Genomic DNA, 55,001 nt, shown 5'->3' on the forward strand with positions numbered 1-55,001 from the left:
CCGTGATGGCCCTGCGTAAGCAATACAAAGACGAGTTCGAGAAAAAGCATGGCGCGCGTCTCGGCTTTATGTCTTTCTTCACCAAGGCCTGCGTGCACGCCCTTAAAGAAGTGCCCGAAGTCAACGCCGAGATCGACGGAACCGACGTGGTTTACAAAAACTTCGTCCACATGGGCGTCGCCGCTGGCACCCCCACAGGCCTCGTCGTCCCCGTCATCCGTGACGCCGACCAGATGAGCTTTGCCGACATCGAAAAAGCCATCAGCGAGAAAGGCAAACGCGCCCGCGACGGCAAGCTCTCCATGGCCGAAATGCAAGGCGGCACATTCACCATCTCAAACGGTGGCGTCTACGGTTCGCTGATGTCCTCACCGATCCTCAACCCGCCACAATCGGGCATCCTCGGCATGCACAAAATCCAGGACCGCCCAATGGCGATCAACGGCGAAGTTGTGATCCGCCCGATGATGTATCTCGCCCTGTCCTACGACCACCGCGTCGTCGACGGCAAAGGCGCGGTGACATTCCTCGTGCGCGTCAAAGAAGCGTTGGAAGACCCACAGCGCCTGCTTATGGATCTGTAAAATTTGCGCCGAAGAACTCCCTACAAGCACAAGCGCAGCTTCCTCTCAAACGCGAGGGTGCTACGCTTGCAGTCAACTAACTGAGGAGGTTATTTCATGAAGGCTTTGGAAAAGAACGCTATCGTAATTTCTGCTATTCTCGCGAAACTGCTCGACATTGGGATCAATACTGAGATGGTCAATCATGTCGACTTCAAACTAGACGAAGAGTTTCTGGACACAGTGGAGCCCTGTATGAACTGGCTTGCTAACGAAGGAATCGTTACCTGGTCAAATACAGCTCACACTATGGGCTCTTGGACGTGGCTTGGCCCAACGCTCACTAGTCGAGGAATTGCAATTATGGGTGCTAAGCTTGAAGTTGACGGAAAATCCGTTACGGTCGCTGAGTATGTTGTCCAACCTAAAAACCAGAACAGAGATTTCTCTGCAATTGGTGATTTTCTTGGAAGTGCTATAGGTGGTTTCGCAAAATCTATGAGTTCGTAGGGTGCCCTCATTAGTAGGCACCGCCCTCACCGCCGCGATGCGCAATGAAGGGCCTTACTTGCTTGAATGGCTCGCCTATCACCGCGTCATAGGCTTTGAGCAGATTGTCATCGTCACCAACGATTGCATCGATGGCTCTGATGCGCTGCTTGACGCGCTCTCAAAACGTGGCCTCGTGACCCACATCAACCAAACCGTTGCCGAGGGCCAAGCCCCGCAAGACAACGCCATGCGCCTTGCACTCGCATACCTGCGCACCACCAACACAACTTGGCTCTGCCACATTGACGCCGACGAGTTCCTCAATATCCGAAGTGGCCAAGGCCGCCTCCCCGACCTTCTCGCCGATACCGGTCATGCCGATGCCATCGCCCTGCCGTGGCTCGCCTTTGGCGACAGTGGCCACAGCGCCCGCACTCTTCCGATCTTGCCAAACTTCACCGCCTGCGAGGTCACGCCAAACCCTGAAACCGTCAAGTTCAAATCCATGTTTCGCATCGATGCGTTCGAGCATGCCAACGACCATATGCCACAACAGCCCACCCGCGATGTCATAACCGTTGCCGCCGACGGCACGAACCTCGGCTTTCAGGCCGCCTTCACCCTCAAGCGAAGCCAGTATCGCCCTGTTAAGCGCGCCGTTAAGCCCGACGCCGCAGTCTTAAACCACTACACCCGCGCCAGCGACGATTTCCTGATGAAAAATCATCGCGGCGACGGGCAAGGCAAACGCTCCGAAAAGTATCACATCGGTTCGAAATGGCACCGGATGGCGAACCAGAACGCCCATCAAGACGACAGCATCCTGCGCCACTGGCCTGCCGTTCAAGCGCGCCTCACCGAGTGGCGCGATGACGCCGAAATCGCCGCGCTTGAAACCGCTTGCTGCGCCGCGGACACCGCCCTGCGCGCAGAAGTTCTCACTGCAGAAAGCCGCCGCGCCTGGAGTGTGGCAACATGAAACGCGCTCTAGCCCTCCTCGCCCTTATCGCCCTCATCGCAATCGGCGTCATCGGTTACACAAAGCTCATGGCGCGCATCGGCTCGGGCACACCGCCAGACATGGCCGCCGCTTCCGAGCAGGCCGACGAGATCCGCGTCTTCAAAGACAAGCGCGAACTTCACCTGTTGCGCAATGGCGAGGTGATCGCCAGTTACGACATCTCGCTTGGGGCCAACCCGGAGGGCCACAAAAGCGAGGAAGGCGACGAAAAGACCCCCGAAGGAACCTACACAATCGACTGGCGCAACCAGAACTCAGTCGCCCACCTCAGCCTACACATATCCTACCCCAACGCTCAAGACAGGGCAAAAGCCGAGGAACGCAATGCCTCCGCTGGCGGCAACATCATGATCCACGGCTTGCCAAACGGTTGGGGTGTTTTCGCCCGCTTACACTTGATGTATGATTGGACAAATGGTTGCATCGCAGTCACCAACGCCCAAATGCGCGAAATCTGGTCACTTGTGCCAAACGGAACGCCAATCACGATACAGGATAAAACATGACAACCGAACTTACAGTTCTCGCCCTCGCAGGCTTACTCCAAGTTGCGCAGTTCAGCCTCTATTCGGCGCTGTCAATTCGGCAAGTCGGGCCCAAGAAAGCCGCTGGCCCACGCGATGTTGCACATGTCCTCACAGGCACCGCCGGCCGCGCCCAACGCGCCATGAACAACCACTTTGAGGGCCTCATCCTGTTCACCCTCGCGGTTGTCGTCGTCACGCTCGGCGAAGCCGCCTCAAGCTTTACCGCCGCCTGCGCATGGGTCTATCTCATCGCCCGTATAGCATACTGGCCCGCCTACCTCCTCGGCCTCGCCCCTTGGCGCTCGCTGATCTGGTTTATCGGGTTGCTCGCCTCAACATTCATGATCCTCGCCGCGCTTTTCTAAAACGCTGCACATACAAAATAAGGAGCCAAAACAATGGCATCATATGACGTAATCATCATCGGCGCAGGCCCCGGCGGCTATGTGTCAGCTATCCGCTGCGCACAGCTCGGCCTCAAAACCGCAATCGTTGAGGGGCGCGAAACGCTTGGCGGCACCTGCCTGAACGTCGGCTGCATCCCCTCAAAGGCCATGCTGCATGCCACACATATGCTGCACGAAGCCGAGCACAACTTTGCCTCGATGGGCCTTAAAGGCAAAAGCCCCTCCGTCGACTGGAAACAAATGCTTGCCTACAAGGACGAAGTGGTTGGCCAGAACACTGGTGGCGTCGAGTTCTTGATGAAAAAGAACAAGATCGACTGGATCAAAGGCTGGGCGAGCATACCCGAAGTTGGCAAAGTCAAAGTCGGCGACGACGTGCATGACGCCAAAAACATCATCGTGGCATCAGGCTCCGAGGTGGCAACCCTCCCCGGTGTCGAGATCGACGAGAAGGTTGTCGTCAGCAGCACAGGCGCACTTGAGCTCAACAAAATCCCGAAGAAACTCGTCGTCATCGGCGCGGGTGTCATCGGGCTTGAGCTCGGCTCGGTCTATGCGCGCCTCGGCTCTGAAGTGACTGTGGTTGAATACATGAGCGCCGTCTGCCCGGGCTTTGACGCCGACGTGCAGCGCACCTTCAAGCGCCTGCTCGAGAAACAAGGCCTCACCTTCATCATGGACGCGGCCGTGCAAAAAGTCGACGCCACCAAGAGCAAAGCCAAAGTCACCTACAAACCGAAAGCAGGCGATGCGGAAGAAGTGCTCGACGCCGATGTGGTGCTGGTCGCAACAGGCCGCAAACCCTATGTTGACGGCCTCGGCCTCGAAGCGCTCGGCGTCAAGCGCACCGAGCGTGGCCAGATCGCGACAGACGCGCAATGGGCCACCAACGTCAAAGGCATCTACGCCATCGGCGACGTGATCGAAGGCCCGATGCTGGCCCACAAAGCCGAAGATGAAGGCATGGCCGTGGCCGAAGTCGTCGCAGGCAAGCACGGACACGTTAACTATGGCGTCATCCCCGGCGTGGTCTACACAACGCCTGAAGTGGCCACAGTCGGCGCGACCGAAGCGCAGCTTAAAGAACAAGGCATTAAGCCTAAGGTCGGCAAGTTCATGTTTATGGGCAACGCCCGCGCCAAGGCCGTGCACCAGGGCGACGGCTTCGTGAAGCTCATGGTTCACCCCGAAACCGACCGCTTGCTCGGAGCAGCCATCATCGGCCCCGCTGCTGGCGACATGATCCACGAACTCTGCGTGGCAATGGAATTCGGCGCCTCCGCCGAAGACATCGCCCTCACATGCCACGCTCACCCGACGTACTCGGAAGCCGTGCGCGAGGCCGCGCTCGCTTGTGGCGACGGTGCTATTCATAGCTAAAAAAGTGCAGCTTTGCCACAACCCCGGCGGTTAATGGCAAAGCTGCCGCATTTTTCCAAATCACGCATCCATCCCTGCTATTTGTCGGCCAAAACAAATACAGGATCCTTACAAATGCGCCTTATCTTTCCTCTCCTTCTCGCAGCAGTGACAGTCTTCACAGCCAACGCAGCCGAAGCCCGTCGCCGCGGTTCATCAAGCCAAGACCTGATCTTTGTCTCCGACACCAAAGTTGAAATCGACGGCACAAAATTCGCGCTCTGCCATTTGGTCGAAACCAACTCGATCTTCTTCGTCAACCTGTTCCGCAGCCTTGAAGGCTATGTTCTCGCGCCCAACAAATGTATCGCCGAACGCTACATGTCACTCAGCGACGCAGACCTCGCAAAAGCCAAAGCCTCGGGCGCGATCCCCGAAAGCGTGCCAGCCACAGCCAAACTCGCTATCAAAGACAAGATCATGGGGCATTGGGGCTGGCTTCTTGTGCTCGCTGTCGTCGCCTTCGCTGGCATGGGATATCTCAACACACGCAAGCGCCGCAAAGCCCGTGAAGCCCTGATGGGGGACGCTACCCCGACAGCGACAGCGATCCTCGACGCCATGTGCCACGCCGCCAAAGTCGACGGCGTCATCGCCCCCGAAGAAGTCACCGAAATCCAGAACGTCGCCCAGCAAATGACAGGTCAGACCTTCACAACTGAAACTGTGCGCCAAATAGCTGATCTCGCCGACGAAGATCTCTCAGACAGCGAGTTCAAGCGCTTTGCCAAGGGTCGTAACCCCGAGGAAAAAGAACTGATGATGAAAGGCGTTCTCATGGTCGTTGCCTCTGACGGTCAGCTAGACGGCAAAGAGCAAAAGTTCGTCGGCAAACTCGGCGGCGCACTGGCGATGTCAGGCGAGCAGATCAACACCATGCTTGCTGAAATCGTGCAAAAAAACCAAAGCAACAGCTAACAAGCTTCCCCCACGTCGCACTTTTCAAAGGCTGGCACATTGTGTCAGCCTTTTTGCATGAAGGAAGAAACTGTCACTTTCCCCGCCGGAACGGCAAGCCTCACAGGCACATTTTTCGCTCCGGACAGCCCCACCAACGGTGCCGTATTGATCAGCGCCGCAACCGGCATCCCGCATGGCTACTACCAGCATTTCGCGCGCTGGCTCGCCACCGAGCACGGGTTGGCCGTCCTGTCATACGATTACCGCGATTTCGGCGCCTCCCTCCACGGGCCGATGAAAGCCTCAAAGGCCACAATGGCAATCTGGGCTGTCGACGACGTGCAAGCCGCCCGCAGCTACCTTCTCAGCCGCGTCCCTGAAGGCGATCTCTGGATGATAGGCCACTCTCTCGGCGGTCTTGGTCACCGGTTTCATGCCCCCGAGCCGCGCCTCAAACGCGCCATCGCTGTGACCTCGGGCCCTGCGTATCAAAGCGAACATCCAATGCCCTACCGCCTCTTTGTGCTCAGCTTCTGGCACGTTCTCGGCCCGCTGTTCACAACAGTCATGGGCTACCTCCCCGGTAAGAAAACCGGCCTCGGCGCTGACATCCCGTCAGGTGTTTTCTGGCAATGGCGGCGCTGGTGCACCACCCGCGGGTTTTGTGACAACGACCCCGACAAGCGCCTCGCTAACCCGCAGTCGCTCACCTGCGAGTTGCGCACCGTTTCACTTTCGGATGACGAAATGATCCCGCCGCATGTCGTCCGGCAACAAGGCGACTGGCACCCCGACGCCAAGCAAACCCACGTTGTGCTGTCGCCGGCCGAGTTCGGTCTCGGAGAGGTCGGTCACCTCGCTGCCTTCCGCCGCAAAAATGCGGCCCTCTGGCCCGAGATCATCCAGCGCTAGCTGCGAAGTCCCGCGCCCTCATTCGAAGATCTTCAGCAGTTCTTTCTTGACCTTGTCCTCAACCTTTTCTTTCACAGCGTCTTCGACACTTTCGCCCTCTTCAAGGGTCACGCCAAGCTCCTGCTCGATCTTGGCCTTCACCGCATCCTTGGCTTTCTGTTCAACCTTTGCCTTCTCCTCGGCGAGGTTCAGATCAATCGCAGCGCTCAGATCGGGCAGGATCTTCGGATCAGCCCAAGGCCCGCGCACCCGCACCGGAATAGCCAACCCTTTGCCGCCCCGCGCCCGCAGCGCTGTCGGAACAAAGGTATAGTCAATGTCGCGCGCCCCAAGGCCGACACGCCCCGAGCCGGTGGTCTTGTAGTTTTCAAGCAGCATCTGGAGGTTGTCATTGCGCAATACACCGCCTTCGATCGTAAAGCTCGCGCCCATCTGGTTGAACACCGTGGTGCCGTTGGCACTGCCGCTGCTCATCAGCTTATCAAGGTCAAACCCCGCGATCGTGCCCTGCCCCATAGCCAGCCCACCGCTGCCTTTAAGCGAGTTCATAATCGCATTCAGGTTTTGCCCGACGCCAAGAAACTTGATCTGCCCGTCGCCCTTACCCGACAGACGCTCAACGCCTGCCAAATCCATCAGCAACGGCTTCACATCAGCCTGCAACACGCTCAGGTCACCGCCGACAGACAGCCCCGAGCGGTTGTTGATCACAAACTCACCGACGATTGTTCCGCCGTAGCCCGTGGCTTTGTTCAGCTTGAACACCCCGCGTGACTGCTCGAGCGTCACTGACATATCCGTCGCACCCAGCGTCATCATTCCTAGGTCAACCGAAGCCGCCGCAAGCCGCACCTTGGCGTTCACCGCTGCCAAGCCGCCTGCATCAATCGGCGTCGTGCTCCAACCGCTGCTTGCCTCGCCGCTTCCGCCTTCACTGCTCAGCGCCGCAAAGTCCAGCGCCCCCGCGCGCAGGTTGGCTGTCACCATCGGCACACTCCCGCGATCAAAGCGCACATCAACCTCGCCCTCGACGCGGTTGTTGTCCAGATCAAGCGCCATGCTCCGCAGGTTCACGACACTGCCGCCAGAGTAGATCATGTCAGCACTCAGCCCGATCGCCTGCCCCAGCCCCTGAGGCGGCGCACTCGCATCAAGCCCGAGCGCCGCCAAAAACTGTGCGGTGCTCTTGGCGTTAACTTGCAACTTGCCCTTAGCATCAAGCGCTTGCGTGGCTTGCCCGTTAAAGCTGGCACTCCCGCCCTGGGTTGTTACGCTCGCCTTAACACCGACCAACCGGCCGCTCAGAAACGCGCCAGCGTCGGCAATAACCGCCTCGATAGCCAGCGCCCCGTTGCCACGGCGCCCACTGCCACTCACCGTCAAAGGCCCGTTCAGATCAGGCAAGCTGACAACGGCATCAACCGCGCTCAACTGCTCGACAGTCCCGGTGCCCAAGTCGCGGTAAACTAGGCTGCCGCCGCTCACTTCGGCACGCTCAAGGCTTACCTTGCGCGCGGTGCTGCTGCCGCCCTCGCCGCTGTCGTCGCCAAACGCCCAGCTCTCACGTCCGTCCTTTGCCTTCACAAGCGACACTTCGGGGGCAACCAGAACCAGCCGCCGCACTTCAATATCGCCGCGCAAAGCCGCCGCAGCCGACACCCCAATGTTGAGCGCCTCTGCCTTGAGCAACGGTGCATCGCCCGCCCACTCGGGTGCCGCGACAAGCACAGGCCCGGTTTTCACGCCCAGCACCGGCCACAAGCTGATCCCGAGATCCCCGCTCAGCACAACGTCACGCCCAAGCGCTTTGCTCAACTCGGTGCTGGCAACTTTCGCGATCCGCTCTTTCGGCAGCATGAACAAACCCGCCACGACCAGCAGAACAAAAACAACAATTGCCAACAACAGTTTGCGAATAAGCCCCATGCGACCCTCCTTAGGTTTCGCCCCAAACCTATGCACTCAACGCAAGCACCACAACCGGACACACACAATCGTGCTTCCTTAAGCGCCGCACAGCCGTTATACGCCGCACATGTCACAAAATCCGCCCTCCCTGCGCCCCGATCTTGCAAACGCCAAGCTTTCTGAAACACGCCGTGATGGCCAGCCAACAATCGGCATGGTCTCGCTTGGCTGCCCCAAAGCACTGGTCGACAGCGAGCGTATCCTCACCCGCCTGCGCGCCGAGGGCTACGGCATCTCGCCCGACTACGCAGGCGCCGAGGCCGTCATCGTCAACACCTGTGGCTTTCTTGATTCCGCCAAAGCCGAGAGCCTTGACGCCATCGGCGAAGCCCTCAACGAGAACGGCAAAGTCATCGTCACCGGATGCCTGGGGGCCGAGCCCGACTACATCCGCGAGCATCACCCGCGCATCCTTGCCGTCACTGGCCCGCACCAATATGAACAGGTTCTCGACGCTGTGCATAACGTTGTGCCGCCCTCGCCAGACCCGTTCATTGACTTGCTGCCTGCTTCCGGTGTTTCCCTCACACCTCGACACTATAGTTATCTAAAGATATCAGAGGGTTGCAATCACAAGTGCAAGTTCTGCATTATCCCCGATATGCGTGGAAAACTCGCCTCGCGGCCGCATAAAGCCGTCATGCGAGAGGCAGAAAAGCTTGTGGATAACGGCGTGCGCGAGCTGCTGGTGATCTCCCAAGATACCTCAGCCTATGGCACCGACTGGGCCAGCGATATCCGCCGCGGCCTCACCGAGCAGCCGATCACAACCCTCGCCCGCGAGCTCGGCCAACTCTCGCCTGACATCTGGGTGCGCCTCCACTACGTCTACCCCTACCCGAACGTGCGCGAACTCATCCCGCTTATGAGCGAAGGCCTGATCCTGCCCTACCTCGACATCCCCTTCCAACACGCACACCCCGAAACCCTCAAGCGCATGGCCCGCCCCGCACACGCCGAACGCACGCTTGACCGCATTGAAGAATGGCGCGGCCTCTGCCCCGACATCACCCTGCGCTCAACCTTCATCGTCGGCTACCCCGGCGAAACCGAAGAGGAGTTCCAAACCCTACTCGACTGGATGGACGAAGCGAGGCTCGACCGCGTCGGATGCTTCAAATACGAAAACGTCGAGGGCGCGCGCAGCAATGCCCTGCCCGATCACGTTGCCGAGGAGATCAAACAAGACCGCTGGGAGCGCTTCATGGAAAAAGCCCAAGCCATCTCGGAAGCCAAACTCGCCGCCAAAGTCGGCCAGCGCATCGACGTCATCATCGACGACATAGACGAAGACGGCATCGCCACCTGCCGCACCAAATCCGACGCGCCGGAAATTGACGGGAACCTGTTCATAGACGAAGGCACTGAGGGGCTGAAGGTTGGACAGATCGTCAGCGTTGAGGTGGACGAGGCGGGGGAGTATGACTTGTGGGGATGTTTGTCAGAAACTTAGAACGCCCTATTTATTCGGAGAAATATTCCAGAGCCTCATATCCTAAGCTGGTAATTGCAAATCCTCCTCCAGAGTTCGATCCAACCAAACCTACGCCTTTCAAAAAACTCATCGTCGCCTGAGCTTCAAGAGTTTCTCGATGGCTTTCTAATTGGACGGCCTTTCCCCAGCCATTTAAGCTCGAGTACTTCTCTATCGTGTTGTTTTGTATTCTCACTGCACCATTGTCAGACTTAGCTGCACTCGCCAATATTTCGATAGCAAAAGAATAATCTTCTAGTTGTCCAAAATCTAGATCGCTTTCTTCAGCCAACTCCTTTTCTTCTCTTTCTCCAACAATCTCCGTAGCAGTTTCAGTGCTAACAGTCTGCGCTTCCTTCAGTCGCTTAGCTGCGTCAATTTTGGCGTTCTCCGTCTCAGCCGCAAGTTTTGCTTTTGCTCTTTCTTCATCCGCCAGTTTTCCTAAACGATGAATGCGGTGATCTATCGCAGAGTCTGATTGCATATTTCGAAGTTGCATGGTCGGCTTAATGGCGACCCATGCGCCCAACAAACGTAGCCAAGGCCAAGCAAGCGCGAGAAGAACTCCCGCGAGTAGCGGAAACGCATACAGGGATCCAAAGTCAGTAGACTTATCAAAGAAATCGAACTTTGCTTGAACTGGCTGGTCTGCAAAAAGCAGATACCAAATTGGCTTCCAATTAATCGCAAAAAAAGCGAACAAAATTGAGCCGAAAAATGGAGAGCGCACTCTTTGTGAGAGCGCATCAAAAGCGTCTTTCAAAATTTCCATCGAACAATACCTTTGAGAATTGCAGATACTATCTCAAGTTGAATTAAGAGCTTCAACCCAAAAGCTATGTCCAGCTTAATCTCCGATTGGGCCGCGCCCGTTCGGGGCTCCGCCCGTTTTCGGCTAAAACTGTCCTCGACAGTTTTCAAGACGCCTCAAACCCTCCCCCATGGGGAGGGCGCTTCGCACCATCCCCGAGGTCCAAGCGCTCCGCCTGTTGTTAACCATTGCGCCAGCCAGTTAACCAATTCAGTACCGCCAAAACTGTCAGCACGCATTATGCACTGTGGTATGCACTGCCATATGCACGCAAGTCACAGGCTCAAAACGCCCGTTAACCTTTCGCCACTTCATCCAAGTAAGCCCGCGTGCAATCTTGCACATGGCGAAAGCGGTCGCCGCCCAAGTGCTTGCCGCCATACCAGCGCGTCACCACGACGATATGGCCCAAAAGCCCCTCGCGTTCCAGCATTCTAACGATCACCATGCCAGCCCCCGCCTCGCCGTCATCGGCCTTGAGCGGCGTGCCATCGGGCAAGAGCATCGCCCAGGTATTATGCGTGGCCCTAGCGTATTTCTTGTTTCGTTTCAAAGCCTTAAGGAAAGCGTCAGCATCCGCACGGCTCTCGGCAGGCCCGCCCGAAACACTATACTTCGAGCCCCGATCCGTGATCACCCCTTCAAGCTTTATCAAAGCGCTGCCGCGGTTTTGCGAACAACTTCAATACGTTGTGCGTTCGGTGGGTGCGTTCCAAGGAACCGATCCCCAGGATCGGGGATACGCGAGAAAAACGCCGCGCCCTTCACAGGGTCATATCCGGCCTTCTTGCTGATCACCGTGCCGAGGATATCGGCCTCAAGCTCATAGTCTTTCGAGTAGGTTCTTGCTCCAACCTGAGCGCCAATATCCGTAGCGTTTTGAAGGGTTTGCGCGTCAGCACCAGCCAAAGCCGCAAGCCCTGCAAACACCAAAGCTCCGGTCGAAGCATTGCGCTGTTGGCGCTCCAAATGCCCTGCAATATGGTGCGCCGCCTCGTGGCCCATCACAAAGGCCAGCTCGTCCGCATTGCGCACATCTTTGATCATCGCGAGGGTGAAAATAATGATCGGGCGGCCATCTTTATCAAGCGTTTGCGCCGCATTTACAGGCTGCCCCGGGCGGTCATCCACAACGATCTTGTAATCGCAATTCATCCCTTTCGTGCGCGCCCGACATTCGCGTTCAGCCACCGGCTCAACCACGTCAACCACTCTGACAAACAGCTTTGCCGCAGTGCGCTCGGGCAAAGCTGCGCTTACCGCAGGTTTACTAACGGGTTCTTGAGGCACCGTGCTTTCAACGCAAGCACCTAAAAACAAAAGAGAAATGCCGGTTAGCCCACAGAGAATTCTTGTCATTTCAAACGCCATCTTAACCAGTTTCCAGCCCATCATAGCAGCAAGCCAAGCCCCGACCAGCCCCCTCACGCGCCTTTGATCACTTGCGCTCGGCAGGGGCTTGCTTATGGTTAACGCATGTTTTCAATCGAACACGAATTTGACAGCACCGTGATCACCCTCGTCGACGAAGGCTCAGCGCCTTTGGGCGAAGATGTGGTGATCAATGCCTTTGAGGAATGCATCACCCTCGAGCAATACGACCCGCGCACCAAGACCATGCAAAAAATCACACTCAGCATGTCGCAAGCACAGGACTTGGCCGCAGCACTTGACTTGCCTGAAGGTGTCTACACCTTGCGCCGCGGCGACGAAACCAGTGACTAACAATCTGATTCAACAGGATTTTTGCACATGACAACCGGCTTCTTTTGGGACGAGAAATGCTTCTGGCATGGCGGCGGCGACTATGTGCTCACCTTTCCTGCTGGTGGCCTCGTGCAGCCCTCAGCAACGGGCGGATTGCCCGAAAACCCGGAAACAAAACGCCGTTTGAAAAACCTCATGGATGTCACCGGCCTCTCGTCCGAGCTGGCAATGCAAACCGCGCCCGAAGCCAGCTATGAAGACCTCGCCCGCGTCCACCCCAAGAGCTTCTTAACCAAGTTTAAGCAAACATCCGACGCTGGCGGCGGCGAGCTTGGCCGCCGAACACCTTTCCTGCAAGGCGGCTATGAAATCGCCGCGCTTTCAGCTGGCCTGTCAAAATCCGCGCTTTCAGCCGTGCTCAAAGGCGAAGTCAAAAACGCCTATGCCCTCTCGCGCCCCCCGGGGCATCACTGTCTACCAGACTGGCCCAACGGGTTTTGCCTGCTGGCGAATCTCGCCATCGCGATCGAAGCCGCACAAGCCGCCGGACAGGCCAAGCGTTTCGCCGTCGTCGACTGGGATGTGCACCACGGAAACGGCACCGAAGGCATTTTTTATACCCGCGACGATGTGCTCACCATCAGCTTGCATGAAGATCGCAATTATCCCTTAGATACCGGCGACTTAGCCGACCAAGGCAAGGGTGCAGGGCTCGGTTACAACAAGAACATTCCACTGCCTGCTGGTGCCGGACATGACACTTACCTCGAGGCAATGGAGCGCATCGTTCTGCCCGCTTTGGCAGCATACAAACCTGACGTCATCATCATCGCTTGCGGCTACGACGCCAGCATTTTTGACCCGCTCGCACACCAGCTTTGCACCGCCGAAACCTACCGCCTGATGACCCGCCAAGTCATGCAAGCTGCCGAAAAACTCTGCGATGGAAAGTTGATGATGGCCCATGAAGGCGGCTATTCTGAGGTATACGTCCCCTTCTGCGGCCACGCCGTTTTGCAGGAAATGGCAGGTTCGAAAATCGACGCGCCCGACCCAATGGCCGAGATCGTCGCAGCGCGCCAACCCAACGCGCGCGTTAATCAATTTCACTCAGAGTTAATCGGTGAAATGGCCGCAGAGCTGCTCTAGTCCGCCGACCACAAGCTCGCCTTGGCCCGCTCAAGCCATGCGTCATCGTAGGGCTTGCCGCCCTCTTCGCCCGCGGTCTGCTCCGCCAGAATTTCGCCCGCAGTTGGCAGGCCTTCGCTTTGGTCGCCTGAAGTCCACAGCCCCGCGCGCATCGGGGCGCGTGCGCATTGCGTGTAGATCTCGCCGATCTTAACCACGATCACCGAACGCGGCACGCGGCCTCGGTCGTTGAACCGTGTGATCAGATCGTCAGATACACTGACCCGCGCCAGCCCGTTCACCCGCACTATCGTGTCAGAGCCGGCGACCATGAACATCAGCGAAATGCGCCCGTCGGCGACAATGTTGCGCAGACTGTCCATGCGGTTGTTGCCGCGCCAATCGGGCATCAAAAGCGTGTGCTCGTCAAGCTCGCGCACCACGGGGCCATCATCACCTCGCGGGCTGCCGTCGGTGCCATCAGGGCCAATTGTCGAGACCACACAAAAGCGCGAAGCCATGATCCACTTGCGGTAAAGCGGCGTCATCTGTTGCGCGACTTTGCGCAGGCTGGCACTCCCGGGCCTGCCGTAGAGCTCTTCTAACTGCCTAATATCGCTCACATAATCAGACATCAAAACCAGCTTCACGCATCAAATCATTTGACTTGGTTTCAACCACATCCTCAAGCTCGGCCATAAACTCGGCTTGCGCTTTTCCCGGTGCAATCGGCTCCAGAAACTCGACGACAGCAACGCCTGCTTTGCGCGTGATAGTGCCCTTGGGCCAAAACAGGCCCGCGTTTGTCGCGACAGGCACGCAGGGCTGTTTGAGCTGATCATAAAGCGCAAATGTGCCAACCTTATAGGGCGCCAACTCGCCCGGTTTGACGCGCGTGCCCTGACTGTAAATCACCAATTGTCCAGCCGTTGCAGCCCCGGATTTCACATCGGAAATCATCTTCTTGATCGCCTGCCCTCGCTTGCCGCGATTTACCGGAACACAACCGATACGGTAAGCATAAAGCCCAATGACAGGCGTCCAGAGTATCTCTCTCTTCATGATGTATTTGGCCTGCGGGGAGTGATAATAAATGACCATGATATCAAGAAATGACTGGTGTTTTGCCGCGATCAAAACTTCGCCAGAAGGCGGCGTGCCGCGCACTTCGACTTTCAGGCCGATAAGCCACTTCGCCAGCCAGATTACCCAGGCGCAATAGCACATGCATGCCGCCCGCGCACCCTTGGGGCTGATCAGGGCCCAAGGTAAAAAGATGATGCCGATCAGCAGCATCACAACGGCGTTAAGCACCACGTAAATTAGCGATAAAATCCAGCGAAAAGCAAGCATTAGCGAAGCTCCTTAAGGGTGCGCCGTGCGGCGGCGCGTGTGGCGGCAAAGGCAACAACCGCTGCTAGAGCAGGGATGATCAACGGCCAGAGCCAACCCGCCCCGGCAAAGCCGAGATCACTCAGAAAACCGGCCTCACCGCGGGCAGCAGGTAGCATGACAACTGCGACAACGCCAAGCACCATGCCGATCGCCGCACCGCTCAAAGTGCGCAACGTAAAGCGCCGCACAAAGGCGTCGACAATATAGCTGTCGCGCGCACCGACAAGCCGCATCACCGAAATAACCTTGGCGTTGGCCGAAAGCGCCGCATTGGCCGCCAGCGTGATCATCGCTCCCATGACAGCAAAGATCAGCACGATTGAAAGCCAACCAAGAAACCACAACCGAGAGGCCGCAGCCGCCAGCGGTTTGCGCCACCGCGTGTGGTCATCAAGCACAGCGCCGGGGGCTTCACCGGCAAGGCGCACACGCAACGCCTCTGTGTCAACTCCGACATCAGCCTCAACAATTTCAATGAGTTGCGGAACAGGCAAGCTGTCAAGCGGCACATCGGGCCCGAACCAAGGCTCAAGCAGTTTGCGTTGCTCGGCTGCGTCAAGCACGCGCGCGCTTTCAATGCCTGGCGTGGTTTCAAGCACGCTCATCGCTGCGTCTGTTTGGGCCTGCATCTGCCCTTGCGGAGCCGAAATGCGCAGCGTCGCTGACTGCGCCAACTCGGCACTCCAACGCTCGCTCAGCCGCCCTGCCGAAACAGACAAGGCTAAGGCAAACACTGCCAGAAACGCCATGACCGCCGCAGAAAACAGCGTCAGGCGCGCCGTAAAGCCTGTCGGCGGAACAGCGCGTTCGGCCTGTGCATCCCCGATGATAAAATCCATCACATGCGATATTTCAAAACGCTTCGCCATCACAGATCAGCCCCTACAGTCAGGTGTCGGTTGGCGATGCGCAGCACCCGTGCTTGCACCTGTGACTTGGCCGCACGGATGAGGCCGATGTCATGGGTCGCGATCACCACTGTCTTGCCCATCCGGTTCAGCTCGACCAGCAAGGTTAACAGGCGTTGCGACATCTCCCAATCAAGGTTGCCTGTCGGCTCGTCGGCAAGGATCACGTCGGGTGACATGATCACCGCCCGCGCCAAGGCCGCTCTCTGCCGCTCCCCGCCCGACAGCTCGGGTGGCAAGGCCGCGGCGCGTGAGCGCAAGCCAACCCAGCTCATCAGCTCGCTCAGGTTACCATCTTGAGAATGCACGCTCTTGCCTGCAACCGTCAGCGGCAAGGCAATGTTGTCGGCAATCGGCAAATGGTCAAGAAACTGGCAATCCTGATGAACAACACCAATGCGGCGTCTAATGTCGGCAATGTCGTCTCGTGTGAGGCTGCGCACATCACGATCAAACAGCCGCGCCTGCCCTGATGTCGGCACCAACTCACCGTAGCATAGCTTGAGAAAGGTGGTTTTCCCGGCGCCGGACGGCCCCGTTAGAAAGTGAAAAGACCCTGGAGTCAGCGAAACAGAGATGTCGCTCAACAGCTCACCTTCACCGTAACTATAGGCCACTTGTTCCAGCTCGATCACGCTTTGCCCTCACATTTACGACCAATACATGCCTCAGAGCGCGACAAGTTGCAATCAGCGGTAAACGGCACAGGATTGCTCTTTTCTGCAAACACGTTAAGACTTATGCTAACAGCGATAGATCGTTGAGATTTTGTCGAATTCGGGGGATCGAGATGCGGCTAACATGCCCAAATTGTGAAGCGCAATATGAAGTGCCTGATGCCGTAGTGCCGCTTAGTGGCCGCGACGTTCAGTGCTCGAACTGTGGTGATACATGGTTTCAGCATCACCCTGACAATGCTCCGGAACTCTCCACCGAGGCGCCCCTCGACGACGACATTGATAGCGACACTGATAGCGACGTCGATGAAAGCTATGATGATGCGCCAGAACAGGGCAGCTCTTTTCAGGACGAACCAGCGCCCGAACCCTCAGCAGCCGAAGAGCCTACCGCTGACTCTCAAGACGCCGACACACCCGATGAGGCACCGCAAGAGCACCAACACCGCAAACGCGAGCTTGACCCTTCCGTCGCCGACGTGCTGCGCGAAGAGGCCGCCCGCGAAACCGAAGCCCGTCAGCACGAAGCCAACACTCTGGAAGAGCAAACCGACTTGGGCCTCGCCGAGCCCGACGATGAAGCCGCACGCCGTCAACGCGAAGCCGAAGAGCGCAAAACCCGCATACGCGGCGAAGATGTAGCAGCGAGCGCCGCCGCAGTCACGGCCACTGCAACCTCGGGTTCGCGACGCGACGTATTGCCCGACATCGACGAAATAAACTCGACACTGCGCAAAGACGGTGGCCCGCGTCAAAGGCAGAGCGAAGGCGTTCAGCCCCGCGAAAACACGCAGCCCGCGAAAAAGAGCAGCGGCTTCATTCGTGGGTTCACGATCATCCTGATCCTGGCGATCCTGCTGATATTGCTCTATGTTTTCGCGCCAGCCATTAGCGCTGCCGTGCCCGCCCTGGAGCCTCTGCTCAGCGGCTATGTAAGCACAGTAGACAGCGCGCGCCTCTGGCTTGACGGGCAGGTGCGTGGCCTCATGGGCTCGCTTGATGGCATGGCCTCAGAGGCCCCTGCCGAGGCCGCTACCGAAGCGCCTTCAGAATAGCAAAGAACTTTAGGCACAATAGCGCTTTAGTTGGAGAAGCGCTCTAACAGGCGCTTGAGATAGCTGCGTTCGGTGTCCGAGCGCTCCGCCTCGCCCGAGCGCTTGCGAATTTCGTCAAGCAACTCGCGCGCGCGGCGGTATACATCTTCATCTCCGATCATCGCGTCATCACTGCCGGAAAAGCCGCGACGGTTGCGCCCCAGCGGGTCGTCATTGTTGCGCCCCGCTTGCTGGCCGCTTTGCCCTTCTTGGCCGTCCTCGCCTTGGCTGGCCTGCGCCATAGCCTCTCCGAGGTTGTCCATTCCCTCGCGCAGCTTTTCCATCGCCTCGGCCTGACTGTCGAGCGCCTCGGCATGCTGGTTCTGGCGCAATGCCTCCTCGGCACGTTCCATAGCCTCGCCCGCGCCTTTAAGCGCGTCGCGCATTGCCTCGCCCGCTTCTCCTGGCAGGTTGGGCATATTGCCTCGCTGCTCGGCCAAGCGCTTGCGCAAATCTTGCTGGCGTTCCGCAAGCGAGCGGGTGTCAGCACCTGCGCCTTGCTCGCCGCTCTCACCTTGCTCGCCGCCTTCACCTTTTTGGCCCTCGGCTCTTTCACTGCCTTGCGAGCCCTCGCGCCCTTCGCCCTGACCCTCGCCAGTGCCCTGCCCCTCGTGCTCCTCACCGCGCCCCTGCCCGCCGTTGCGGCCTTCGTTCTGGCCAGACTCACCGGCGCGCGCATTGGGGTTAAACTGCTCTTGCAAATCGCGGAAGGCTTGGTCCGAAAGCCCCTGTTGCTCGCGCAAGGTCTCCGACAGGCCTTCCATTGCCTGTTGGCCTTCATTCTGCCCGCTGCCTTCTTGGCTTTGGGTCACGCGCATGTTTTCCATCATCTCCTGAAACTCTTGCAGCGCTTGCTCTGCCTCGGCCATACGCCCCTGTTCCATCAACTCCTGAATGCGGTCCATCATGTCTTGCAGGTCTTGCTGGCTCAGCTCCATGCTCTCGCCTTGCGGCTCTCCCTGCTCGCCCTCTTCGCCCTCTTGCTGCTGGCGTTGTGCGAGCTGCTGCATGTAGTCGCGCGTTGCCTCCCGCAACTCATCCATCAGGCGCGCGATCTCGTCTTCCGACGCGCCATTGCGCATCGCTTCCGAGAGCTTCTCTTGCGCATCACGCATCTTCTCTAGCGCATCCGCGAGGTTACCCTCTTCAAGGTTGAGCGCCAGATCCCACATCGCCTCGGTCAACTCGTCGCGCGCTTCGTCGCTTAAACCACCAATGGCAATTTGCGCTTCCAAACCCCGCAGGATCGTCCGCAGCCGCAGGTAGTCGGTTTCGCTGTCAAAAAGCCCTTCGGGGCTGTGTGATATCGCCCTGAGAAGCTGCGCCACTCGGGGCGCATTGCCACGGTTCCACAGCAAATCGCGGCGCAGTTCAATAACCGCCGCCGCCTCGGGGTTGAAGAAATGCCGCGCCGCAAGGTCAAGTTCAAAAGCCTGCGAGCGGCCCTCGTTTCCGGCCTCGTCTTTAGCGCTGAGGGTGAGCCTGACAGGCAGGTTCGCCCATGCGTGCTTGCTAAAGTCCTCAACCAGCGTTTCCTCGAAATCAAGCCGCGATCCTGCGACCGGAAGAGGCACAGGCACTTCTATCGCCTCGGTGCTTTCCGGATCAATTTCAAGGCCGAAGCGCCGCGAGATCGCAGCCAGATCCAGCTCGATAACTGCCAGACCGCTTTCAATCCCGTAGTCGTCAATTGCTTCAAACGGGAGGGTGAAAGCGCCACTTGCCGTCGCTTCGGCAGGCCCCGTGGCTTCGATCATTGGGGCGATATCCGCAACCACAGTGATCTGCCACGCCCGCTCGCCTGCGCCGCCGGAAATCTTCAGCTCGCCTGATTGTTCAACCCGAAAGTTCTGCTCTTCGGCACTTGCCGACACCGCACCAAGCCGGCCCGACACTGTCTCGCTCACTGTCACTGCACCGAAGTCACCATAGAGCCTAAGGGTCACGTCACTTCCCGCAGGCAGTTCAAGCCTGTCGGCGTCAACGTCGGCAAGATACATCGCCGGAAGGCCGGTATAGAGCGGCGGTTCAACCCAGCCCTCCCACGAGGGGCCACTCGCCTGCGCCGCACCCGCAACCGGCACGCCGACCTCATGCACAGTTCCCAGCTTCCAGACAGAGCCAAACAGCAGCGACACAACCAAACCAAGCGCGGCCACAAAACGCAGCCCGAAAGGGTCGGCCCCCGCGAGTTTCACGTTCGGCGGAATGCTGCGTGCTGCGCGAATACGCAGAAACATCCGCCGCTGGTATTCGCTCCAAAGCGCCTTTGAGTTGGGGTTGTCCACGCCGACGGCCTGCTTGTCACGCACCGCGCGAATAGGCTGGCCCGGCAAGCTCGCATCAATCCGGTCAAGCGCTTCAAGCTTGCTCGGAGCCTTGAAACGCCGCACTGCAAACCACAGCCCATACAGCCCGCCAAGCGCTGCAAGCACAAATGCGCTCCAGACTATCTCTAAAGGCAGCACCTCGTGTAAGCCTAAGAAAATAAATGCTAAAGTGGCAGCGGCAACGGAAGCCAACACCCAAAACGCCGTGCAAATACGCTCGGCCCACAGGCCCCAAAGCGTTAGCCGTATCTGGCTGCGCAGATCAATGCGTTCCGGTTCTGGCGTTTGCTCGGCCAAGCCGCTTCTCCGCTCATCATTTGTGCTCAGGCGTCAAATCCTCAGAGCCACTGGGGTATGCTATCGCGTTTCAGCATATCCTCCAAGCTCGGACGTGGCCGAATGACAGCAAATTGATCACCTTTAACCAGAACCTCGGGGATCATCGGCCGCGAGTTGTATTCGCTCGACATCACCGCGCCGTAAGCCCCCGCAGAACGGAATGCGACAAGCTCGCCCTCGTTCATGCGCGGCATGTTGCGGCCCTTGGCAAAGGTATCACCGCTTTCGCACACTGGCCCGACAACGTCGTAGGGTTCTGGCACTTGCCCGACAGGCGGCTCCATAAGCGGCACGATATCGTGGTAGGCCTCATACATCGCCGGGCGGATCAGGTCATTCATCGCCGCATCAAGAATAAGAAACTTGCGGTCTTCGCCTTCCTTCACGTAGACAACTTCGCTCACCAGCACCCCGGCATTCCCGGCAATCAGCCGCCCCGGTTCGATCTCGATCTCGCAGCCCAGGTCACCCAGCACATCCTTCACCACCGCGCCGTAATCTGTTGGCAAAGGCGGCGCATCATTCGAGCGCTGATAAGGAATGCCAAGCCCGCCGCCGAGATCAAGCCGCTTGATGGTATGGCCATCTGCACGCAGCGCCAAAGTCAGTTCCTTGACCTTCTCATAAGCCTGCCGGAAAGGCTCCAAGTCGGTCAGCTGACTGCCGATGTGCACATCAATGCCGACAACGTCCAAGCCTTGCAGCCTTGCCGCCACAGCGTAAACTTCACGCGCACGCGAAATCGGAATACCAAACTTGTTTTCTTTCTTGCCCGTGGCAATCTTGGCGTGGGTTTTGGCGTCAACATCGGGGTTCACCCGCACGGTTATCGGCGCTTTCACACCAAGTTCCAAAGCAACTTCGTTAAGCCGCTGCATCTCGGGCTCGCTCTCGACATTAAACTGCCGGATGCCGCCCGTGAGCGCGAGGCGCATCTCCTCGCGCGTTTTGCCAACTCCGGAAAACACGATCTTGTCGCCGCTGACACCCGCTGCCTTCGCGCGCGCATATTCGCCGCCCGAGACAACATCCATGCCAGCACCCGCCGCCGCGAGCACTTTGAGAATGGCAAGGTTTGACGCCGCTTTCATCGCGTAGCACACCAAGTGCTCGGTGCCTTCCAAAGCCTCGTCAAACAGCCGGAAGTGGCGCTCAAGTGTGGCCGTGGAATAGCAGTAAAACGGCGTTCCAACACTGGCCGCGATCTCGCGCAGCGGCACGTCTTCGGCGTGTAGCTCGCCGTCTTTATATAGAAAGTGGTCCATCGCGCGTCATCCTTTGTTCAGCATCCCATGTAGCGAATGCCGAGCAAGGAGAAAACCCGCTTTTGTTGTCCCTAAAGGTGAATGCCGATCCGGATCGGCCCTTTGACGACGCCAACCGTCGCCGAAGTGCTCACGCCGTCAGTGCCCAAGCTCACATTCGCGCCTGCCGTTGGTCGCACAGGCTCCCCGTCGGCCCCGCAACCTGCCAGCACCAAAAGGACAATACTCAAACCCATCAAACGCGTCATAACAGCTCCTCTTCGGGCAAGTTTACCCTAGCCCAACAGCTTTTGCCAGCGCGCGACCTGCGCAAGCACCTGCACAGGCGCCGTGCCGCCGTATGACGTGCGCGAGGCAACCGAAGCCTGCACCGTCAGCACGCTGAACACATCTTCGGTGATATCCGGGTTCACTGTCTGCATGTCAGCCAAGCTCAAATCAGGCAAATCACAGCCCTGCGCCTCGGCCATCGCTACAAGTGAGCCCGTCACATGGTGTGCATCGCGAAACGGCATGCCCTGCGCGCGCACGCACCAATCGGCCAAGTCAGTTGCGGTTGAAAACCCACTGCCCGCCGCCGCCGCAAGACTCTCGCGGTTGGCCGTCATGTCGCGCACCATGCCCTCCATAGCGGCCAAGGCCAGCATCAGGTTGTCGGCGGCGTCAAACACCTGCTCTTTGTCTTCCTGCATGTCTTTTGAATAGGCCAGCGGCAGGCCTTTCATCACCGTCATCAAGGCCACATTCGCCCCGAATATCCGGCCAATTTTGGCGCGGATCAGCTCGGCTGCATCGGGGTTCTTCTTTTGCGGCATAATGCTGGAGCCGGTCGAAAAGCGGTCAGACAGCGTTACAAACCTGAACTGCGCTGACGACCAGATCACCAGCTCCTCGGCAAAACGACTGAGGTGCATGGCGCAAATGCTCGCGGCACTCAAGAAATCCAAAGCAAAGTCACGATCAGACACAGCATCAAGCGAGTTCGCCGAAGGCCTGTCAAAGCCCAGCGCCTTGGCCGTCATGTCGCGATCAATGGGAAACGACGTCCCCGCCAAAGCCGCCGCTCCAAGCGGGCTTTCGTTCATCCGCTTGCGTGCATCTCTAAACCGTGACGCATCACGCCCCAGCATCTCGACATAGGCCATCATATGGTGGCCCCAGGTCACAGGCTGCGCGGTTTGCAAATGCGTAAAGCCCGGCATCACCCAGTCAGCCCCCGCTTCGGCTTGCGTCAAAAGCGCGCGCTGCAAGGCTTCGATGCCTGCAATCGCGGCATCCATCTGATCACGCACCCAAAGTTTGAAGTCCGTCGCAACCTGATCATTCCGGCTCCGGCCTGTGTGCAAACGCCCCGCTGGCTCGCCGATGATCTCCTTGAGCCGCGACTCAACATTCATGTGAATGTCTTCAAGCGCCGCCGAAAACTCAAAAGTTCCGCCCTCGATTTCTGACAAGACCGTGAGCAGGCCTTCCCTCATCGCGTCCGCATCGCTATCACTCACAATACCCGTCGCAGCAAGCATCGCTGCATGGGCCCGAGAGCCGGCAATGTCTTGCGACGCCATGCGCTGGTCAAACCCGATCGAGGCGTTGATCGCCTCCATGATCGCGTCTGGCCCAGCGGAAAAGCGGCCGCCCCACATCTGGTTTGAGGTATCATTGCTCATGGTCATCTGGCCTCTGAAAAGGAAGTAACATGTCACGTTCCGCGCTGGTTTATACCGCCCTCGGCCTAATCGCAATCGTTGCGGGGCTGTTCATGTTTTCCGCGAGCGACGATGCAGCCAAGCCGGTTGACCCGGCGACCATTGCCAAGCTCGAAGCGCTCAAAGAGGGCGACATGAAAAAGCTTGTGCTGCACAGCACTGCAAAACCTGCTGGCAGCGCAGCCTACGACACAATCGAAGGCACCAAAGCCACTTTGGCCGACCATGCAGGCCGCATCGTCCTGCTCAACTTTTGGGCCACATGGTGCGCGCCCTGCCGTAAAGAAATGCCAATGCTCGCAGAGCTGCAATCAGAGCTCGGCGGCGACGACTTCGAAGTCATCACAATCGCCACAGGCCGCAACGAACCCGCCGCAATGGCACGGTTTTTCAAAGAAATCGGCGTCACGAACCTGCCCCTGCACCGCGACCCAACCTCAGCCTTGGGCCGCGAAATGGGCGTTCTCGGCCTGCCCGCAACCATCATCCTCAACCGCGACGGCGACGAGATCGCCCGCCTGCTCGGTGACGCACACTGGTCGTCAGACAGCGCCAAGGCGATCTTGCAGGAGCTTATCTCCACAGGCCAGTAAAGCTGCGCTCCACGCGGTTTTTCATCCTGCCCTAACCTGACGTCGCTTTCTTCAGTTTTGCTCTCAACTTTTCGCATTTGCCTGCGATAGTATTGCGCGCGCGGCGTTGTTTTGCGGCTTCTTGCTTTGTCTTGCGGAGCTGCGCTCTGGTTTTGGCAGATTTGCTTTTGCTTTGCTTGATCTTCATTTGCAGACGCGTGACCTTCGCGTCAGATGCCGCGATGATCTTTTTCAACTGGCGCGCACCCGCATCAGTCAACGGCTGGCCACGGTGATCCTTGCCTTGCTGCAACTGGCGACGATGCTTCTTGGTTTCGGTTTTTTCATATTTGACCCGCTGCGCATCTTCGCCCTCCAATACGCGCGAGAAATCCAGTTTGGACTCCAACAAGCCCACCTGTTTAATGCTCTTTCGAACCGAAGTTGTCGCGCTGGCCTCTTCAAGTTCGCAAGACGCTACATCGTGTCGCAAAGTTTGGATAGAAACCGCGGGTGCAAACGGGGTCGAGGGGCTCAAATTGCCTTCTGCTAACAGCGGCTTGGCCCCCGAAGCCAACCCGATCGCTACTATTCCCAAAAATGTCACCAATGAAAAACCTTGAGAGATGTGTCTGTCAAAACCCATGTCCGTAACCTTCCCTTGTTTTGCAAAACCGCCTCAAATATGACGTTTCGCATTTCGAATGGTGCCGATCCTACTCTACAGTGCCCGTTTTCCCAAATCGCCCCTCTGAGCAACAACTTTGAGCAACAACAAGACGCAGGCCAGTCACGAGCAGTTTCAAGCCTTCCCCTACGCCACCTTTGACAGCCCGCCCAGCGCCAGCATACCCTCTCTTCCCAACAACGGGAGGCGCGCAATGCCGCTAGAAATACTTGGCCCAATGGTCGTGCTTGGCATCGGCGGTATCGCCCTGCTCATGCACTTTGTCGGCCTCTCAAAGCCCTTCCAGCTCACAGGTGAGCACAGCCGCACCGCTTGGGTGCGCGAAGTGCCTGATGATGTCCCAACCCAAATTCTGATCGCGAACAACCAGGAAAACGCGCTCCTCAAACTGGCCTCCGGCAAGCTTGGCCTCGTGCACGTCATGGGTGCTGACACCACAGCGCGCTACCTGACTGGCGCAACCTGGCACAGCTCCAACTCTGCACTCACGATACACCTGCCGGATTTCGGCGCGCCCAAGTTCACGATCCCCCTCAGCCCACAAGAACAAGCCAACTGGACAGCTCTCAAGGACGCCGCATCATGAAAACCGAGCTCTCCTACCCCGACGTAACAACCTACGCCGTGCCGTTTTTCATTGCGCTGATCCTGCTTGAGCTTGGCTACATCTTGCTCAAACACCGCCGCTCCGGTGCAGCAGGCCGCTACGAAACACGCGACGCCCTCACCTCGCTGATCATGGGCGCAGGCAGCGTTATCTCCGGCATCCTGCTGGGTTTCATCACCTTCGGCTTTCTGACGTTCCTGTGGTTCCTCACCCCGCTTGATCTCGGCGCAAGCCTTGGCGTCATCATACTCTGCTTCGTGCTCGATGATCTGCGCTACTATTGGGTGCACCGCTTCGGTCACCGCGTCCGCTGGGTCTGGGCGAGCCACGTCAACCACCACTCAAGCCAGCACTACAACCTGACAACCGCGCTCAGGCAAACCTGGACAGGCACATTCACCTTTATGATGATCGTGCGCGCCCCGCTGATTCTCCTCGGTTTTCACCCCGCGCTGGTGCTGTTCTGTGGCGGCATGAACCTCGTTTACCAGTTCTGGATCCACACCGAGGCCATCACCCGCCTGCCACGCTGGTTTGAAAGCGTGATGAACACGCCAAGCCACCACCGCGTTCACCACGGCCGCAACGCGCGCTACCTCGATGCCAACTATGCTGGCGTCTTTATTGTCTGGGACAAGCTGTTTGGCACATTTGTTCCCGAACTCGATGAAGACAAGCCCGACTACGGCCTCGTCCAAAACCTCGGCACATTCAACCCGCTGCGCGTGGCCTTTCACGAATGGGTCGGCATTTTCAAAGACGCAACCCAGCGCGGCCTCACTTGGCGTGAGCGCTTCCTCTATTGCTTCGCCCCACCCGGCTACAGCCACGACGGCTCGCGCGACACCTCCGCAGCAATCAAGGCAAAGCACCTCGCCCGTCACCCCGAAGACGCTGGCACAGCGGGCTTTGAAAGCTAACCGCCCTGCTCTTTTTCTTGTCCTAAATATCCACAGGGGTGAGGCCGTCAGGCCGAGGGGCGCGTGCGCCCCTTTCTTCGGCGAGGGTTTCAGCCTATTCTGGCGAAAAACCGGAGCAGCCAAATGCCTTTCACCCGCCGCACATTCCTTGCGATAGCAACAGCCTTCACAGCAACCCCAACCTTCGGCAATACGGGCTACACCGCATGGCTCGCAGGCTTTCAAAAACGGGCTGCCCGAAGCGGCATCTCTCAGAAAACCCTGAGCACGGCTTTCGCGAAAGCATCCTTCCTCCCCAAAGTCGTCGCCTCAGACAGCAAGCAAGCCGAAGTCGCCAAGTCGCTCCAGCAATACCTCTCCTCAGCCGCCTCGCCCCAGCGCGTGTCAGGCGGGCGCAAAGCGCTCAAGCGTTACAAATCATTGCTCGGCAATATCGAGCGCAAATACGGCGTTGAAAAAGAAGTCGTCGTCGCCATCTGGGGCATGGAAAGCGCCTATGGCGGCTTTCGCGGCTCCGCATCGGTCTTCGCTACGCTCTCAACCCTCGCCTATCAAGGCCGCCGCCGCGAGCTGTTTGAAGCCGAGCTTTTAGCTGCGCTGAAAATCCTCCAGTCGGGCCAAGCCAGCGCCGCCCAGATGAAGGGCAGCTACGCGGGCGCTATGGGCCACACCCAGTTCATGCCCTCAACCTATCTGCGCCACGCGCAGGACTTTGACAAAAACGGCCGCGCCAATATCTGGTCGGACGACCCGACAGATGCGCTGGCCTCAACAGCCGCGCTGCTCAAGGCCGAGGGCTGGAAAAAGGGCCAGCCTTGGGCGCTCGAAGTGCGGCTTCCAGACGGGTTCAACCCCGCCCTCACCGGCCGCATCTACCCGCGCAAAGCCCGCGAGTGGATGAAACTCGGCCTGCGCGCCGCCAATGGCAACAGCCTGCCCAACCATGGCAACGGCGCGGTGATCTTACCCGCTGGCCCTGAGGGCCCGGCGTTCATGATCTACAAAAACTTCCACGTGCTTAAAAAGTATAACTACGCCGACAGCTACGTCATCGGCGTCGGGCATCTCTCCGACACTTTGGCAGGCCACGGCAAAATCCGCTCGGGCTTTCCCAAAAACCCTTGGGGCATGACAAACGCCGAGCGCCGCACCCTGCAACAGCGCCTCAACGCCCGTGGTTTTGCCGCCGGAAACCCCGATGGCGTGATCGGAGAAAAGGGCCGCGCCGCCATCCGCGCCTACGAGCAGTCCAAAGGGCTGGCCCTCACAGGTACCCCCAGCAAAGCCTTGCTCAACTCTCTGAAGTAACGGCCAAGCTTGACCGCGAGCCATGCCCAACCATCGCACGCTGCCTTAAGAACATCACGCAACACCTGCCGCTCAAAACTGTGCATACGCATTATGCACTGTGGTATGCACTGCAATATGCACCCGTTGTGCAGGCACTTTCCTGCGCGCAAAGCCCGTTAACCCAACCGTCCGTTGCTCTCGCATTTCACCTCTTCGTGGCGAAAGCAGCCAGTCAAATGATTGTTGATCAACCCGCAGGCTTCCATCCACGCATAAACGATCGTCGGTCCACAAAATTTGAACCCTGCTTTCTTCAAATCTTTGGAAAATTGCAGAGACATTTCATCCTGCGTCGTAACCTCCACTTGGCTGTCAAAACGGTTCACCAGAGGCTTGCCACCCACGTATTTCCAGCAGTAATTATCAAAGCCCTCGTCAGCCTCGATACGCAAGTAAGCCTGCGCATTGGTGATCGTCGCTGCGATCTTTCCGCGGTGACGTATGATGCCCTCATTGGTCAGCAAACGCTGCACATCATCCTCGCCCCACGTAGCAATCAACTTGGGGTCAAACCCTTGAAATGCCTCGCGAAAGTTGTCTCTCTTGCGCAGGATCGTGATCCAGCTCAGCCCCGCCTGAAACCCGTCGAGAACAAGCTTTTCCCACAGCGCCCGACTGTCATATTCCGGCACGCCCCACTCTTCATCGTGATAGCGCACATACTCTTCATCAAGCCCGTGCCAGCCGCATCTCTCAGTCATTTCGTATCCCTTCCCCCGCCCCTCGATGGTGTTTTTCTCAAACCGTTCACTTAAGGCCTTATTAGCATTTATAGGCAACCTTGATCAGCGGTGGTAAGATATTTTTGGGAAGTGTGAAAATGGTACGCAATCATAAAGACATCAAAGGCTTGTCTCAAGAACAACTAGACCCTCTCAGCTACGCAGTTGCCGAACGCGATCGCGCGGTCATACAAATGGTTGAAGCCGCGCTCAAGAGCAAACAGGTGTTACTGGCATTTCAACCCATCGTGCAGGCGCAAGCTCCTGATCGCGTCGCCTTTTATGAAGGGTTGCTGCGGGTTCTAGATGCTTCCGGCAGGGTTATTCCAGCCAAAGACTTCATCAACGAAATCGAGCAGACAGAGCTTGGTCGGATCATGGATTGCATCGCTTTGGAGAAAGGTCTGCGCACCCTCGCACAGCAGCCGGGTTTGCGCCTTTCGATCAATATGTCGGCACGCTCGATCGGCTACAAGAGATGGAACCGCACCTTGAAAACCGGCCTCCAGCGCGACCCGACCGTCGCCGAACGTCTGATCCTCGAGATCACAGAGAGCTCGGCAATGACAGTTCCTGAACTGGTCGTCAGTTTCATGAGCGAATTGCAGGCAAAAGGCGTCAGCTTTGCGCTTGATGATTTCGGCGCAGGCTTCACATCGTTTCGGTACTTCCGTGATTTCTATTTCGACATCCTCAAGATCGACGGGCAGTTCATCCGTGGCATCGCCCAAAACGCTGACAATCAGGTGCTCACGCGCGCCATGCTGTCAATTGCCCAGCAGTTTGACATGTTCACTGTCGCCGAGTTTGTCGAAGCCCCTGAAGATGCAGCCTTTCTCGCCGGAATCGGCGTTGACTGTTTGCAAGGCTTCTACTTCGCTGCGCCAACCATAAAGCCCGAGTGGGAACGCAGGGAGACACATGCCAGATCAGCCTGAAACAACTTTGTCAAAGCGCTGTCATTGCTGCGCCACGGCGGATGCGCTAAACCTGCGCAAAGCTCGGGTCGTGGTGAGCCTTTCACTTCACGCCAATTGAGCCGAAATTGGAAAGGAATTCACATGACAAATGTTGTAATCGCATCCGCCGCACGCACTGCCGTCGGCTCCTTCACCGGCGCTTTTGCCAACACACCAGCGCATGACCTTGGCGCAACTGTGCTTGAAGCTGTAGTTGAGCGGGCGGGCATCGAGAAGTCCGACGTATCCGAAACGATACTGGGGCAGGTTCTGACTGCCGGACAGGGCCAGAACCCTGCGCGCCAAGCACACATCAATGCCGGCCTGCCAATGGAAAGCTCGGCATGGGGTATCAACCAGGTATGTGGCTCAGGGCTGCGCGCCGTCGCACTGGGCGCACAGCACATTCAACTCGGTGATGCCGATGTTGTTGCCGCTGGTGGACAAGAAAGCATGTCACTCAGCACACATGTTGCACACCTGCGCGCAGGAACCAAAATGGGTGATGTCAAATACATCGACAGCATGATCCGTGACGGATTGTGGGATGCCTTCAACGGCTATCACATGGGCCAAACCGCCGAAAACGTCGCCGAGCAGTTCCAGATCAGCCGCGACACTCAAGACGCCTTCGCCGTTGCCTCGCAAAACAAGGCCGAAGCTGCTCAAAAAGCAGGGAAATTCGCCGATGAGATCACACCGTTTGTGGTCAAAACGCGTAAGGGCGAGACGGTTGTCGACCAAGATGAATACATCCGCCACGGCGCCACAATGGAAGCCATGCAAAAGCTGCGCCCTGCCTTCACAAAAGACGGTTCGGTCACTGCCGCCAACGCCTCCGGCCTCAACGACGGTGCCGCCGCCGTGCTCTTGATGAGCGCCGACAACGCCGAGAAACGCGGCATCCAACCGCTCGCCCGCATCGCATCCTACGCGACCGCCGGTCTCGATCCGAAGATCATGGGTGTTGGCCCAATTCACGCCAGCCGCATCGCCCTTGAAAAGGCAGGCTGGAGCGTTGACGATCTTGACCTTGTCGAAGCCAACGAAGCCTTCGCCGCACAGGCCTGCGCCGTCAACAAGGAGATGGGCTGGGATCCCGAGATCGTCAACGTCAACGGCGGTGCAATCGCGATTGGTCACCCCATCGGTGCGTCGGGTTGTCGGGTGCTCAACACGCTGTTGTTCGAGATGCAACGCCGCGACGCCAAGAAGGGCCTCGCCACGCTTTGCATCGGAGGCGGCATGGGCGTTGCCCTCTGCGTAGAGCGCCCTTGATTCCTTTCACAAAACAAGCTTCATGGGGCGCCTTTTGGGGTGCCCCTTTCTATTTTTGAGACCACTCACGCGATATTTTAGCCAACCGCCGCTGAATATTCGCGTAATAATGTTGCGAATTACCTCTCAAAAAGATAACACCATTACTTGACGGAGACACTGAAAGGGAGAACAACATGACCAGAACAGCTTTGGTTACCGGCGGGTCACGCGGCATTGGCGCAGCTATTTCAAAGGCCCTCAAAGCCGAAGGCCACAACGTCGCAGCGACATACGCCGGCAACGACGAAGCCGCAGCGGCTTTCACTGCTGAAACCGGCATCAAAACATATAAATGGAATGTCGCTGACTACGACGAAAGCGCTGCAGGTATCGCTAAAGTCGAATCCGAAGTTGGGCCGATCGATATCGTCGTCGCCAACGCCGGAATCACCCGCGACGCACCCTTTCACAAGATGACCCCTCAGCAGTGGCATGAAGTGATCGACACCAACCTGACAGGCGTTTTCAATACGGTTCATCCACTTTGGAACGGCATGCGCGAGCGCAAATTTGGTCGCGTTATCGTCATCAGCTCAATCAACGGCCAGAAAGGACAGTTCGCACAGGTGAACTACGCAGCAACCAAGGCCGGTGATCTTGGCATCGTGAAATCACTTGCACAAGAAGGCGCTCGGGCCGGTATCACCGCCAACGCAATCTGCCCCGGCTACATCGCCACAGAGATGGTTATGGCGGTTCCAGAAAAGGTGCGCGACAGCATCGTCGCCCAGATTCCAGCCGGCCGCCTTGGCGAACCGGAAGAAATTGCACGTTGCGTGGCCTTCCTTGCCTCTGACGACTCCGGCTTTATCAATGGTTCGACGATCTCAGCAAACGGCGGCCAGTTCTTCGTCTAAGCTCGAACATGAAGCTTCCTTTAAGGGCCGTGGCGCAAGCTGCGGCCCTTTTCTATTGAACAACACCGCGAGATTGCGCCCGATAAATGCAAACATTGCCGCGCGTTCTATATGAGCCTGTAAATAGCTTTCGTGAAGTTCGGTGGTTGTGGCTGTCTCAAGCATTTCGGCGTCCTTTGGTAAGTATTTCCTATCTCACTCAAACTAGCCCTTGCATTTTGCTTCGACAAACGAGACTTTCTGTTCATTCAGAACAGTTTTACTTATGTGAATGCCTACAATGCCCAGTCGACTTCCACCTCTCACAGCGCTCAGAGCCTTTGAAGCCGCGGCGCGACTTTTGTCCTTTTCTGGCGCCGCAAACGAGCTCGGTGTAACACCGGCCGCTCTCTCCTTTCAGATCAAATCACTAGAAGAGCATTTTGAAGCACCGCTCTTTTACCGTCACAACCGCGCCGTTACGCTGACGGAAGGCGGCGCAGCTTTACTTCCCGGGCTTGCCGACGGGTTTGCAAGCTTTGAGCGCGCATGGCAGCGCGCCCTTCAATCCAAGGACACAAACGTTCTCACCGTCTCAACCGGCCCTGCTTTCATGTCAAAGTGGATGGCACCGCGGATATTCAATTTCACTCAGAACAACAACGATGTGGAGTTGCGGTTCTCGGCCAGTTTGCGGCTACTCGACTTTGATCGCGATGGTATAGATGTCGCCGTGCGTTTCGGATACGGGAGCGACGCCGGCCTGCACTCGTTTACCCTTGGAGAAGAATGGGTCACCCCGGCGATGACACCCGAGATGGCCGAAAAGTTCACCACAGTTGAAAGCCTCACCAAGGCACCATTGCTGATCGACGATTCGATAGATTTCCTTAAGCCCCGTTGTGATTGGCCTGCTTGGTTCCAAGCCGCTGGCACTACAGAAAACAACGTTCGCGGGGCGCATTTCTCCAATGCGGATCACGCCATCGGGGCGGCACTTTCGGGTGCTGGTGTCGTCCTTGGTCGCGCCTCACTTATAGCGCGTGACGTGGCAGAGAGGCGGCTTGTTGCGCCGTTTTCTGTCGGGCTGGTCACACAGGGGCGCTGGCGGTTTTTGTGCCTTGAAGGGCAGGAAACACGCCCCGCGATCGCAGCCTTCAAAAGCTGGCTTATTGACGAAGCCAAAACTGTAGACTTTTTGCGAGAGGGGCGTGAATTTGTCTCTGTGGAAGCGCTTTCTAAGCCCTAACTGACGGCTTCTGTGTGTTTGGAAATCTCTTCCTTGATTCGGAGTTTCTCTTTCTTGAGCGCTGCAATTTCTGTGTCTGATGATCCCGGCGCGCGTTGAAGGGTTTCAACTTTGTCCGACAATATTTGGTGTTTTTTCTTCAGCTCTTCGACATGCGAATTGAGGCTCATGAACAGTCTCCTATTGATGAATGTGTGAGCCCAGTCGAGCATAGTTTTACAATTCTGTCACGCTGCAGATGCGAGAAAACCAAACTAATTTTAGCCTTTACTCTCGGGGAAAGGCAGAGCCGCTCCGTCCCGCAATACAGAGACGATTGATTTTGCATAGCTTTCCCCATCTTTCTCGTGTTGAGCGCCTTCGTGCATGCGCAACCCCTCGTGTAACCTAAACCGTGCTCGACCGCTGTGCTTAGCCCTAAGCAGCACCAACTCCGAGCTGCGGCCAGCACGCGGGGTGATCGGCCAGAGCTCAAGTGAGCCAAGATACGACGGCAACACACGCAGTAACTCGGGCAGCCGCTCGGCCCGGCATATCAGGGTAAACAACCCCTTTGGTGCAAGGCGCCTTGCGCAAGCTTCAAGCCAAATGCTCAGATCAGCACCACCAAGAGCTGTTTCGCGTCCCTCAAAATTAGCTGGCTTGCCAATCGCACGATCAAAGTAAGGAGGGTTGGTTATCACATGGTTAAAGCGCCGCGCCTTGAGTATCTCGGGCATGTCACCGACATCGCCTTCATGCACGGTCAGGCTTATCCCGTTGTCTTTGGCGTTGCGGCGCGCGAGGCCTGCGTAGAACGGCTGTAGCTCTAAACCGTGCAACTCAACGCCTGGCACACGTTGGCCTATGCAGAGGGCCGCCGCCCCAGCGCCACAACCGATATCAAGCAGGCTCTCTCCGGCCCGAGCGGGCACTGTTGCGGCCAGCAATACCGGATCAACGCCGGCGCGATACCCCTTTGCAGGTTGCCACAAATGCAACTGGCCGCCGAGGAAGGCGTCGCAGGTCAGCGCCTCAGTCACTCGGGTGCAAGCCATTGTCGCGCAGGATGCTGGCGGCATCGGCGTGGTCCTGATCAGCAACCATCAACCGTCGCGGCAAGACGCCAACGGACCCTTCAAGAATGCTAATATTTACGTCCATTTCAAAGACGTTTATACCCTCGCCCTGAAGCAACGCTTGGGCGAAGGCGATCTCGGTCATGTCATTGGTGCTAAGAAGCTGTTTCATACGATAAATATGACCATCTTGGCAGCAATGTCGAGTGAGGCAACGGGAGTGTGATCAACATGGGTGAAACCGTGAGCAAACCGCATGAAAAACTGGCGCAGCATTTGGCGCCGGCGATGGAGGCTGTGAACGTTTTGATCCGTGATCGCATGGCCTCGGAACATGCGCCGCGCATACCGGAAGTGACGGCGCATTTGGTCGAGGCTGGCGGCAAGCGCTTGCGGCCGATGCTGACGCTCGCGGCGGCAGAGTTGTGCGGCTATGACGGCCCTTACAATGTGCATTTAGCGGCGACAGTTGAATTCATTCATACGGCAACTTTGCTGCATGATGATGTGGTCGATGAAAGTGCACAGCGTCGGGGGCGACCTACGGCTAACCTCTTGTGGGACAACAAAAGTTCGGTTCTAGTCGGCGACTACCTGTTCTCGCGCTCGTTTCAATTGATGGTCGAAACAGGCTCCCTGCGGGTGCTTGATATCCTCGCCAATGCCTCGGCGACGATCGCGGAAGGTGAGGTTTTGCAACTCACAGCAGCGCAGGATCTGGCCACGACCGAGGAGATTTACCTGCAAGTTGTGCGCGGCAAAACGGCAGCGCTTTTCTCGGCGGCGACGGAAGTTGGCGGGGTGATTGCAGGCGCGCCAGAGACCCAGGTGAAAGCACTGTTTGACTATGGTGACGCGCTTGGGATTGCCTTTCAGATTGTTGATGATTTACTGGATTATCAAGGAGTTACCGGAGCAACGGGCAAGAACATCGGCGATGACTTTCGCGAGCGAAAGCTGACTTTGCCGCTGATCAAAGCCGTCGCGAAGGCCGACGCCGAAGAGCGCGCATTCTGGACGCGAGTGATTGAAAAAGGCGACCAACGTGAGGGCGATTTGGAGCAGGCTATTGAGTTGCTCAACACCCACGGAGCACTTGAGGCAGCGCGCCAAGATGCGCTTGGATTTGCCAGCAAAGCGCGGGCGGCTTTGGCGGCATTGCCGGAGCATCCGCTGCGCGAAATGCTCGACGATCTGGCCGAATTTGTGGTCTCGCGGATCAACTAGTTAACGCCCTCAGTAGCGAGGGTTTCGCATGTGACTCGGGTGCATATTTCAGTGCATACCGCAGTGCATAATGCGTATGCACAGTTTTGAATCCAAGGTTAACACAAGTTAACTTAACGCTGCGTACTCTGCTTGCAGCTCGGTTAACACTTCGGCGGCGATCTTGAAGGACGTCAGCCGCGCTTGGTGATCGTGGATCATCCCAGTGACCATCACCTCGTCGGGCTCATAGCGATCGATAATGGCTTTGAGGCCAGATTTCACCGTGTTGCGCGCACCGGATGCCGAACAGCCGAGCATGTGGTTGACCTGCGCAAGCAAGGCGGCTGGCACCTCTGCCGCAATATCCTCAACCGGATGTGGCAGTTTACCCGGCCGGCCAGAGCGCAGGCGCGCGAACGCGAGCTGTTGAGAGCTGCGCAGATATGCGGCCTCGGCGTCAGTTTCGGCGGCGCAAACACCGGCGGCGAGCATGGCGTGAGGCGCTGACATTGTGGCGGACGGGCGGAAGGTGCGGCGATACACATCAAGCGCCTCTTCCAGCATGTCGGGGGCGAAGTGCGAGGCAAATGCGTAGGGCAAGCCGAGCATAGCCGCGAGCTGCGCACCGTAGAGCGAGGAGCCAAGTATCCAGACCGGAACATGCGTGCCCTCACCGGGGAAGGCGCGGACAGCTGCACCGGCGTTGTCGCCCAGATAGGCGATGAGCTCCTGCACGTCCTGCGGGAAGCTGTCTTCGGGCGCCATGTGACGGCGCAGGGCGCGGGCGGTGTTCATGTCGGTGCCCGGCGCGCGGCCTAAACCGAGGTCGATGCGATTGGGGTGCAATGTCGCGAGGGTGCCGAACTGTTCGGCGATCACCAGCGGCGCGTGATTGGGCAACATCACCCCGCCTGCGCCGATGCGCATGGTGCTGGTGGCTTGCGCGACATGGCCGATAAGAACCGATGTCGCGGCAGATGCGATGCCCGGCATGTTGTGATGCTCGGCGAGCCAGTAACGGTGATAGCCAGCGGCCTCGGCAGTTTGGGCAAGGCTGACAGTGTTGCGCAACGCGTCGGCGGCCGTTTGGCCTTCGGCGACAGGTGCGAGATCAAGGAGGGAGAATTGTTTCATTTTGTATACTTAGGGCCGCAGGCGGCGGGTTCCTAGGGGAGATCTTGCAATGAGTATTTTTGCAAAAAGAAAAGCCGGAAGTTGGTTTGGCTTTAGAGGCCTTCAGGCTTGGCTTCGTGCGCCATATGGTCAAGCACGGCGTTGACAAAACTGGCTTCCTTGCCTTCGGGGAAGAAGGCGCGGGCGACATCAACGAATTCGCTGATCACCACTTTTGGCGGCGTATTGCTTTGTGTCATCTCGGCCCCAGCGGCGCGAAACAGGGCGCGCAGGGTTGGGTCGATCCGGCCCAGTGGCCATTTGGCGACAAGCGCGCGGTCGGTCATTTGGTCGATCGGCGCTTGGTAGTTGACGGCGTTTTCCATCAGCTCGGCAAACAGCGTCGGATCGCCTTCGATCATTTCGCCCTCTTCCTCATAGGTGGCCCCAAAACGGTGGTCTTCGAACTCGTTGATCACCACTTGCACGGTTTGACCGGAGTGCTCCATTTGAAACAGCGCTTGCACAGCGTAGAGCCGCGCGGCTGACTTCATTTTGCGTTTTTGGTTGCCTGAGAGCGTCATGCTGTGGGTGTTTCCTCGGTAGTCGTGCCTGCCAGCAGTATTTCTTCGGCGTCGGGTTTGAAGCCCGGTGCCGTGCGCTGGCCGCCCCACTTACGAGCGAGCGCGATAAGATGCAAGGCCGCAGCCGCCGCGCCGCCGCCTTTGTTCATATCATCGGGGTTGGCGCGCACTTCGGCTTGGGCCATGTTCTCGACTGTGAGGATGCCATTGCCGATGCAATGTCCTTGCAGGCCAAGCAGCTGCAACGCACGCGAGCTGTCGTTGCAGACTGTCTCGTAGTGGGTTGTCGCGCCGCGGATGACGCAGCCGAGCGCAACGTAACCGTCGTAGTTTGACAGGCGTTCGGCCATAGCAATTGTTGTCGGGATTTCGAGCGCGCCGGGCACCTCGACAAGATCCCAAGTGCCCATAGCGGCTTCGATCTCGCCGGTGGCCCCTGAGACGAGGTCATCGGAGATGTCTTTGTAGTAAGGCGCGACGACGATCAGCAGCTTGATGGGCTTGTCGAACACGGGGCGTTTGAGAATGTTGTGAGCAATAGTTCCGGCCATTGGGCTTACTCCTGCGGAATCGGACGGGTGCCGACGATAGACAGCCCGTAGGCGTCGATGCCGACATAGCGGGTTTCGGGCGAGTTTGTTAGCAAGATCAGCTCGGAGGCGCCGATGTTGGCGAGTATTTGCGAGCCGAGCCCCGTACGTTTGATGATCTGCGGGGTTTTGTCGTCTTCGCCGAAGTCGAGCTTGGGGTGCGGCTCACGGAAAAGTACGACAGCGCCGCGCCCTTCAGCTGCAACAAGGCGCATAGCGGCGTGCAGCTCGCCAGCGGGGCCAGGGCCAAGGCCGAGCACATCTTCGAGCTCGTTGAGCGCGTGGGTGCGCACCAAAACTGGCTCGGGCGTGGTGATGTCCCCTTTGATCAAAGCGGTGTGTTCTGTGCCGCTGATCTCGTCAGAGAAGACCCGCAGCTCCCATTCGCCGCCGAACTCTGACTGCACGGTCTGGCGTTTCACTTCGCGCACGAGGTTGTCGTGCTTGTGACGGTAGGCGATGAGGTCTGAAATCGTTCCGATTTTGAGGCCATGTTCTTTTGCAATTTCAATAAGTTCCGGCAGGCGGGCCATCGTGCCGTCGGCGTTCATGATTTCACAGATAACACCGGCAGGGTTGAGGCCAGCGAGGCGCGAGATATCAACAGCGGCTTCTGTGTGGCCCGCGCGCACAAGCACGCCGCCCTGTCGCGCGCGCAGCGGGAAGACATGCCCCGGCGTGGCAATCGCGGCCTCGGTGTTTTGCTCGTTGATCGCGGTTTTTACAGTCAAAGCACGGTCGGCGGCCGAGATGCCCGTCGTCACGCCTTCGCGCGCCTCGATCGAGACGGTGAAAGCTGTCTCGTGGCGCGAGGAGTTGTTGGTTGCCATCATTGGGAGGCCGAGCCGCGCGATGCGCTCGGATGTCATTGGCAGGCAGATAAGGCCGCGTCCGAAAGTGGCCATGAAGTTAATGGCTGCGTCATCGGCAAATTCGGCGGCGATGACAAAGTCACCCTCGTTCTCGCGATCCTCGTGATCAACCAGAATATACATCTCGCCAGCGCGGGCGGCGGCAATGATCTCTTCGGTTGAAGAAATAGCCTCACTCAGGCTTGCTTCCAGCGGTCCGGGGGTTGTGTATGTTTCACTCATGGGAGCCTCGTTATGGTGCAGGGGCTGGTTAGCGCAAGTGCTGCGGCTTGACCAGAGGATAGGCTCATAACGTTGGGTATTTGTAGGTGCTAGAACTCCGCTAGAACTGCCAGAGCGCTGGCACAAAACGATAGGCGTCAGCATCGCGTTGCACATGCCCGACACCGGGGAAAGGAAAGTGGTATCCGAGCAGCGAAATACGCTCGCTCGCGGCTTGGTCAAGCAGCTTCAGGCGGGTTTGCACCGTTTGCCCACCGTCATGATCACCTTCGTTAAACCATGCGGGCTGAGCAAAGTTTGTCCAGGCGTGGCTCATGCTGTCGCCAAGGGCGAGCAAAGTTTTGTCGCCCGACGAGACCCTAACAGACATATGCCCCGGCGTGTGCCCGGGCGTGCTGACGAGCGCCACACCTGAAACAACCTCGTGCCCGTCGCGTGCAAACACCCAGTCGAGCCCCTCGGTGGCGAAGGCGTTCAGCGCTCCGACAACAAACTGCTGTCGTTCAGGTGCAACACGGTCAACCAGCCCCTCTTGGCTCCAATAAGCGTGCTCGGCCTCGCCGATGATGTATTCGGCAGACGGAAACAACGGCTCGTCAAAGCCGTCGCGGATGCCCCAGATATGATCAGGGTGGGCGTGGGTGATAACCACATGGGTGATATCGTCGAGCCCGAGGCCGGCGGCCTCAAGGTTGCTCACCAGCTTACCGGTTGTCTCGAACCAGCGGTCACCAGAGCCGACATCAACCAGCACTTTGTGCTCACCGGTCTCGATCAGCAGGTGGTTGGTGTGCGAATAACCTTTGTCGACATCCAGATAGTAAGCTTGTAAAAACGCCTGCACCTCGTCACGCGGCGCGTTGATACCAAGGCCGGTTGTCGGGTTGGAGAAGTATCCGTCCGACAGCACAGTCAGGCGCATATCTCCGAGCGTAAACCGAAAATACCCCGGATTTTGCCCCTCGGGCGCGCCCAATTGGGCGGCCGCAGGCAGCGCAAAGGCCGGCATCGCGGCGGCAACTTTAAGGATATCACGGCGGGTCGGTTTGATCAGGCTCATGGCGGCTCCCTGTTTGAAAGGCAGACTAGGCCATACGGGCGTGAACGCAATCATTTTCGTGAATGTAATTAACTGACGGCGTTAACGTCGCTTTGAAAGCCATGTATATGGCTGCGGTGCGGACTTAGCGCCATTTCGCTGCAGCTGCTCTAAGGTCGGCTCTGTGCACTTCTAAACCGCAGTGGAAAGCAGGCCGCCGAGGCCGATGGTTGCCTAAAGTGCAGCGAGAGACTATCGCTACCTGTAAACACCGCCTGCAATGAACCAAGGTATCGATCCATGATCCCGAAAGCTGAAATTCACTGTCACATAGAAGGCGCTGCTGATCCGGAGCTTGTTCTCCAGCAGGCCCGCAAATACAATGTTGATGTTTCAGAAATCATTCAAAATGCGGCATTTGTCTGGAGCAACTTTTCCGAGTTCCTGAAGTGTTTTGATGGTGCGGCGAGCCTGTTTCGCACGCCAGAAGACTATGCGCTGCTGGCAGAAACTTATCTTGCCCAACTTGCTGCGGTTGGTTGCATATATTCAGAGGTCTTCATCTCAACCGATCATGCCCGCATGATTGGTATTTCGGAACGCGACTATATTGACGGGCTGGCCGAAGGCATAATCCAAGCCCGACGCAAGCACGGCATCGAAACGCGTATGATCGCGACCGGTCTACGGCACGAAGGCCCGGAATCAGTGCTTCGTGCAGCAACCTATATCGCCCAAAACCCCCATCCGCTTGTCACAGGATTTGGCATGGGTGGTGACGAGCGCATGTACCATCCAAAAGAACTTGCGCCCGGATTTGACGTGGCACGAGAAGCGGGTCTGGAGATTACGACGCACGCCGGTGAATTCGGCGGGGCAGACTCTGTGCGGGATTCCTTAAAGTACTTAAAGCCGAGCCGAATTGGCCATGGTGTCCGCGCGATCGAAGACCCGGAGTTGGTTCAAGAGCTTGCCGACCAACAGATCGTTCTGGAATGCTGTCCCGGCTCCAATATTGCCCTATCTGTTTACAACAGCTTTGCCGAACACCCTTTTTTGGCTCTGCGTGACGCTGGCGTCCCCGTCACACTGAACTCGGACGACCCTCCGCATTTTCATACCTCTCTGGCGCGTGAGTATGAGATCGGGGCAACTGAATTTGGTTTGACAGAAGCAGAGCTTTGCGAAGTTACCCGTACGGCGATCAAGGCGGCGTTCGTTGACGACGAGACGCGTATACGCTTGTTGCAAAGAGTAGACGGTTAAAGTTCTACCCGTACATCGTGCAGCCAGATTTTCGGTGGCCGGGACAGCATGAACACAACAACATCAGCCAGATCCTCGGGTTCTGTGAAGATGTGATTTGGCACGTCTTCGTTGGCTTTTGAGAACATTTGTGTGTTTGTGCCACTTTGATAGAGTCCGGCGACGCGAATGCTCGTGTCTTGTTCATCAGCCTTCAGGACTTCTGTAAATCCGCGAACGCCGTATTTGGTAGCCGTGTAAACAGATTGGCCTGCCTGGGCCACGACGCCGGATTTTGAAGCAACATTCAACACAATTGCCTCTGGTTTTTTGCGCATATCGGCAATCAAGAAGCGCGTTAGCTGCATCAATGCTGTCAGATTTGTCTGAACAGTGGCTTCGAGCATCTCAGCGTCAATCTCGTCCAGCGGGCTGGTCTTGTGCCAAATCCCTGCATTATTGATCAGGATATCAACACCGTTAAACGCCGTCAGGATGTCCTGGGCTGTTTGTTCCAGTTGCGCGACATTTTGGATATCGCAGGTAAAGGACCTAACCTGCTGCGCTCCTCCAGCTAGGCACCGTTCTTTCACGTCTGACAGCCGCTCGGCGTTCCGACCGATGATCGCCAAGTTGCAGCCTTGTTCAGCAAGTTTCAAGCAGATGTGCTTTCCAATGCCGTCACTGCCACCTGTAACCACGACAGTCTTGCCCATAAGGTTCATCGTCAGATTCTCCGTTAAAGTAAAAGGTTTCGATGAATGGCTATGCGCCAATCTGAGGGATATTGAGTATCTTCATCTTTTTAACCGAACCAAAATCAAATCAAAAGCTCGTACGCTTCCTGTCTATGTTGAAACTGAACCAATGACTGCTTTCATTGGCTCTGGTCATCCAGCCAACTCGCAGCATCCGTAACTATCGGCTCGAACCAGACTTTCGCTGCGGGCTGCTGTTGCTTATGAAAACTCGGCCAGCCGATCAACATAGCGCGCAACATAGCGCGCCATTGTGTCGATCTCGAGGTTCACGCGGTCACCGACTTGCGCCGCGCCCCATGTTGTCACATCCTTGGTGTGGGGGATGATGTTGACGCCGAAAATGCAGCCATCAACCTCGTTCACCGTCAAAGACGTGCCGTTCAAGGCCACAGACCCTTTGGGCGCGATGAACTTCGCCAGTTCTTCAGGTGCCTCGAACGTGAAGCGGGTGCTGTCACCCTCTTCAACCATCGCAGTGATCACAGCTACACCGTCAACATGGCCCGAGACGATATGCCCGCCGAGCTCGTCACCAACCTTGAGCGCGCGCTCCAGGTTGAGCTTGCCGCCCTGCTCCCAGCTGCCGATGTTGGTTTTGTCGATGCTCTCTGCCGAGATTTCGACATCAAACCAGCCTTTGCCCAGAGTGATCGCTGTGAGGCAAACGCCGTTGCAAGCAATAGAAGCGCCAATGTCGATGCTGTCGGTGTCATAGGCCGTCGCGATACGCGCACGCAGATCACCGCGCTGCTCAAGTTCGCTGATTTCGCCGATGTCAGTGATGATGCCTGTGAACATGCCACGCTCCTTGCTGATTGCCCTTGGCTTAACGAAGCCAGGCGACAGGCGCAAGAAACCCTGTTAATTTAGCAGCAAATCAACCATATTTTGACCACAGTCTGCGCATATCAAAAGGTGTAAAGTATCACGAGTTTTGCAAGACATATGACAAAGATCACAGGTGATAACCGCGTTTTCCTGTTTTTGCAGGGGCCGCACGGGCCGTTTTTCCACAAGCTTGGAAAGATGCTGCGCGCCGCTGGTGCGCAAGTCTGGCGCGTGGGCTTTAATGCTGGTGACCGTGCCTTTTGGTTCTCGCCCAAAACATACATCCCCTTTCGTGGCAGTCAGGACGCCTGGGCTGACACCTTTGAGCAGATCATTGCCGATAAAGGTGTGACCGATATCGTGCTTTACGGCGACACGCGGCCTGTGCATGCGCAAGCCGCCGCACGTGCGCGCGATCTTGGCCTTGGCGTGCATGTCTTCGAGGAAGGTTACTTGCGCCCATATTGGGTGACTTATGAGCGCGGCGGCTCTAACGGGCATTCAAAGCTCATGGATATGAGCCTTGAGGAAATGCGCCGCGGGCTTGAGCACTCGGACATGGACGCGCCGCTGCCGCCCGCCCGCTGGGGCGATACAAGGCAACACGTTTTTTACGGTGCGCTTTATCACTGGTTTGTAATGTTTCGGAACGGCGACTACCGCAACTTCAAGCCGCACCGCGCGCTGAGCGTCACCAAAGAGTTTCGACTCTACCTCAAGCGGCTTTTGCTGATGCCGTTTCAGGCTGCTGACCGTGGCATTGCGACCTTGCGCATCCGCTATGGCGGCTTTCCCTATCACCTCGCCCTGTTGCAGCTGGAGCATGACAGCAGCTTTCAAGAGCACTCGCCCTTTGACACAATGATCGACTTTCTTGATGTCGTAATTCGCGGCTTTGCCGAGGGCGCGCCAAAGCACCATCATCTTGTTTTCAAGGCGCATCCGCTGGAAGACGGGCGCGTGCCCCTGCGCCGCGAGATCAAGCGTATCGCGACCGAACTCGGCATTGGAAAGCGTGTGCATTATGTGCGCGGCGGCAAGCTCGCAGCGCTGCTTAACGACACCCGCAGCGCCGTAACAGTGAACTCGACAGCTGCGCAGCAAGTGCTCTGGCGCGGTATCCCGCTCAAGACTTTTGGTAAGGCTGTCTACAACAAACCCGAGTTTGTTTCGACGCAGCCTTTGGGCACTTTCTTCTCGGCGGCGCAGCGGCCTGATCACAAAGCCTATCAAGAATATCGCCGTTACCTGCTTGAAACGTCACAGGTTCCTGGCGGGTTTTACTCGGCACGTGGCCGCCGCCAGCTGATGCGAATGGTCGTTGATATGATGCTCTGCCCTGACGATCCCTACCAAGCATTGGAAACCGGAACCGCGGCTCCGCGGCAACAGTTACGGATCGTCCAGTAACTTCTGCTCTTACTTACGCTTGATTTTTTTAAAACATCTGCGTTACAGTCACATCAAAATAAGCGCGCAAAGTGCTGAATCTGAGGCAGAATATAAATAGGTCGAGGAGACCGAGTAGTGAAACCCGTAACTCCTAGTTGGGCGCGTTTTGTCGCGCTTGTCGCCGCATTGGCGGTTGTTTCATCTTGTGGCCTTCCCGGTGTTGGCCCCAACAAAAAGCAAATCTTCGCAGGCTCCGTGCAGCAAGAAGGTGATGCTTTCGTTGTCTCCGTGAACGACCGCGTGACACGCGCAACCGGTGTTGTTCCGGCGCTCGGGTTTTCTGACACTTTCAAAAATGCAGGCCTCATCGGCTCTGACACCATCCGCCCAGGCGACACGCTTGGCCTGACAGTGTGGGAAAACGTTGATGATCCTCTGCTTGGGTCATCAGGCCCTGCTGGTGCCGGTGCTGCCGTCCTTGAAGAAGTGCAGGTTGACGGCGCAGGCTTCATCTTTATCCCCTATGCGGGGCGCATCAAAGCTTCGGGCAACACGCCAGAAGGCATCCGCCGCATCATCACACGCAAACTGGCTGACCAGACACCTGATCCGCAGGTGCAAGTGCGCCGCCTCGCAGGCGATGGCGCGAGCGTCAGCCTTGTAGGTTCGGTTGGCGGTCAGGGTGTATTCCCGATCGAACGGCCGACACGCACGCTGACAACCATGCTCGCAAACGCGGGTGGCATCACCATCGAGCCGGAAATCGCCCAGATCACAGTGATCCGCAAAGGCATGCGCTCGAAAGTCTGGTTTCAGGACCTCTACAAAGACCCACGGTTTGACATCGCCCTGCGTGACGGTGATCGCATCCTTGTTGAGGAAGACACCCGCTCGTTCACAGCCCTCGGCGCGACAGGCGCGCAGGCTCGTGTGCAGTTTGAAAGCCAAACGCTCTCGGCAATTGAAGCCATCGCACAGGTTGGTGGCCTTTCGGCAACAGCAGCTGATCCGACAGGTGTATTCATCTTCCGCAACGAGCCAGCTGAAATCGCCAACATCGTAATGGGCCGGCAAGACTTGCAGGGCGCGCAACGCCTTGTCTATGTGCTTGACCTCACACAGCCCAACGGCATGTTCCTCGCCCGTGACTTTTCAGTGCGCGACGGCGACACGCTCTACGTAACTGAAGCCCCCTTCACCCAGTGGAACAAAACCATCTCGGCTGTCACCGGCACCCTTGGTGCAGTTGGCACAGTCAGCACTGGCGTGACATCACTTTCAGGGGGCTAAGCCCTTTGTCTAAAACGACAAACCCAGAAGCCGCCGGAGCACATTTGCCCCGGCGGCTTTTCTATTACAACGCCGGCTTCTGGCGCCAAAAGCGGTTGCGTCGCATTCTTGAGCTGTCAGGCCACGAGCTTAGGCTCGGTCGCCCTCGCGAAGGGGATGGCGTGGTTGTCTGGGGCCGTTCCCCCTATGCCAAACGCGGCGAGGCTGTCGCGGCACGCAGCGCTGCACCTTTGGTGCGACTGGAAGATGCCTTTCTGCGCTCACTCAAGCCGGGCCGCGCAGGCGAGCCGCCTCAGGGCCTGATGATTGACGGGCGTGGTGTGCATTTTGACAGCTCGCAGCCGTCCGAAATAGAGCACATCCTTGCCAACACCCCACTGGACGACTCCGCAACTCTGGCCATAGCCAAAGGGGGGATCGAGCGGCTCAGAGAAGCGCATCTGACCAAGTATTCCGGCTTTGACACCAATGCTCCCCTGCCCGAGGCGGGCTATGTTCTGGTCATTGATCAAACCCGAGGTGACGCTTCGGTGACGCATGGCAAGGCCGATGCCAACGCGTTTCGCGAGGCGCTTTACTATGCCCAAGAAGACAACCCGGGCGCGCGCATCGTTGTCAAAACACACCCCGAAACAGCACAGGGCTTTCGCCAGGGCTACTTTTCCTCCAAAGACGCCAATGCCCGCATCACCCTGTTTGACGCCCCTGTCAGCCCGCATGCGCTGCTCGACGGAGCGATCGCTGTTTATACCGTCAGCAGCCAAATGGGCTTTGAGGCGATCATGGCGGGACACAAGCCCGTGGTGTTCGGCCAGCCGTTTTACGCCGGATGGGGCCTGACAGATGACCGATGTCCACACCCCCTACCCCGCCGTGGCCGCGCCCTCACGCCTGCGCAACTGTTTGCCGGAGCTATGGTGCTCGCGCCGACGTGGTATAGTGCCATCGACGACAAGCTTTGCAGTTTTGAGCAGGCGCTGGGCGAGTTCGAGGCCAACACCCGCGCTTGGCGCGAAGATCATCTCGGCTGGAAAGCCGCCCACATGCGCCTGTGGAAGCGCAAGCCTTTGCAGCAGTTTTTCGGCCAGCACGGCAAGCTGACGTTTCAAGACAAAGCCGAGGGCGAGCGCGCAATGGTCTGGGCTGGCAAAGCCACCGACACTGGTACTGGTACAGGCACTGGCACTGGCACTAACACTGACACCAACACTGACAGCCGCGTTCGGGTTGAAGACGGTTTTCTGCGCTCGCGCGGGCTGGGAGCCAAGCTGACGCCGCCGCTCTCTCTGGTGCTCGACGATATGGGCATCTACTACGACCCGACCTTTGAGAGCCGCCTTGAACTCTTGATCAAAACCCGCGCCAAGCTGCGCCCTGATCAAACCCTGCGTGCCCGCAAGCTGATTGATGAGATCACCGCAAAGGGCGTGACCAAATACAACCTTGAAGGCGCGGTGCCTGCTCTGCCGGAAGGCCGCAAGCTGCTGGTGCCCGGTCAAGTCGAAGATGATGCCTCGATCAAGCTGGGCGCTGGTGATGTGAACACCAACCTCAAGCTCTTACAGGCCGCGCGCAATGCCAACCCCGCCGCCATTATCGTGTTCAAGCCGCACCCCGATGTGGAAGCTGGCCTGCGCCAAGGGACGGTGCCAGCAGATCAGCTGGTTGGATTGGCTGATGTTCTGGTTGAAAACGCCAGCGCTGAAGCGCTCTTGGCCGCGGTTGACGAAGTCTGGACCATGACCTCGCTGCTCGGCTTTGAAGCCCTGTTGCGCGGCAAGAAAGTCACCACCACAGGCCGCCCGTTTTACGCCGGATGGGGGCTGACAACCGACAAGGGCGCGGCCTGCGAGCGGCGCGGGATGCATATACAACTTGAAAGCCTCGTGCATGCGGCGTTGATTGATTACCCACGCTATCATGACCCCGTTTCAAACCTGCCCTGCACAGCAGAAACCGCCGTCAAACGCCTGGCCAGCGGCGACGGGCTCTCGCGCGGCCCTGTCAACAAAGGCCTGTCAAAACTGCAAGGGCTGTTCGCCAGCTACGCACACCTCTGGCGTTAACGTGATTTGCGAAAGTATGGTCAAGCGCCTATCTTTTGAACATTGTAGCCCACAAGAGGTATCAGGATGCGCCGTTATTATTCGAGTTTTTTCCATTGTCTGTTTAAAGGGTTTGCCCTGACTGTTGCGCTTGGTGTCACGCTCGCGCCGCCCGTGAGCGCCTTTACAGCCGTCAACCGGCTTCATGTTCAGCCCACAGGCCAGCAGGGCCAGTTCGAGGTGATCTCGTCACAGGGTGCGGGGCCTCGTCAGATCTGGTGTGCCGGTGCAAACTTTGCCCGTTCCGCCCTTGGCGTGGCCGGTAACACGCGCCTCTACATTTCCAAGGGCTTGTCACCTAGCGCTGCTTTCAGGGGCCGTAAAAGCGTGATCTTTACAGTTGCCCCAAGTGCTGCGCTGCGCAACGGCCCGCGCCTAGGAGACGGTGGTAACTACTCTGTTTCATTGACTAAAGCAGGTTTCAACCTGTCGGCAAATCACGCCGAAGGCTTTTGTGAAGACGTGTGGACCGACTTTGACTAACCCCTCCCGCCAACAGGAAAACCCCGCAGCGCACTAGTGCTACGGGGGCTCATACGCCGCGGCGTAAAGCTTAGTCTTCGAGTACGAATGTGACCATCTTGAGGCTCTTTTCCAAGTCGAGGAAATCTCTGTTACGCGTGCAATTGACATAGGGAGTCGCCCGTTGGTGTTTCATTTGATCTTGCCGCAGAGTTAGCGCCAGCGACCAGAAAAGAGACAGGGGGGAACCAAACTGCAACATTCCCACTACCCTCTATGTAGCGGTTACAATTGCCCTCTACCCAAACCCTAGCGGAGCCCCTATAGTGCCTGTAGATAAGTGGGGTTAACCCACATCTTTGAGGCGGAACAAGAAAAGAAGGGGGACGGCCGATGCGCTGCCCGTTTTGCGGAAATGTCGACACACAAGTAAAAGATTCACGACCGGCCGAAGACCATGTGTCTATCCGGCGGCGGCGTTTTTGCCCCGCTTGCGGCGGTCGCTTCACCACATATGAGCGCGTGCAACTGCGTGACTTGGTGGTGATCAAAACCAACGGCAAGCGCGAGAATTTTGACCGCGACAAGCTTGAGCGCTCCATTCGCATCTCGATGCAAAAGCGCCCTGTTGAGCCTGAGCGCATTGATCAGATGATCTCGGGCATCGTCCGCCGGCTTGAAAGCATGGGCGAAACCGACATCCCCTCGACCGCTATCGGCGAGATCGTGATGGAGTCTCTGGCGCGTATCGACACCGTTGCTTACGTGCGTTTTGCCAGTGTTTACAAGAACTTCCAGGCAGCAGATGACTTTGACAAATTTGTCAGCGAACTGCGCCCGGAATTTTCATCCGACGATAAGTGAGCCGATCCGACATAGGCTTTATGCGCCTCGCGCTAAGCATCGGGCGGCGTGGGATGGGCCAGACTTGGCCTAACCCCGCCGTCGGATGCGTGCTTGTGAAGGACGGTCGCATCCTGGCGCGGGCTGTCACCGCCACGGGCGGGCGCCCGCATGCCGAGGTGCAGGCGCTTGCTCAGGCAGGCGCGGCGGCCAAGGGTGCCACGGCTTATGTGACGCTTGAGCCATGCTCGCATATCGGCGAAACGCCCGCTTGTTCGCAGGCCCTCATCGACGCAGGTATCGTCCGCGTAGTTGCCCCGTTTGAAGACAACGACAGCCGCGTTTCAGGGCGCGGTTTCGGCATGTTGCAAGCTGCTGGCATTGAAGTCACGCTCGGTATCTGCGCTGAAGAAGCGGCCATTGACCATGCAGGCTTCTTCCTGCGCAATGACACAGGCCGCCCTTTTGTCACCCTCAAACTCGCCAGCTCTTTTGACGGGCGCATTGCCACGGCGACAGGCGAAAGCCAATGGATCACGGGCGAGGCCGCACGCAAACATGTGCATGGGTTGCGCGCCTCACATGATGCCGTGATGGTCGGCGGTGGCACCGCCCGCGCTGATGATCCGATGCTCAATGTGCGCGGCTATGGCGCCCGCCGTCAGCCCGTGCGTGTCGTGGTTTCGCGGCGTTTAGACCTGCCGATGATGAGCAAACTCGCAGCCTCGGCCAAGGACGTGCCGCTGTGGCTATGTCACGCGCCGGACGCCGACAAAATGTTGTTGCAAACTTGGCAGGGTATCGGCGCAACATGTGTTGAATGCAGTCTCCAAGGCCAGCAACTTGATGTTGCCTCCACCCTGCAAGCCATCGGCAAAGCCGGCCTCACCCGTGTGTTCTGTGAAGGCGGCGGCGCTTTGGCCGCGTCCCTGCTCAAGGCTGACCTGGTTGATGAACTGGTTGGCTACACCGCCGGCTTGGCGATTGGCGCAGAAGGCTTGCCAGCGATCGGCGCGATGGGGCTTTCAAACCTCAGCGCTGCGCCTCGGTTCAAACTGGCAGAGCAGCAGACACTTGACGGTGATGTGATGATGCGTTGGCGGCGGGCTAGTAAGTAAACTTAGCGCTTCCCGCGTCGCATCTTAGTTCGCCCAGCTCTTTTTCGCCTTGGCGGACAACTATGCCAGCGACAGTCACAACCGTCACTTCTCCGTCGTCGTGGTCTGGGTAGTTTCGTTGATGTGCCCCGTAAACTGCGTAGCTTATACCGTTGTTTATAAAGATTAACTCTTCCCAGATCGTCGAGCCTATCCCCGGCCAGGGCCTGTAGATAAACTCGCCAACCTTGGCGGTAAGCGCCAGCTCGGCCTTTCCGTTAATGCTGCCAAACCAATAGCTTGCCGAGTGTTCATCACGGCAAACCTCAAGGCGCTTCGTGCCGCCCTTGAGCGTGCATGATACAAAATGCGAGTCAGGAGTGGCGCAATCGGCCAATGCTGCTACGGGAAGAAAAACCGCAACTATCAGAGTTTTGAACATCAGCATCTCTCCAAACGAAAAGAGCCCCGAAGGGCTCTTTGATCTATTGATCCAAGAAGGAGCGCAGCTTGCGGGAGCGGCTTGGGTGCTTCAACTTCCGCAGCGCTTTCGCTTCGATCTGGCGGATGCGTTCGCGTGTTACCGAGAACTGCTGGCCGACTTCTTCAAGCGTGTGGTCGGTGTTCATGCCGATGCCAAAGCGCATGCGCAACACGCGCTCTTCACGCGGGGTGAGCGAGGCCAGAACACGAGTCGTGGTTTCCTTGAGGTTCTCCTGAATGGCAGAATCCAAAGGCAGCACGGCGTTCTTATCTTCGATGAAATCACCGAGCTGTGAATCTTCCTCGTCGCCAATCGGGGTTTCGAGCGAGATCGGCTCCTTGGCGATCTTCATCACCTTGCGAACCTTCTCAAGCGGCATTTGCAGCTTGGCTGACAGCTCTTCCGGCGTCGGCTCGCGGCCGATTTCGTGCAGCATCTGACGGCCCGTGCGCACAAGCTTGTTGATGGTTTCGATCATGTGCACAGGAATACGGATGGTGCGGGCTTGGTCAGCAATGCTCCGGGTGATCGCCTGACGGATCCACCATGTCGCATAAGTGCTGAACTTATAGCCGCGACGGTATTCAAACTTGTCCACCGCCTTCATCAGGCCGATGTTACCTTCTTGAATAAGATCAAGGAATTGGAGGCCACGGTTGGTGTATTTCTTGGCGATCGAGATAACCAAACGCAGGTTGGCTTCAACCATTTCTTTCTTGGCTTGGCGGGCTTCTTTTTCGCCCTTCTGAACCTGCCCGACAATGCGGCGGAACTCGGAGATATCAAGCCCGACATATTGCCCGACTTGCGCCATGTCTGCGCGCAGTTCTTCAACTTTATCGGTCGATTTTTCGATGAACATCTGCCAGCCACGGCCGGGCTTTTCAGCCATCTCTTCAAACCACGTCGGGTCAAGCTCGCGGCCACGGTAGGCCTCAACAAACTCACGGCGGTTGATGCGCGCTTGGTCAGCAAGCTTCACCATCGAGCTGTCAATCTGCATGATGCGGCGGTTGATGCCGTAAAGCTGGTCGATCAGAGCTTCAATACGGTTGTTGTGCAGGTGCAATTCGTTCACCAACTCAACAATCTCGGAGCGGAGCTTTTGATACTTCTTCTCGGCCTTGTCGGTGAACGAGTCGTCTTCGTTGAGCGTCGCAGAAATGCGGCTGTCCTGCATTTGTGAAAGCTTCACATAGTCGTCAGCGATGCGGTCGAGCGTTTCCAGAACGCCGGGCTTGAGCGCGGCTTCCATCGCAGCGAGCGACATGTTGGCCTGCTCGTCTTCGTCATCATCATCGTCGTCATCGGTGTTGATCGGGTTGCCGTCAGCGTCGAGCTCTTGCGCCGCTTCGGCTTTGGGTGCTTCGACACCGCCCGCGGCGGGAGCAACAGCAGCGGTCTGGGTTTCTTCCTCACCCAACTGATCACCGAAGGTTGTCTCAAGGTCGATGACATCACGCAGCAGAATGTCTTCGCTTAGAAGTTCGTCGCGCCAGATGGTGATCGCTTGAAATGTCAGCGGGCTTTCGCACAGCCCGAGGATCATGGTTTTGCGGCCCGCCTCGATGCGCTTGGCAATCGCGATCTCGCCCTCACGAGAGAGCAGTTCTACAGAGCCCATCTCGCGCAAATACATGCGCACGGGGTCATCGGTGCGGTCAAGCTTTTCGGCGTTGCCCGAGCCTAGCGTCAGCTCGCCTTTTTGGCCGGCAGCAACAACATCGGTGACTTTGTTTTCGTCGTCTTCATCTTCATCTTCAATGATATTGATGCCCATTTCCGAGAGCATCGACATCACATCTTCGATCTGCTCCGAGCTAACTTGCTCGGGGGGCAACACCTGATTGAGCTGATCGTAAGTGATGTAGCCCTTCTCGCGCGCCTCGGCGATCATCTTCTTGACGGCGGCTTGGCTCATATCCAGCGAGCCGTCAGCATCCTGATCGTCTGGCTTACGGTCGTCGTTGTCTTTTGCGGCCATGGTCTGCTCCTTATGGGCAAATCGGGGAGGACGGATCAGCAAGATGATTCGTTTTAACGAATCATGCAGCGTTAAGAGTGATTCGAAAACCTGTTTACCCCGTTTTCGTTAGGGATTCCCCACCAAAACGTATCAATCGTGCGAATCACTGTGGCCGATTTGCTCCATAAGCTTGGCGAAGACCTCTCTTTCGGCCTTACTGATTCGCGCACCGTTCTTTGAGGTGTGGTATTCTGTCTTGTCTTCCTGCGCTCCATGCGCAGCTTTGTTGCGGGCTTCAGCGGCCTGTGACAGCCGCCATGTCATCGTCTCATCGGCGACATGGGCGAGGTCCTCCTCGGCTTCGGCGATCTCGGCACGCCAGCCGCGTTGGGCCTCAAGTTTGGCAAATTCTTCGGCAAGCGTCATGCGGGCGAGGTCTTCATCTGCCTCCGGCCGCAGCGCTGGCACGACTTTTAGGTGGGGCTGGGTCGAAAGGTTTTCAAGAGCATAGGGGCCGAGTGTTTCAAAGGCCGCATCTGCCGCCTCTTCGCGGGTTTTCGCCTGACAGCGCAGCAGAAATGCACGCAGGTCTGCCAAGTCTCCATCTGGGCAATCAAGCCGCTCGAGCGCGTAGTCAAACTCTTCACAAAGTTGCGGATGCCGCAGCAACACGGCAAGGATAGCACCAACACGCATGTTGTCTTGCATTTGCTCGGACGCCCCCATGAGCAGCGAGTTTTTCGTCTCGCTGAGCACGGCAGGTGTAGGTTTCCACTTGCCCTTGGTAAAGCTGCCAGTGCCGCCCGAGTTGCGCCGCTGGGGGCGGAAAAGCTCATAGCGCAGTTCTTTGATCGCCTCGCCGTAATGGGCGCGAATAGACGGGTCAGCGATCAGTTTGATCTTCTCGCGCAGGGCCTTGTCGAGTGCGGCTTTGCGTTCGGGGCTGTCATAAACGCGCCCCTCGGTTTCGCGTTGCCACAAGAGCTGCACCATAGGCATCGCGGCCTCAACCATCTGCCGCATCGCCCCTGCCCCTTGCTGGCGCACAAGGTCGTCGGGGTCTTTGCCCTCGGGCATCATCGCAAATCTGAGGCTCTTGCCAGCCTGCAAAAGCGGCAGCGCAATGTCGATCACCCGCATCGCAGCCCTGAGCCCCGCGGTGTCACCGTCAAGCGCGATCACCGGCTCGTCGGCCACACGCCAAAGCATCTGCACTTGGTGCTCGGTAACGGCGGTCCCAAGCGGCGCAACGGTGGCTGCAAGCCCTGCCTCAGACAGCGCGATCACGTCCATGTAACCCTCGGCGACAATCAGCGGTTCGCCCTTCCCTGCCGCCTCACGCGCAGGCGCGTGGTTGTAAAGCGTGCGTGACTTGTCAAACAGCGGTGTCTCGGGCGAGTTGAGGTATTTTGCATTGTCGGACGGGTCCATCGCACGGCCACCAAAGGCAATGCAGCGCCCGCGCACATCGCGGATCGGGAACATGATACGGTTGCGGAAGGTGTCGTAGGGCTTGCCGCCTTTTTGGCTTGCCTTCGCCAACCCCGCTTCAAGGATCAGCTCTTCCTCAACACCCTTTCCGCGCAGGTGCTCCCAGAGGTTCTGCCAGCCCTCCGGTGCAAAACCGATCTCGAAGCGCTCGACTGTCTCGGGCTTAAGCTTGCGGCCCTCAATATAGTCTCGCGCGTCGGCCCCCGCGCCTGTCTTGAGTTGCAGCTTATAAAACTGCACGGCCTGTTCCATGACCTCGACCAAAAGCGTGTTGCGATCCGCCTTTTGCTGCGCTTTCGGGTCGCGCTGAGGCATCGGCATTCCGGCCTCTCGCGCCAGAATTTCAACAGCTTCCATGAACTCGACATTCTCGGTTTCTTTGACAAACCCGATCGCGTCGCCCTTGGCGTGACAGCCAAAGCAGTAGTAATAGCCCTTGCGGTCATCGACATGAAAGGAGGCGGTTTTTTCGTGGTGAAACGGGCACGGCGCCCACATGTCACCCTTGCCCTGGTTTGACTTTCGCGCATCCCACATGACTTTGCGGCCCACAACCTGCGTGATCGAGGTTCTGGTGCGCAGCTCGTCTAAAAATCCGGGTGGCAGCGACATCTAACTAATATAGGGGCTATTTGTCAGGATCAAAGCCCGAGCATTGCTCGACAAAAGCAAGCTTCGGATCAGCGGCTTTCAAATCCTTGCGCGGCAAGGTGTAGATATAGCCAACCAGCAGCGGCACAGAGGTTTTATAATCTTCCTCGGTGCTTTCCATAATCTCTTCTTTTGCCTTGGCCTCACGCGTGCGGGCAAGCCGCGCTTCGGCGGCTTTGGCAATGATCTCGCCTTGTTTTTCACAACGCGCATCGCGCTCGGAAGCACTTTCGGCGGCGGCAGCTGATGCAAACGCCAAGCCCAGTAAAGTGACCAGAAGAATCTGTTTCATATCGTTCCCCTTCAGATGATTTAGCTGTGATAGCGCGTCTGGCCGCAAGAGTCTCGCTCAGAACCGCTGCTGGCCCTTAGCCATGTCCAAATGTGTCTTGATCGACGGCGCAAAGAGCAAAAGCCAGCCCGACGTATACCAAAGGTAAAACAGCGCCGGCCACCAGAGCACAGCAAACACCAGCCCGATCACGCCAGCAACACGCATTGCCGTGTTTTGCGAGGCAAAGCGCAGCAGCGTCAGTTGCAACAGCTTGCCCCCGTCAAGCGGCTGCACGGGCAGCATGTTAAACACAAACAGCGCGATGTTGATGCGCGAAAACAACCAGAGATACCCGCCGAATGTCGCCAACAACATGTTGCCACTGCTAAAGATATACCAAGCCCCCAGCGAGCTGAGGGCCCACAGCGCAAGGTTGACGATCGGGCCCATCGCCACGATCAGCTCTTGTTCGCGGCGTGTGCCCGAGCGTGCGTGCTCACAAAACCCGCCGCCGCCAAAGAGCACAATCCGCCGCACCGGAATGCCCTGCACCTGACAGCCCCAGGCATGGCCAAGCTCGTGCAGATAAATCGAAGCCAGCAACATCGACACTGTGATGCCAACCCAGATAAAGTTGCTCAGCCCCGACAAAAGCAGAAACAGCCCCGCCAACAAAATGAGCGACTGCGCAATTTCGACTCTGACCCCGAAGAGGCCTTGAAAGCTAAAGATCGTTGGGCCGGGCTGAAACATAAACTGACCATTACCGCAAGCATCCTGAGGGGCAAGAGAGAAACGACTTGCCACGCCGCGCTGCCGCGTTAAGCTGTTGAAATGACAGAAATGATCACCATCCTTACGGGTGCAGGTATCTCGGCGGAAAGCGGGCTTGGCACCTTTCGCGACGAAGGGGGCCTCTGGGCGCAGCACCGCATTGAAGATGTCGCCACACCCGAGGGCTTTGCGCGCGATCCCGAACTTGTGCACAGCTTTTACAACGCCCGCCGCGCGCAGGCTCGCGAGGCCACGCCAAACGCTGCGCATGAAGCGCTGGCTAAGTTGGAAGCCCGTTACAACGGCGAGGTTTTGATTGTCACTCAGAACGTCGACGGGCTGCACGAAGCCGCTGGTGCGCAAAATGTCTTGCACATGCATGGAC

At 57.7% G+C, this 55,001-nt stretch carries 58 protein-coding genes (2 of these 58 only partly in view); 29 read left to right on the forward strand and 29 right to left on the reverse strand.

The window, feature by feature from the left end:
* The 8 genes from odhB to KO498_RS17270 all read left to right on the forward strand — a co-directional run.
* On the forward strand, nt 1-584 hold the end of the coding sequence (odhB, locus tag KO498_RS17235) for a 2-oxoglutarate dehydrogenase complex dihydrolipoyllysine-residue succinyltransferase (RefSeq protein WP_215961152.1). 919 nt of this gene lie to the left of the window's left edge; the window shows 584 of its 1,503 coding nt (coding positions 920-1,503); its start codon lies off the left edge, out of view; the stop codon is at nt 582-584.
* 96 nt (nt 585-680) lie between these two features.
* Nucleotides 681-1,073 carry a hypothetical protein gene (locus KO498_RS17240; protein WP_215961153.1) on the forward strand — a complete coding sequence of 131 codons (393 nt, stop codon included), beginning with the start codon at nt 681-683 and terminating at the stop codon, nt 1,071-1,073.
* 1 nt (nt 1,074) lies between these two features.
* Nucleotides 1,075-2,034, forward strand: coding sequence for a glycosyltransferase family 2 protein (locus tag KO498_RS17245; RefSeq protein WP_215961154.1), 960 nt, complete (start codon nt 1,075-1,077; stop codon nt 2,032-2,034).
* The gene (locus KO498_RS17250; RefSeq protein ID WP_215961155.1) at nt 2,031-2,582 is read left to right on the forward strand and encodes a L,D-transpeptidase family protein; all 552 of its coding nucleotides are present in this window, start codon (nt 2,031-2,033) and stop codon (nt 2,580-2,582) included. The genes KO498_RS17245 and KO498_RS17250 overlap by 4 nt, the downstream gene beginning before the upstream one ends.
* Nucleotides 2,579-2,968, forward strand: a complete 390-nt coding sequence (locus KO498_RS17255; RefSeq protein WP_215961156.1) for an MAPEG family protein — start codon at nt 2,579-2,581, stop codon at nt 2,966-2,968. The genes KO498_RS17250 and KO498_RS17255 overlap by 4 nt, the downstream gene beginning before the upstream one ends.
* Nucleotides 2,969-3,001: 33 nt before the next feature.
* Nucleotides 3,002-4,390 (forward strand): dihydrolipoyl dehydrogenase, encoded by a 1,389-nt coding sequence (gene lpdA, locus KO498_RS17260; RefSeq protein WP_215961157.1) that lies wholly within the window; start codon nt 3,002-3,004, stop codon nt 4,388-4,390.
* A gap of 114 nt (nt 4,391-4,504) precedes the next feature.
* Nucleotides 4,505-5,347, forward strand: a complete 843-nt coding sequence (locus KO498_RS17265; RefSeq protein WP_215961158.1) for a TerB family tellurite resistance protein — start codon at nt 4,505-4,507, stop codon at nt 5,345-5,347.
* Nucleotides 5,348-5,404: 57 nt separating this feature from the next.
* Complete coding sequence (locus tag KO498_RS17270) at nt 5,405-6,241, forward strand: alpha/beta hydrolase family protein (RefSeq protein WP_215961159.1); 837 nt, start codon at nt 5,405-5,407, stop codon at nt 6,239-6,241.
* Between the two features lie 18 nt (nt 6,242-6,259).
* On the opposite strand, the gene KO498_RS17275 is transcribed toward KO498_RS17270, so the two are convergent.
* Nucleotides 6,260-8,167, reverse strand: coding sequence for an AsmA family protein (locus KO498_RS17275; RefSeq protein ID WP_215961160.1), 1,908 nt, complete (start codon nt 8,165-8,167; stop codon nt 6,260-6,262).
* Nucleotides 8,168-8,276: 109 nt separating this feature from the next.
* Here KO498_RS17275 and rimO point away from each other — a divergent pair, with 109 nt between their 5' ends.
* Nucleotides 8,277-9,662, forward strand: coding sequence for a 30S ribosomal protein S12 methylthiotransferase RimO (gene rimO / locus KO498_RS17280; protein WP_215961161.1), 1,386 nt, complete (start codon nt 8,277-8,279; stop codon nt 9,660-9,662).
* Nucleotides 9,663-9,672: 10 nt separating this feature from the next.
* Here rimO and KO498_RS17285 read toward each other — a convergent pair whose 3' ends face one another.
* From KO498_RS17285 to KO498_RS17295, 3 genes are all read right to left on the reverse strand, one after another.
* Complete coding sequence (locus KO498_RS17285) at nt 9,673-10,455, reverse strand: hypothetical protein (protein ID WP_215961162.1); 783 nt, start codon at nt 10,453-10,455, stop codon at nt 9,673-9,675.
* A 334-nt stretch (nt 10,456-10,789) separates the two neighbouring features.
* The gene (locus tag KO498_RS17290) at nt 10,790-11,149 is read right to left on the reverse strand and encodes a YigZ family protein (protein ID WP_215961163.1); all 360 of its coding nucleotides are present in this window, start codon (nt 11,147-11,149) and stop codon (nt 10,790-10,792) included.
* Nucleotides 11,146-11,853 (reverse strand): M48 family metalloprotease, encoded by a 708-nt coding sequence (locus tag KO498_RS17295; RefSeq protein ID WP_215961164.1) that lies wholly within the window; start codon nt 11,851-11,853, stop codon nt 11,146-11,148. Before KO498_RS17295 ends, KO498_RS17290 begins: the two co-directional genes overlap by 4 nt.
* A 117-nt stretch (nt 11,854-11,970) precedes the next feature.
* Here KO498_RS17295 and KO498_RS17300 point away from each other — a divergent pair, with 117 nt between their 5' ends.
* A complete protein-coding gene (locus tag KO498_RS17300) occupies nt 11,971-12,219 on the forward strand; it encodes a hypothetical protein (protein ID WP_215961165.1) in 249 nt (82 codons plus the stop codon).
* A 27-nt stretch (nt 12,220-12,246) separates the two neighbouring features.
* Complete coding sequence (locus KO498_RS17305; protein WP_215961166.1) at nt 12,247-13,350, forward strand: class II histone deacetylase; 1,104 nt, start codon at nt 12,247-12,249, stop codon at nt 13,348-13,350.
* Here KO498_RS17305 and KO498_RS17310 read toward each other — a convergent pair.
* The 4 genes from KO498_RS17310 to KO498_RS17325 are packed head-to-tail and all read right to left on the reverse strand — an operon-like array spanning nt 13,347 to nt 16,267.
* Entirely contained in the window at nt 13,347-13,964 is a 618-nt protein-coding gene (locus KO498_RS17310) for a pyridoxamine 5'-phosphate oxidase family protein (RefSeq protein ID WP_215961167.1), read from the reverse strand. The two genes, KO498_RS17305 and KO498_RS17310, sit on opposite strands and share 4 nt — an antisense overlap.
* On the reverse strand, nt 13,957-14,682 hold the full coding sequence (locus KO498_RS17315) for a lysophospholipid acyltransferase family protein (RefSeq protein WP_215961168.1): 726 nt from the start codon (nt 14,680-14,682) through the stop codon (nt 13,957-13,959). The genes KO498_RS17310 and KO498_RS17315 overlap by 8 nt, the downstream gene beginning before the upstream one ends.
* Nucleotides 14,682-15,593: a cell division protein FtsX gene (locus KO498_RS17320; RefSeq protein ID WP_215961169.1), complete on the reverse strand. Its 912-nt coding sequence runs from the start codon at nt 15,591-15,593 to the stop codon at nt 14,682-14,684. Before KO498_RS17320 ends, KO498_RS17315 begins: the two co-directional genes overlap by 1 nt.
* Entirely contained in the window at nt 15,593-16,267 is a 675-nt protein-coding gene (locus KO498_RS17325) for a cell division ATP-binding protein FtsE (protein ID WP_215961170.1), read from the reverse strand. Before KO498_RS17325 ends, KO498_RS17320 begins: the two co-directional genes overlap by 1 nt.
* Nucleotides 16,268-16,422: 155 nt before the next feature.
* Between KO498_RS17325 and KO498_RS17330 the strand changes: the two genes are divergently transcribed.
* Complete coding sequence (locus tag KO498_RS17330) at nt 16,423-17,364, forward strand: zinc-ribbon domain-containing protein (protein WP_215961171.1); 942 nt, start codon at nt 16,423-16,425, stop codon at nt 17,362-17,364.
* Between the two features lie 26 nt (nt 17,365-17,390).
* On the opposite strand, the gene KO498_RS17335 is transcribed toward KO498_RS17330, so the two are convergent.
* From KO498_RS17335 to argH, 4 genes are all read right to left on the reverse strand, one after another.
* Complete coding sequence (locus KO498_RS17335; protein WP_215961172.1) at nt 17,391-20,030, reverse strand: TIGR02302 family protein; 2,640 nt, start codon at nt 20,028-20,030, stop codon at nt 17,391-17,393.
* 41 nt (nt 20,031-20,071) lie between these two features.
* On the reverse strand, nt 20,072-21,337 hold the full coding sequence (lysA, locus tag KO498_RS17340) for a diaminopimelate decarboxylase (RefSeq protein ID WP_215961173.1): 1,266 nt from the start codon (nt 21,335-21,337) through the stop codon (nt 20,072-20,074).
* A gap of 71 nt (nt 21,338-21,408) precedes the next feature.
* Nucleotides 21,409-21,585 carry a hypothetical protein gene (locus KO498_RS17345; RefSeq protein WP_215961174.1) on the reverse strand — a complete coding sequence of 59 codons (177 nt, stop codon included), beginning with the start codon at nt 21,583-21,585 and terminating at the stop codon, nt 21,409-21,411.
* Nucleotides 21,586-21,612: 27 nt separating this feature from the next.
* Nucleotides 21,613-23,004, reverse strand: coding sequence for an argininosuccinate lyase (gene argH, locus KO498_RS17350; protein WP_215961175.1), 1,392 nt, complete (start codon nt 23,002-23,004; stop codon nt 21,613-21,615).
* 92 nt (nt 23,005-23,096) lie between these two features.
* Between argH and KO498_RS17355 the strand changes: the two genes are divergently transcribed.
* On the forward strand, nt 23,097-23,636 hold the full coding sequence (locus KO498_RS17355; RefSeq protein WP_215961328.1) for a TlpA disulfide reductase family protein: 540 nt from the start codon (nt 23,097-23,099) through the stop codon (nt 23,634-23,636).
* 31 nt (nt 23,637-23,667) lie between these two features.
* On the opposite strand, the gene KO498_RS17360 is transcribed toward KO498_RS17355, so the two are convergent.
* Nucleotides 23,668-24,261, reverse strand: coding sequence for a hypothetical protein (locus KO498_RS17360; RefSeq protein ID WP_215961176.1), 594 nt, complete (start codon nt 24,259-24,261; stop codon nt 23,668-23,670).
* A gap of 235 nt (nt 24,262-24,496) precedes the next feature.
* Between KO498_RS17360 and KO498_RS17365 the strand changes: the two genes are divergently transcribed.
* The 3 genes from KO498_RS17365 (at nt 24,497) to KO498_RS17375 (ending at nt 27,138) form a co-directional block, all read left to right on the forward strand.
* Nucleotides 24,497-24,889: a hypothetical protein gene (locus tag KO498_RS17365; protein WP_215961177.1), complete on the forward strand. Its 393-nt coding sequence runs from the start codon at nt 24,497-24,499 to the stop codon at nt 24,887-24,889.
* Complete coding sequence (locus KO498_RS17370; protein ID WP_215961178.1) at nt 24,886-25,830, forward strand: sterol desaturase family protein; 945 nt, start codon at nt 24,886-24,888, stop codon at nt 25,828-25,830. Before KO498_RS17365 ends, KO498_RS17370 begins: the two co-directional genes overlap by 4 nt.
* A gap of 123 nt (nt 25,831-25,953) precedes the next feature.
* Complete coding sequence (locus KO498_RS17375; RefSeq protein WP_215961179.1) at nt 25,954-27,138, forward strand: lytic murein transglycosylase; 1,185 nt, start codon at nt 25,954-25,956, stop codon at nt 27,136-27,138.
* Between the two features lie 158 nt (nt 27,139-27,296).
* On the opposite strand, the gene KO498_RS17380 is transcribed toward KO498_RS17375, so the two are convergent.
* Nucleotides 27,297-27,881 (reverse strand): DNA-3-methyladenine glycosylase I, encoded by a 585-nt coding sequence (locus KO498_RS17380; protein ID WP_215961180.1) that lies wholly within the window; start codon nt 27,879-27,881, stop codon nt 27,297-27,299.
* 119 nt (nt 27,882-28,000) lie between these two features.
* Here KO498_RS17380 and KO498_RS17385 point away from each other — a divergent pair, with 119 nt between their 5' ends.
* From KO498_RS17385 to gcvA, 4 genes are all read left to right on the forward strand, one after another.
* Nucleotides 28,001-28,840, forward strand: a complete 840-nt coding sequence (locus KO498_RS17385) for an EAL domain-containing protein (RefSeq protein ID WP_215961181.1) — start codon at nt 28,001-28,003, stop codon at nt 28,838-28,840.
* 123 nt (nt 28,841-28,963) lie between these two features.
* On the forward strand, nt 28,964-30,139 hold the full coding sequence (locus KO498_RS17390; protein WP_215961182.1) for an acetyl-CoA C-acetyltransferase: 1,176 nt from the start codon (nt 28,964-28,966) through the stop codon (nt 30,137-30,139).
* Between the two features lie 176 nt (nt 30,140-30,315).
* Nucleotides 30,316-31,038, forward strand: coding sequence for an acetoacetyl-CoA reductase (phbB, locus tag KO498_RS17395; RefSeq protein ID WP_215961183.1), 723 nt, complete (start codon nt 30,316-30,318; stop codon nt 31,036-31,038).
* Between the two features lie 280 nt (nt 31,039-31,318).
* Nucleotides 31,319-32,266, forward strand: a complete 948-nt coding sequence (gene gcvA, locus KO498_RS17400; protein WP_215961184.1) for a transcriptional regulator GcvA — start codon at nt 31,319-31,321, stop codon at nt 32,264-32,266.
* Here the strand turns inward: gcvA and KO498_RS17405 are convergent.
* The 3 genes from KO498_RS17405 to KO498_RS17415 all read right to left on the reverse strand — a co-directional run bounded on the left by KO498_RS17405 (nt 32,263) and on the right by KO498_RS17415 (nt 33,496).
* Complete coding sequence (locus KO498_RS17405) at nt 32,263-32,436, reverse strand: YdcH family protein (protein WP_215961185.1); 174 nt, start codon at nt 32,434-32,436, stop codon at nt 32,263-32,265. The two genes, gcvA and KO498_RS17405, sit on opposite strands and share 4 nt — an antisense overlap.
* Nucleotides 32,437-32,526: 90 nt before the next feature.
* Entirely contained in the window at nt 32,527-33,327 is an 801-nt protein-coding gene (locus tag KO498_RS17410; protein ID WP_252731518.1) for a tRNA1(Val) (adenine(37)-N6)-methyltransferase, read from the reverse strand.
* Nucleotides 33,281-33,496, reverse strand: a complete 216-nt coding sequence (locus tag KO498_RS17415; RefSeq protein WP_215961186.1) for a putative signal transducing protein — start codon at nt 33,494-33,496, stop codon at nt 33,281-33,283. The genes KO498_RS17410 and KO498_RS17415 overlap by 47 nt, the downstream gene beginning before the upstream one ends.
* Before the next feature lie 59 nt (nt 33,497-33,555).
* Between KO498_RS17415 and KO498_RS17420 the strand changes: the two genes are divergently transcribed.
* Nucleotides 33,556-34,551 (forward strand): polyprenyl synthetase family protein, encoded by a 996-nt coding sequence (locus KO498_RS17420; protein WP_215961187.1) that lies wholly within the window; start codon nt 33,556-33,558, stop codon nt 34,549-34,551.
* A gap of 108 nt (nt 34,552-34,659) precedes the next feature.
* Here KO498_RS17420 and KO498_RS17425 read toward each other — a convergent pair whose 3' ends face one another.
* From KO498_RS17425 to KO498_RS17445, 5 genes are all read right to left on the reverse strand, one after another.
* A complete protein-coding gene (locus KO498_RS17425) occupies nt 34,660-35,667 on the reverse strand; it encodes an LLM class flavin-dependent oxidoreductase (protein WP_215961188.1) in 1,008 nt (335 codons plus the stop codon).
* A gap of 92 nt (nt 35,668-35,759) precedes the next feature.
* The gene (nusB, locus tag KO498_RS17430) at nt 35,760-36,230 is read right to left on the reverse strand and encodes a transcription antitermination factor NusB (RefSeq protein WP_215961189.1); all 471 of its coding nucleotides are present in this window, start codon (nt 36,228-36,230) and stop codon (nt 35,760-35,762) included.
* Nucleotides 36,227-36,781, reverse strand: coding sequence for a 6,7-dimethyl-8-ribityllumazine synthase (locus KO498_RS17435; protein WP_215961190.1), 555 nt, complete (start codon nt 36,779-36,781; stop codon nt 36,227-36,229). The genes nusB and KO498_RS17435 overlap by 4 nt, the downstream gene beginning before the upstream one ends.
* Nucleotides 36,782-36,786: 5 nt before the next feature.
* A complete protein-coding gene (ribB, locus tag KO498_RS17440) occupies nt 36,787-37,914 on the reverse strand; it encodes a 3,4-dihydroxy-2-butanone-4-phosphate synthase (RefSeq protein WP_215961191.1) in 1,128 nt (375 codons plus the stop codon).
* A 100-nt stretch (nt 37,915-38,014) separates the two neighbouring features.
* A complete protein-coding gene (locus KO498_RS17445) occupies nt 38,015-38,974 on the reverse strand; it encodes an MBL fold metallo-hydrolase (protein ID WP_215961192.1) in 960 nt (319 codons plus the stop codon).
* Nucleotides 38,975-39,253: 279 nt separating this feature from the next.
* Between KO498_RS17445 and KO498_RS17450 the strand changes: the two genes are divergently transcribed.
* On the forward strand, nt 39,254-40,219 hold the full coding sequence (locus KO498_RS17450) for an adenosine deaminase (protein ID WP_215961193.1): 966 nt from the start codon (nt 39,254-39,256) through the stop codon (nt 40,217-40,219).
* Here KO498_RS17450 and KO498_RS17455 read toward each other — a convergent pair.
* Together KO498_RS17455 and KO498_RS17460 are read right to left on the reverse strand one after the other, a co-directional pair.
* A complete protein-coding gene (locus KO498_RS17455) occupies nt 40,216-40,923 on the reverse strand; it encodes an SDR family NAD(P)-dependent oxidoreductase (RefSeq protein WP_215961194.1) in 708 nt (235 codons plus the stop codon). The genes KO498_RS17450 and KO498_RS17455 overlap by 4 nt on opposite strands.
* 234 nt (nt 40,924-41,157) lie before the next feature.
* Complete coding sequence (locus KO498_RS17460) at nt 41,158-41,757, reverse strand: riboflavin synthase (protein WP_215961195.1); 600 nt, start codon at nt 41,755-41,757, stop codon at nt 41,158-41,160.
* Nucleotides 41,758-41,904: 147 nt separating this feature from the next.
* On the opposite strand from KO498_RS17460, the gene KO498_RS17465 reads away from it, so the two are divergent.
* The 6 genes from KO498_RS17465 (at nt 41,905) to ribD (ending at nt 48,997) form a co-directional block, all read left to right on the forward strand.
* Nucleotides 41,905-43,197 (forward strand): capsule biosynthesis protein, encoded by a 1,293-nt coding sequence (locus tag KO498_RS17465; protein ID WP_215961196.1) that lies wholly within the window; start codon nt 41,905-41,907, stop codon nt 43,195-43,197.
* A gap of 117 nt (nt 43,198-43,314) precedes the next feature.
* Nucleotides 43,315-44,469: a polysaccharide biosynthesis/export family protein gene (locus tag KO498_RS17470; protein WP_215961197.1), complete on the forward strand. Its 1,155-nt coding sequence runs from the start codon at nt 43,315-43,317 to the stop codon at nt 44,467-44,469.
* 5 nt (nt 44,470-44,474) lie between these two features.
* Nucleotides 44,475-46,535, forward strand: coding sequence for a capsular polysaccharide biosynthesis protein (locus KO498_RS17475; RefSeq protein ID WP_215961198.1), 2,061 nt, complete (start codon nt 44,475-44,477; stop codon nt 46,533-46,535).
* Between the two features lie 66 nt (nt 46,536-46,601).
* The gene (locus KO498_RS17480) at nt 46,602-47,057 is read left to right on the forward strand and encodes a hypothetical protein (RefSeq protein WP_215961199.1); all 456 of its coding nucleotides are present in this window, start codon (nt 46,602-46,604) and stop codon (nt 47,055-47,057) included.
* A 372-nt stretch (nt 47,058-47,429) separates the two neighbouring features.
* Nucleotides 47,430-47,900 carry a transcriptional regulator NrdR gene (gene nrdR / locus KO498_RS17485; RefSeq protein ID WP_215961200.1) on the forward strand — a complete coding sequence of 157 codons (471 nt, stop codon included), beginning with the start codon at nt 47,430-47,432 and terminating at the stop codon, nt 47,898-47,900.
* Nucleotides 47,901-47,920: 20 nt separating this feature from the next.
* Entirely contained in the window at nt 47,921-48,997 is a 1,077-nt protein-coding gene (gene ribD, locus KO498_RS17490; RefSeq protein ID WP_215961330.1) for a bifunctional diaminohydroxyphosphoribosylaminopyrimidine deaminase/5-amino-6-(5-phosphoribosylamino)uracil reductase RibD, read from the forward strand.
* On the opposite strand, the gene KO498_RS17495 is transcribed toward ribD, so the two are convergent.
* The 5 genes from KO498_RS17495 to KO498_RS17515 all read right to left on the reverse strand — a co-directional run bounded on the left by KO498_RS17495 (nt 48,987) and on the right by KO498_RS17515 (nt 54,595).
* Nucleotides 48,987-49,418 (reverse strand): hypothetical protein, encoded by a 432-nt coding sequence (locus KO498_RS17495; protein ID WP_215961201.1) that lies wholly within the window; start codon nt 49,416-49,418, stop codon nt 48,987-48,989. The genes ribD and KO498_RS17495 overlap by 11 nt on opposite strands.
* A gap of 43 nt (nt 49,419-49,461) precedes the next feature.
* Nucleotides 49,462-51,444 (reverse strand): RNA polymerase sigma factor RpoD, encoded by a 1,983-nt coding sequence (gene rpoD / locus KO498_RS17500; RefSeq protein ID WP_215961202.1) that lies wholly within the window; start codon nt 51,442-51,444, stop codon nt 49,462-49,464.
* Between the two features lie 132 nt (nt 51,445-51,576).
* Complete coding sequence (dnaG, locus tag KO498_RS17505) at nt 51,577-53,529, reverse strand: DNA primase (protein ID WP_215961203.1); 1,953 nt, start codon at nt 53,527-53,529, stop codon at nt 51,577-51,579.
* Nucleotides 53,530-53,545: 16 nt separating this feature from the next.
* On the reverse strand, nt 53,546-53,860 hold the full coding sequence (locus tag KO498_RS17510; protein ID WP_215961204.1) for a hypothetical protein: 315 nt from the start codon (nt 53,858-53,860) through the stop codon (nt 53,546-53,548).
* A 57-nt stretch (nt 53,861-53,917) separates the two neighbouring features.
* Complete coding sequence (locus tag KO498_RS17515) at nt 53,918-54,595, reverse strand: site-2 protease family protein (protein WP_215961205.1); 678 nt, start codon at nt 54,593-54,595, stop codon at nt 53,918-53,920.
* A gap of 81 nt (nt 54,596-54,676) precedes the next feature.
* Between KO498_RS17515 and KO498_RS17520 the strand changes: the two genes are divergently transcribed.
* A protein-coding gene (locus tag KO498_RS17520; protein WP_215961206.1) for an NAD-dependent deacylase crosses the window boundary here: on the forward strand, nt 54,677-55,001 show its 5' end (the start). 371 nt of this gene lie beyond the right edge of the window; only the first 325 of its 696 coding nucleotides appear in the window; it begins with the start codon at nt 54,677-54,679; its stop codon lies off the right edge, out of view.

This window comes from Lentibacter algarum, from assembly GCF_018860975.1.
Classification (GTDB): Bacteria; Pseudomonadota; Alphaproteobacteria; order Rhodobacterales; family Rhodobacteraceae; genus Lentibacter; species Lentibacter algarum_A.

Excerpts from the sequence above, each read along its gene's own strand:
- KO498_RS17240 (WP_215961153.1), top strand. The coding sequence starts at position 681 with ATGAAGGCTTTGGAAAAGAACGCTATCGTAATTTCTGCTATTCTCGCG.
- KO498_RS17250 (WP_215961155.1), top strand. The coding sequence starts at position 2,031 with ATGAAACGCGCTCTAGCCCTCCTCGCCCTTATCGCCCTCATCGCAATC.
- KO498_RS17255 (WP_215961156.1), top strand. The coding sequence starts at position 2,579 with ATGACAACCGAACTTACAGTTCTCGCCCTCGCAGGCTTACTCCAAGTT.
- lpdA (WP_215961157.1), top strand. The coding sequence starts at position 3,002 with ATGGCATCATATGACGTAATCATCATCGGCGCAGGCCCCGGCGGCTAT.
- KO498_RS17265 (WP_215961158.1), top strand. The coding sequence starts at position 4,505 with ATGCGCCTTATCTTTCCTCTCCTTCTCGCAGCAGTGACAGTCTTCACA.
- KO498_RS17270 (WP_215961159.1), top strand. The coding sequence starts at position 5,405 with ATGAAGGAAGAAACTGTCACTTTCCCCGCCGGAACGGCAAGCCTCACA.
- KO498_RS17275 (WP_215961160.1), bottom strand. The coding sequence starts at position 8,167 with ATGGGGCTTATTCGCAAACTGTTGTTGGCAATTGTTGTTTTTGTTCTG.
- rimO (WP_215961161.1), top strand. The coding sequence starts at position 8,277 with ATGTCACAAAATCCGCCCTCCCTGCGCCCCGATCTTGCAAACGCCAAG.
- KO498_RS17285 (WP_215961162.1), bottom strand. The coding sequence starts at position 10,455 with ATGGAAATTTTGAAAGACGCTTTTGATGCGCTCTCACAAAGAGTGCGC.
- KO498_RS17295 (WP_215961164.1), bottom strand. The coding sequence starts at position 11,853 with ATGACAAGAATTCTCTGTGGGCTAACCGGCATTTCTCTTTTGTTTTTA.
- KO498_RS17300 (WP_215961165.1), top strand. The coding sequence starts at position 11,971 with ATGTTTTCAATCGAACACGAATTTGACAGCACCGTGATCACCCTCGTC.
- KO498_RS17305 (WP_215961166.1), top strand. The coding sequence starts at position 12,247 with ATGACAACCGGCTTCTTTTGGGACGAGAAATGCTTCTGGCATGGCGGC.
- KO498_RS17310 (WP_215961167.1), bottom strand. The coding sequence starts at position 13,964 with ATGTCTGATTATGTGAGCGATATTAGGCAGTTAGAAGAGCTCTACGGC.
- KO498_RS17315 (WP_215961168.1), bottom strand. The coding sequence starts at position 14,682 with ATGCTTGCTTTTCGCTGGATTTTATCGCTAATTTACGTGGTGCTTAAC.
- KO498_RS17320 (WP_215961169.1), bottom strand. The coding sequence starts at position 15,593 with ATGGCGAAGCGTTTTGAAATATCGCATGTGATGGATTTTATCATCGGG.
- KO498_RS17330 (WP_215961171.1), top strand. The coding sequence starts at position 16,423 with ATGCGGCTAACATGCCCAAATTGTGAAGCGCAATATGAAGTGCCTGAT.
- lysA (WP_215961173.1), bottom strand. The coding sequence starts at position 21,337 with ATGGACCACTTTCTATATAAAGACGGCGAGCTACACGCCGAAGACGTG.
- KO498_RS17345 (WP_215961174.1), bottom strand. The coding sequence starts at position 21,585 with ATGACGCGTTTGATGGGTTTGAGTATTGTCCTTTTGGTGCTGGCAGGT.
- argH (WP_215961175.1), bottom strand. The coding sequence starts at position 23,004 with ATGAGCAATGATACCTCAAACCAGATGTGGGGCGGCCGCTTTTCCGCT.
- KO498_RS17355 (WP_215961328.1), top strand. The coding sequence starts at position 23,097 with ATGTTTTCCGCGAGCGACGATGCAGCCAAGCCGGTTGACCCGGCGACC.
- KO498_RS17360 (WP_215961176.1), bottom strand. The coding sequence starts at position 24,261 with ATGGGTTTTGACAGACACATCTCTCAAGGTTTTTCATTGGTGACATTT.
- KO498_RS17365 (WP_215961177.1), top strand. The coding sequence starts at position 24,497 with ATGCCGCTAGAAATACTTGGCCCAATGGTCGTGCTTGGCATCGGCGGT.
- KO498_RS17370 (WP_215961178.1), top strand. The coding sequence starts at position 24,886 with ATGAAAACCGAGCTCTCCTACCCCGACGTAACAACCTACGCCGTGCCG.
- KO498_RS17375 (WP_215961179.1), top strand. The coding sequence starts at position 25,954 with ATGCCTTTCACCCGCCGCACATTCCTTGCGATAGCAACAGCCTTCACA.
- KO498_RS17380 (WP_215961180.1), bottom strand. The coding sequence starts at position 27,881 with ATGACTGAGAGATGCGGCTGGCACGGGCTTGATGAAGAGTATGTGCGC.
- KO498_RS17385 (WP_215961181.1), top strand. The coding sequence starts at position 28,001 with ATGGTACGCAATCATAAAGACATCAAAGGCTTGTCTCAAGAACAACTA.
- KO498_RS17390 (WP_215961182.1), top strand. The coding sequence starts at position 28,964 with ATGACAAATGTTGTAATCGCATCCGCCGCACGCACTGCCGTCGGCTCC.
- phbB (WP_215961183.1), top strand. The coding sequence starts at position 30,316 with ATGACCAGAACAGCTTTGGTTACCGGCGGGTCACGCGGCATTGGCGCA.
- gcvA (WP_215961184.1), top strand. The coding sequence starts at position 31,319 with ATGCCCAGTCGACTTCCACCTCTCACAGCGCTCAGAGCCTTTGAAGCC.
- KO498_RS17405 (WP_215961185.1), bottom strand. The coding sequence starts at position 32,436 with ATGAGCCTCAATTCGCATGTCGAAGAGCTGAAGAAAAAACACCAAATA.
- KO498_RS17410 (WP_252731518.1), bottom strand. The coding sequence starts at position 33,327 with ATGCCGCCAGCATCCTGCGCGACAATGGCTTGCACCCGAGTGACTGAG.
- KO498_RS17415 (WP_215961186.1), bottom strand. The coding sequence starts at position 33,496 with ATGAAACAGCTTCTTAGCACCAATGACATGACCGAGATCGCCTTCGCC.
- KO498_RS17420 (WP_215961187.1), top strand. The coding sequence starts at position 33,556 with ATGGGTGAAACCGTGAGCAAACCGCATGAAAAACTGGCGCAGCATTTG.
- KO498_RS17425 (WP_215961188.1), bottom strand. The coding sequence starts at position 35,667 with ATGAAACAATTCTCCCTCCTTGATCTCGCACCTGTCGCCGAAGGCCAA.
- nusB (WP_215961189.1), bottom strand. The coding sequence starts at position 36,230 with ATGACGCTCTCAGGCAACCAAAAACGCAAAATGAAGTCAGCCGCGCGG.
- KO498_RS17435 (WP_215961190.1), bottom strand. The coding sequence starts at position 36,781 with ATGGCCGGAACTATTGCTCACAACATTCTCAAACGCCCCGTGTTCGAC.
- ribB (WP_215961191.1), bottom strand. The coding sequence starts at position 37,914 with ATGAGTGAAACATACACAACCCCCGGACCGCTGGAAGCAAGCCTGAGT.
- KO498_RS17445 (WP_215961192.1), bottom strand. The coding sequence starts at position 38,974 with ATGAGCCTGATCAAACCGACCCGCCGTGATATCCTTAAAGTTGCCGCC.
- KO498_RS17450 (WP_215961193.1), top strand. The coding sequence starts at position 39,254 with ATGATCCCGAAAGCTGAAATTCACTGTCACATAGAAGGCGCTGCTGAT.
- KO498_RS17455 (WP_215961194.1), bottom strand. The coding sequence starts at position 40,923 with ATGAACCTTATGGGCAAGACTGTCGTGGTTACAGGTGGCAGTGACGGC.
- KO498_RS17460 (WP_215961195.1), bottom strand. The coding sequence starts at position 41,757 with ATGTTCACAGGCATCATCACTGACATCGGCGAAATCAGCGAACTTGAG.
- KO498_RS17465 (WP_215961196.1), top strand. The coding sequence starts at position 41,905 with ATGACAAAGATCACAGGTGATAACCGCGTTTTCCTGTTTTTGCAGGGG.
- KO498_RS17480 (WP_215961199.1), top strand. The coding sequence starts at position 46,602 with ATGCGCCGTTATTATTCGAGTTTTTTCCATTGTCTGTTTAAAGGGTTT.
- nrdR (WP_215961200.1), top strand. The coding sequence starts at position 47,430 with ATGCGCTGCCCGTTTTGCGGAAATGTCGACACACAAGTAAAAGATTCA.
- ribD (WP_215961330.1), top strand. The coding sequence starts at position 47,921 with ATGCGCCTCGCGCTAAGCATCGGGCGGCGTGGGATGGGCCAGACTTGG.
- KO498_RS17495 (WP_215961201.1), bottom strand. The coding sequence starts at position 49,418 with ATGTTCAAAACTCTGATAGTTGCGGTTTTTCTTCCCGTAGCAGCATTG.
- rpoD (WP_215961202.1), bottom strand. The coding sequence starts at position 51,444 with ATGGCCGCAAAAGACAACGACGACCGTAAGCCAGACGATCAGGATGCT.
- dnaG (WP_215961203.1), bottom strand. The coding sequence starts at position 53,529 with ATGTCGCTGCCACCCGGATTTTTAGACGAGCTGCGCACCAGAACCTCG.
- KO498_RS17510 (WP_215961204.1), bottom strand. The coding sequence starts at position 53,860 with ATGAAACAGATTCTTCTGGTCACTTTACTGGGCTTGGCGTTTGCATCA.
- KO498_RS17515 (WP_215961205.1), bottom strand. The coding sequence starts at position 54,595 with ATGTTTCAGCCCGGCCCAACGATCTTTAGCTTTCAAGGCCTCTTCGGG.